The organism is Nocardioides eburneus, from assembly GCF_040838215.1.
GTDB classification, from domain to species: domain Bacteria; phylum Actinomycetota; class Actinomycetes; order Propionibacteriales; family Nocardioidaceae; genus Nocardioides; species Nocardioides eburneus.
Map to the genome: position 1 here is coordinate 1 of NZ_JBFPJR010000028.1, position 53951 is coordinate 53951.

At 71.1% G+C, this 53951-nt stretch carries 54 protein-coding genes and 1 pseudogene; 21 read left to right on the forward strand and 34 right to left on the reverse strand.

Features of this window, described 5'->3' with window-relative positions; genetic code table 11:
- Positions 1-329: 329 nt before the first annotated feature.
- The gene (locus AB3X52_RS14615) at positions 330-863 is read left to right on the forward strand and encodes a DUF1990 domain-containing protein (RefSeq protein WP_367994827.1); all 534 of its coding nucleotides are present in this window, start codon (positions 330-332) and stop codon (positions 861-863) included.
- A 49-nt stretch (positions 864-912) separates the two neighbouring features.
- Here the strand turns inward: AB3X52_RS14615 and AB3X52_RS14620 are convergent, their stop codons facing one another.
- Positions 913-2511, reverse strand: a complete 1599-nt coding sequence (locus AB3X52_RS14620) for an ABC-F family ATP-binding cassette domain-containing protein (protein ID WP_367994828.1) — start codon at positions 2509-2511, stop codon at positions 913-915.
- A gap of 66 nt (positions 2512-2577) precedes the next feature.
- Here AB3X52_RS14620 and ypfJ point away from each other — a divergent pair, with 66 nt between their 5' ends.
- Entirely contained in the window at positions 2578-3546 is a 969-nt protein-coding gene (gene ypfJ, locus AB3X52_RS14625) for a KPN_02809 family neutral zinc metallopeptidase (protein ID WP_367994829.1), read from the forward strand.
- 18 nt (positions 3547-3564) lie between these two features.
- On the opposite strand, the gene AB3X52_RS14630 is transcribed toward ypfJ, so the two are convergent.
- Genes AB3X52_RS14630 through AB3X52_RS14640 form a run of 3 tightly spaced genes read right to left on the reverse strand, consistent with a single transcriptional unit; the run spans position 3565 to position 6961 of the window.
- Positions 3565-4470 (reverse strand): phosphotransferase, encoded by a 906-nt coding sequence (locus AB3X52_RS14630; protein WP_367994830.1) that lies wholly within the window; start codon positions 4468-4470, stop codon positions 3565-3567.
- 11 nt (positions 4471-4481) lie between these two features.
- Positions 4482-6047 carry an ABC transporter permease gene (locus AB3X52_RS14635; protein WP_367994831.1) on the reverse strand — a complete coding sequence of 522 codons (1566 nt, stop codon included), beginning with the start codon at positions 6045-6047 and terminating at the stop codon, positions 4482-4484.
- A complete protein-coding gene (locus AB3X52_RS14640) occupies positions 6044-6961 on the reverse strand; it encodes an ABC transporter ATP-binding protein (protein ID WP_367994832.1) in 918 nt (305 codons plus the stop codon). Before AB3X52_RS14640 ends, AB3X52_RS14635 begins: the two co-directional genes overlap by 4 nt.
- A gap of 289 nt (positions 6962-7250) precedes the next feature.
- Here AB3X52_RS14640 and AB3X52_RS14645 point away from each other — a divergent pair, with 289 nt between their 5' ends.
- Genes AB3X52_RS14645 through AB3X52_RS14660 form a run of 4 tightly spaced genes read left to right on the forward strand, consistent with a single transcriptional unit; the run spans position 7251 to position 10743 of the window.
- Complete coding sequence (locus AB3X52_RS14645; RefSeq protein ID WP_367994833.1) at positions 7251-8060, forward strand: ABC transporter ATP-binding protein; 810 nt, start codon at positions 7251-7253, stop codon at positions 8058-8060.
- The gene (locus AB3X52_RS14650; protein ID WP_367994834.1) at positions 8057-8848 is read left to right on the forward strand and encodes an ABC transporter permease; all 792 of its coding nucleotides are present in this window, start codon (positions 8057-8059) and stop codon (positions 8846-8848) included. The genes AB3X52_RS14645 and AB3X52_RS14650 overlap by 4 nt, the downstream gene beginning before the upstream one ends.
- Entirely contained in the window at positions 8845-9618 is a 774-nt protein-coding gene (locus AB3X52_RS14655; protein ID WP_367994835.1) for an IclR family transcriptional regulator, read from the forward strand. The genes AB3X52_RS14650 and AB3X52_RS14655 overlap by 4 nt, the downstream gene beginning before the upstream one ends.
- A gap of 27 nt (positions 9619-9645) precedes the next feature.
- The gene (locus AB3X52_RS14660; RefSeq protein WP_367994836.1) at positions 9646-10743 is read left to right on the forward strand and encodes an ABC transporter substrate-binding protein; all 1098 of its coding nucleotides are present in this window, start codon (positions 9646-9648) and stop codon (positions 10741-10743) included.
- A gap of 124 nt (positions 10744-10867) precedes the next feature.
- Here AB3X52_RS14660 and AB3X52_RS14665 read toward each other — a convergent pair whose 3' ends face one another.
- The 12 genes from AB3X52_RS14665 to AB3X52_RS14720 form a co-directional block, all read right to left on the reverse strand.
- On the reverse strand, positions 10868-11305 hold the full coding sequence (locus tag AB3X52_RS14665) for an aconitase X swivel domain-containing protein (RefSeq protein WP_367994837.1): 438 nt from the start codon (positions 11303-11305) through the stop codon (positions 10868-10870).
- Positions 11302-12594, reverse strand: coding sequence for an aconitase X (locus tag AB3X52_RS14670; protein WP_367994838.1), 1293 nt, complete (start codon positions 12592-12594; stop codon positions 11302-11304). Before AB3X52_RS14670 ends, AB3X52_RS14665 begins: the two co-directional genes overlap by 4 nt.
- A 174-nt stretch (positions 12595-12768) precedes the next feature.
- Positions 12769-13383: an acVLRF1 family peptidyl-tRNA hydrolase gene (locus AB3X52_RS14675; protein ID WP_367994839.1), complete on the reverse strand. Its 615-nt coding sequence runs from the start codon at positions 13381-13383 to the stop codon at positions 12769-12771.
- A 51-nt stretch (positions 13384-13434) separates the two neighbouring features.
- The gene (locus AB3X52_RS14680; protein ID WP_367994840.1) at positions 13435-13950 is read right to left on the reverse strand and encodes an ASCH domain-containing protein; all 516 of its coding nucleotides are present in this window, start codon (positions 13948-13950) and stop codon (positions 13435-13437) included.
- Positions 13951-13963: 13 nt separating this feature from the next.
- Positions 13964-14347 (reverse strand): metal-sulfur cluster assembly factor, encoded by a 384-nt coding sequence (locus AB3X52_RS14685; RefSeq protein ID WP_367994841.1) that lies wholly within the window; start codon positions 14345-14347, stop codon positions 13964-13966.
- The gene (gene sufU / locus AB3X52_RS14690; protein WP_367994842.1) at positions 14347-14823 is read right to left on the reverse strand and encodes a Fe-S cluster assembly sulfur transfer protein SufU; all 477 of its coding nucleotides are present in this window, start codon (positions 14821-14823) and stop codon (positions 14347-14349) included. Before sufU ends, AB3X52_RS14685 begins: the two co-directional genes overlap by 1 nt.
- 5 nt (positions 14824-14828) lie before the next feature.
- Positions 14829-16103: a cysteine desulfurase gene (locus tag AB3X52_RS14695; RefSeq protein ID WP_367994843.1), complete on the reverse strand. Its 1275-nt coding sequence runs from the start codon at positions 16101-16103 to the stop codon at positions 14829-14831.
- Between the two features lie 27 nt (positions 16104-16130).
- Positions 16131-16889 (reverse strand): Fe-S cluster assembly ATPase SufC, encoded by a 759-nt coding sequence (gene sufC, locus AB3X52_RS14700; RefSeq protein ID WP_367994844.1) that lies wholly within the window; start codon positions 16887-16889, stop codon positions 16131-16133.
- Positions 16886-17221 (reverse strand): non-heme iron oxygenase ferredoxin subunit, encoded by a 336-nt coding sequence (locus tag AB3X52_RS14705; protein WP_367994845.1) that lies wholly within the window; start codon positions 17219-17221, stop codon positions 16886-16888. Before AB3X52_RS14705 ends, sufC begins: the two co-directional genes overlap by 4 nt.
- Before the next feature lie 64 nt (positions 17222-17285).
- On the reverse strand, positions 17286-18467 hold the full coding sequence (sufD, locus tag AB3X52_RS14710; protein ID WP_367994846.1) for a Fe-S cluster assembly protein SufD: 1182 nt from the start codon (positions 18465-18467) through the stop codon (positions 17286-17288).
- 49 nt (positions 18468-18516) lie between these two features.
- Positions 18517-19935, reverse strand: coding sequence for a Fe-S cluster assembly protein SufB (sufB, locus tag AB3X52_RS14715; protein WP_367994847.1), 1419 nt, complete (start codon positions 19933-19935; stop codon positions 18517-18519).
- Entirely contained in the window at positions 19932-20729 is a 798-nt protein-coding gene (locus AB3X52_RS14720) for a helix-turn-helix transcriptional regulator (protein WP_367994848.1), read from the reverse strand. Before AB3X52_RS14720 ends, sufB begins: the two co-directional genes overlap by 4 nt.
- A 161-nt stretch (positions 20730-20890) precedes the next feature.
- Between AB3X52_RS14720 and AB3X52_RS14725 the strand changes: the two genes are divergently transcribed.
- From AB3X52_RS14725 to AB3X52_RS14735, 3 genes are read left to right on the forward strand one after another with little or no spacing between them, the layout of a single operon-like run.
- Entirely contained in the window at positions 20891-21838 is a 948-nt protein-coding gene (locus AB3X52_RS14725; RefSeq protein ID WP_437440558.1) for an ABC transporter ATP-binding protein, read from the forward strand.
- Positions 21831-22664: an ABC transporter permease gene (locus AB3X52_RS14730; protein WP_367994849.1), complete on the forward strand. Its 834-nt coding sequence runs from the start codon at positions 21831-21833 to the stop codon at positions 22662-22664. The genes AB3X52_RS14725 and AB3X52_RS14730 overlap by 8 nt, the downstream gene beginning before the upstream one ends.
- Positions 22661-23548 (forward strand): COX15/CtaA family protein, encoded by an 888-nt coding sequence (locus AB3X52_RS14735; RefSeq protein ID WP_367994850.1) that lies wholly within the window; start codon positions 22661-22663, stop codon positions 23546-23548. Before AB3X52_RS14730 ends, AB3X52_RS14735 begins: the two co-directional genes overlap by 4 nt.
- 63 nt (positions 23549-23611) lie before the next feature.
- Here AB3X52_RS14735 and AB3X52_RS14740 read toward each other — a convergent pair whose 3' ends face one another.
- The 3 genes from AB3X52_RS14740 to AB3X52_RS14750 all read right to left on the reverse strand — a co-directional run bounded on the left by AB3X52_RS14740 (position 23612) and on the right by AB3X52_RS14750 (position 26551).
- Positions 23612-24886 carry an MFS transporter gene (locus AB3X52_RS14740; RefSeq protein ID WP_367994851.1) on the reverse strand — a complete coding sequence of 425 codons (1275 nt, stop codon included), beginning with the start codon at positions 24884-24886 and terminating at the stop codon, positions 23612-23614.
- Entirely contained in the window at positions 24883-25542 is a 660-nt protein-coding gene (locus AB3X52_RS14745; RefSeq protein WP_367994852.1) for a GntR family transcriptional regulator, read from the reverse strand. Before AB3X52_RS14745 ends, AB3X52_RS14740 begins: the two co-directional genes overlap by 4 nt.
- Positions 25543-25609: 67 nt before the next feature.
- On the reverse strand, positions 25610-26551 hold the full coding sequence (locus AB3X52_RS14750) for a heme o synthase (RefSeq protein WP_367994853.1): 942 nt from the start codon (positions 26549-26551) through the stop codon (positions 25610-25612).
- A 150-nt stretch (positions 26552-26701) separates the two neighbouring features.
- On the opposite strand from AB3X52_RS14750, the gene tkt reads away from it, so the two are divergent.
- The 4 genes from tkt to pgl are packed head-to-tail and all read left to right on the forward strand — an operon-like array spanning position 26702 to position 32363.
- Complete coding sequence (tkt, locus tag AB3X52_RS14755; RefSeq protein WP_367994878.1) at positions 26702-28819, forward strand: transketolase; 2118 nt, start codon at positions 26702-26704, stop codon at positions 28817-28819.
- Between the two features lie 45 nt (positions 28820-28864).
- On the forward strand, positions 28865-29968 hold the full coding sequence (gene tal / locus AB3X52_RS14760) for a transaldolase (protein ID WP_367994854.1): 1104 nt from the start codon (positions 28865-28867) through the stop codon (positions 29966-29968).
- A complete protein-coding gene (gene pgi, locus AB3X52_RS14765) occupies positions 29965-31641 on the forward strand; it encodes a glucose-6-phosphate isomerase (protein WP_367994855.1) in 1677 nt (558 codons plus the stop codon). Before tal ends, pgi begins: the two co-directional genes overlap by 4 nt.
- Positions 31638-32363, forward strand: coding sequence for a 6-phosphogluconolactonase (gene pgl / locus AB3X52_RS14770; protein WP_367994856.1), 726 nt, complete (start codon positions 31638-31640; stop codon positions 32361-32363). Before pgi ends, pgl begins: the two co-directional genes overlap by 4 nt.
- Before the next feature lie 71 nt (positions 32364-32434).
- Here pgl and AB3X52_RS14775 read toward each other — a convergent pair whose 3' ends face one another.
- The 9 genes from AB3X52_RS14775 to uvrC form a co-directional block, all read right to left on the reverse strand.
- Positions 32435-32794, reverse strand: coding sequence for an RNA polymerase-binding protein RbpA (locus AB3X52_RS14775; RefSeq protein ID WP_367994857.1), 360 nt, complete (start codon positions 32792-32794; stop codon positions 32435-32437).
- Between the two features lie 70 nt (positions 32795-32864).
- Complete coding sequence (gene secG, locus AB3X52_RS14780; protein ID WP_367994858.1) at positions 32865-33095, reverse strand: preprotein translocase subunit SecG; 231 nt, start codon at positions 33093-33095, stop codon at positions 32865-32867.
- A 30-nt stretch (positions 33096-33125) separates the two neighbouring features.
- Positions 33126-33953, reverse strand: coding sequence for a triose-phosphate isomerase (gene tpiA / locus AB3X52_RS14785; RefSeq protein WP_367994859.1), 828 nt, complete (start codon positions 33951-33953; stop codon positions 33126-33128).
- On the reverse strand, positions 33953-35194 hold the full coding sequence (locus AB3X52_RS14790; RefSeq protein WP_437440559.1) for a phosphoglycerate kinase: 1242 nt from the start codon (positions 35192-35194) through the stop codon (positions 33953-33955). The genes tpiA and AB3X52_RS14790 overlap by 1 nt, the downstream gene beginning before the upstream one ends.
- A 4-nt stretch (positions 35195-35198) precedes the next feature.
- Positions 35199-36197, reverse strand: a complete 999-nt coding sequence (gene gap / locus AB3X52_RS14795; RefSeq protein WP_367994860.1) for a type I glyceraldehyde-3-phosphate dehydrogenase — start codon at positions 36195-36197, stop codon at positions 35199-35201.
- Positions 36198-36358: 161 nt separating this feature from the next.
- A complete protein-coding gene (gene whiA, locus AB3X52_RS14800; protein ID WP_367994861.1) occupies positions 36359-37345 on the reverse strand; it encodes a DNA-binding protein WhiA in 987 nt (328 codons plus the stop codon).
- Positions 37346-37429: 84 nt separating this feature from the next.
- Positions 37430-38395: a gluconeogenesis factor YvcK family protein gene (locus tag AB3X52_RS14805; protein ID WP_367994862.1), complete on the reverse strand. Its 966-nt coding sequence runs from the start codon at positions 38393-38395 to the stop codon at positions 37430-37432.
- Positions 38396-38444: 49 nt separating this feature from the next.
- On the reverse strand, positions 38445-39323 hold the full coding sequence (gene rapZ / locus AB3X52_RS14810) for an RNase adapter RapZ (protein ID WP_367994863.1): 879 nt from the start codon (positions 39321-39323) through the stop codon (positions 38445-38447).
- A gap of 6 nt (positions 39324-39329) precedes the next feature.
- Positions 39330-41318 carry an excinuclease ABC subunit UvrC gene (gene uvrC, locus AB3X52_RS14815; protein WP_367994864.1) on the reverse strand — a complete coding sequence of 663 codons (1989 nt, stop codon included), beginning with the start codon at positions 41316-41318 and terminating at the stop codon, positions 39330-39332.
- A 118-nt stretch (positions 41319-41436) separates the two neighbouring features.
- Between uvrC and AB3X52_RS14820 the strand changes: the two genes are divergently transcribed.
- Positions 41437-42756, forward strand: a complete 1320-nt coding sequence (locus AB3X52_RS14820; protein WP_367994865.1) for a tetratricopeptide repeat protein — start codon at positions 41437-41439, stop codon at positions 42754-42756.
- A gap of 24 nt (positions 42757-42780) precedes the next feature.
- Here AB3X52_RS14820 and AB3X52_RS14825 read toward each other — a convergent pair whose 3' ends face one another.
- Positions 42781-43203 (reverse strand): Rieske (2Fe-2S) protein, encoded by a 423-nt coding sequence (locus AB3X52_RS14825; protein ID WP_437440560.1) that lies wholly within the window; start codon positions 43201-43203, stop codon positions 42781-42783.
- Between the two features lie 273 nt (positions 43204-43476).
- Positions 43477-46602 (reverse strand): excinuclease ABC subunit UvrA, encoded by a 3126-nt coding sequence (uvrA, locus tag AB3X52_RS14830; RefSeq protein ID WP_367994866.1) that lies wholly within the window; start codon positions 46600-46602, stop codon positions 43477-43479.
- Between the two features lie 142 nt (positions 46603-46744).
- Between uvrA and AB3X52_RS14835 the strand changes: the two genes are divergently transcribed.
- Genes AB3X52_RS14835 through AB3X52_RS14845 form a run of 3 tightly spaced genes read left to right on the forward strand, consistent with a single transcriptional unit; the run spans position 46745 to position 48842 of the window.
- Complete coding sequence (locus AB3X52_RS14835; protein WP_367994867.1) at positions 46745-47443, forward strand: maleylpyruvate isomerase family mycothiol-dependent enzyme; 699 nt, start codon at positions 46745-46747, stop codon at positions 47441-47443.
- A gap of 2 nt (positions 47444-47445) precedes the next feature.
- Positions 47446-48123 carry an MBL fold metallo-hydrolase gene (locus AB3X52_RS14840; protein WP_367994868.1) on the forward strand — a complete coding sequence of 226 codons (678 nt, stop codon included), beginning with the start codon at positions 47446-47448 and terminating at the stop codon, positions 48121-48123.
- Entirely contained in the window at positions 48123-48842 is a 720-nt protein-coding gene (locus AB3X52_RS14845; RefSeq protein WP_367994869.1) for an MBL fold metallo-hydrolase, read from the forward strand. Before AB3X52_RS14840 ends, AB3X52_RS14845 begins: the two co-directional genes overlap by 1 nt.
- Before the next feature lie 12 nt (positions 48843-48854).
- Here the strand turns inward: AB3X52_RS14845 and AB3X52_RS14850 are convergent, their stop codons facing one another.
- Positions 48855-49052: a DUF5808 domain-containing protein gene (locus tag AB3X52_RS14850; RefSeq protein ID WP_367994870.1), complete on the reverse strand. Its 198-nt coding sequence runs from the start codon at positions 49050-49052 to the stop codon at positions 48855-48857.
- A gap of 99 nt (positions 49053-49151) precedes the next feature.
- On the opposite strand from AB3X52_RS14850, the gene AB3X52_RS14855 reads away from it, so the two are divergent.
- Complete coding sequence (locus AB3X52_RS14855) at positions 49152-49766, forward strand: hypothetical protein (RefSeq protein WP_367994871.1); 615 nt, start codon at positions 49152-49154, stop codon at positions 49764-49766.
- Between the two features lie 63 nt (positions 49767-49829).
- Positions 49830-50195: a helix-turn-helix domain-containing protein gene (locus tag AB3X52_RS14860; RefSeq protein WP_367994872.1), complete on the forward strand. Its 366-nt coding sequence runs from the start codon at positions 49830-49832 to the stop codon at positions 50193-50195.
- Positions 50196-50202: 7 nt separating this feature from the next.
- On the opposite strand, the gene AB3X52_RS14865 is transcribed toward AB3X52_RS14860, so the two are convergent.
- Both AB3X52_RS14865 and AB3X52_RS14870 read right to left on the reverse strand, forming a co-directional pair.
- A complete protein-coding gene (locus tag AB3X52_RS14865) occupies positions 50203-50811 on the reverse strand; it encodes a ClpP family protease (protein WP_367994873.1) in 609 nt (202 codons plus the stop codon).
- Positions 50808-51434, reverse strand: coding sequence for an ATP-dependent Clp protease proteolytic subunit (locus AB3X52_RS14870; RefSeq protein ID WP_367994874.1), 627 nt, complete (start codon positions 51432-51434; stop codon positions 50808-50810). Before AB3X52_RS14870 ends, AB3X52_RS14865 begins: the two co-directional genes overlap by 4 nt.
- 118 nt (positions 51435-51552) lie before the next feature.
- Between AB3X52_RS14870 and AB3X52_RS14875 the strand changes: the two genes are divergently transcribed.
- Both AB3X52_RS14875 and map read left to right on the forward strand, forming a co-directional pair.
- On the forward strand, positions 51553-52506 hold the full coding sequence (locus AB3X52_RS14875; RefSeq protein ID WP_367994875.1) for a D-2-hydroxyacid dehydrogenase family protein: 954 nt from the start codon (positions 51553-51555) through the stop codon (positions 52504-52506).
- A gap of 55 nt (positions 52507-52561) precedes the next feature.
- A complete protein-coding gene (gene map, locus AB3X52_RS14880) occupies positions 52562-53329 on the forward strand; it encodes a type I methionyl aminopeptidase (RefSeq protein ID WP_367994876.1) in 768 nt (255 codons plus the stop codon).
- A gap of 106 nt (positions 53330-53435) precedes the next feature.
- Here map and AB3X52_RS14885 read toward each other — a convergent pair.
- Positions 53436-53951, reverse strand: a pseudogene (locus tag AB3X52_RS14885) (MFS transporter); the annotation flags it as partial.

Here is a 53951-nt window from a genome sequence, read left to right on the forward strand (position 1 = left end):
GGCGCAGCGTCGCCCGGTCGATGCGCGCGTCCGTGACGCTCCGGTCCGCGCGCATGCTGCGCCACACGCTGCTCATCCCGACCATGCCTGACATGGGTCCCAGGCTAGTGAGGGGCGCCGACGATTCTGAGCGGGTTCCCCGACAGGCGGATGGCCGACAGACGGATGCCCGCGGCGCGGGTCCTGGGCACAGGCCCGCAATGCAGGTGCCCCGCCGGCGTCTCGGGTCACCAGCGGGGCAAGAACTACTCTGCCCGGCGTCGGGCCGACTGTCCGCCGAATCCGGAAAAGTCACCGAAGATGAGCCGCTCTGGGGTCAGGATGGACCCGTGGTGGCTCTCCTCCCCGACGCCGTCGCCGCCCGCCTCGCGGCCGCGCCGCTCACCTATGCCGAGGTCGGCGCCACCGCGGACCTCCTGCCCGAGGGCTATCGGCACGTACGCCGCACGCGGGTCCTCGACGTGCCCTTCGACCTCGCCGTCGAGCGGCTGATGACGTGGCGGGTGCAGGAGGCGGCCGGCCTGACCGTCGCGTCGTCGGCTCGCCGCGTCGCCGAGGGCGCGACCGTCACGATGCGGCTCGGACCGCCCGTCCTCGGCCTCCGGATCCCGTGCCGGGTCGTCGAGGTGGTCGACGAGCCCGATGCCGCGGGCTTCGCCTACGGCACGCTGCCCGGGCACCCGGAGTCCGGCGAGGAGCGCTTCGTCGTCCATCGGGATGCGGCCGGCCGGATCGGCTTCACCGTCACCGCCTTCTCCCGCCCGGCGACGCTCCTGGTGCGCGCCGGCGGACCGCTGGTCCGGCGGGCGCAGGACCTCATGACCGGACGCTACCTGCGGGCGATGGAGCCGGGCGGTCGCTGACCCCACGGGCGCCGTACGCCGCCGTGGGCTGTCGACGCCGAGCGCGCGCTCAGGCGAGCGAGACGAGGTCGGCGTACGACTCGTTCCAGAGGTCCTCGACCCCGTCGGGCAGGATGAGCACCCGGTCCGGCTCGAGCGCCTGGACGGCCCCCTCGTCGTGGGTGACGAGGATGATCGCGCCCTCGTAGCGCCGGATCGCGTCCAGCACCTCCGCGCGGGAGGCCGGGTCGAGGTTGTTCGTCGGCTCGTCGAGCAGCAGCACGTTGGCACTCGAGACGACGAGCGAGGCGAGCGCCAACCGGGTCTTCTCGCCGCCCGACAGGACGCCGGCGGGCTTGTGGACGTCGTCCCCGGTGAAGAGGAACGAGCCGAGCACGGAGCGGGCGTCGGTGTCGGTGAGCTGCGGGGCGGCGTACTGCATGTTCTCGAGCACGGTGCGACCGACGTCGAGCGTCTCGTGCTCCTGCGCGTAGTAGCCGATCTTGAGGCCGTGTCCGGGGATGACCATCCCGGTGTCGGGCTGGTCGACCCCCGCGAGGATGCGGAGCATCGTCGTCTTCCCGGCGCCATTGAGGCCGAGGATGACGACGCGGGAGCCCCTGTCGATCGCGAGGTCGACCGCGGTGAAGACCTCGAGGGCGCCGTACGACTTCGACAGGTCCCTCGCGGTGAGCGGGGTCTTGCCGCAGGGGGCCGGCGACGGGAACGTGATCGCGGCCACCTTGTCGGCCTGGCGCTCCCCCTCGATCCCCTCGAGGAGACGCTCGGCGCGCTTGAGCATGTTCTGCGCGGCGACCGCCTTGGTGGCCTTCGCGCGCATCTTGTTGGCCTGGTCGGTGAGCGTCTTCGCCTTGTTCTGGGCGTTGAGCATCTCCCGCTTGCGGCGCTTCTCGTCGGTTTCGCGCTGGACGAGGTAGTGCTTCCAGCCCATGTTGTAGGTGTCGATCGTCGCGCGGTTCGCGTCGAGGTGGAGCACCCGGTTGACGGTCTGCTCGAGCAGGTCGTTGTCGTGGGAGATCACGATGAAGCCGCCCTTGTAGGACTTCATCCAGTCGCGCAGCCACACGATCGAGTCGGCGTCGAGGTGGTTGGTCGGCTCGTCGAGGATGAGCACCTCGGCCCCGGAGAAGAGGATCCGCGCCAGCTCGACCCGCCGGCGCTGACCGCCGGAGAGGGTCTTGAGCGGCTGGTCCATGAGCCGGTCGGGGATGCCGAGCGACTGCGCCATCGCGAGCGCCTCCGACTCGGCGGCATAGCCGCCGCCGGCGTCGAGCGCGTCCTGGGCGCGCTGGTAGCGCCGCATCGCCCGCTCGCGCTCGGTCGGGTTGTCGGACGCCATCTGCTCCTCGGCAGCCCGCATCCGGCGTACGGCGTCGTCGAGGCCACGCGCGGAAAGGATCCGGTCGCGGACGAGCACCTCGGGGTCGCCGACCCGCGGGTCCTGCGGCAGGTAGCCGAGCTCGCCGCTCCGGGTGACGCTGCCGGAGGCGGGCAGGACGTCGCCGGCCAGCACCTTCGTCAGGGTCGTCTTCCCCGCGCCGTTGCGACCGACAAGGCCCACCTTGTCGCCCGGACCGACGCGGAACGTGACGTTCTCCATAAGAAGGCGCGCGCCGACGCGGACTTCCAAGTCATAGGCCGTGATCATGATCGTCACTAGTCTATGGGCGGGGCAGGCTCGCCCCCGATTTCTCGGACGCACCAAGGGGACAGCATGCGTTTCAACCCGAAGGCCCGGCTCGACACCAGCCGGACCCGCGACGTCGGTGGCAGCGGCGGCGGTGGCGGCCTCAGCGGTGGACTGGGCGGTGGGAGCCTGCCGATCCCCGGCGGGAAGGCCGGCGGCGGCATCGGGACGATCGTGGTCCTGCTCGTGCTCTTCCTGGTCGGCCAGTGCACCGGCATCGGTCCCCAGCTCGGTGGGAGCGGCGGCAGCCTGGACACCTCCGCGTTCACCGGCGGCAGCGCCCAGGGTGCCGGCCTCGACGGCCAGTCGTTCGACTACTCCCAGTGCCAGACCGGCGACGACGCGAACGACAACGAGAACTGCGCCCTCGTCGCGGTGGAGAACTCCCTGACCGACTACTGGTCCCAGCAGCCCCAGATGGCGAGCCGGTTCCAGCCGGAGAAGGCGATCGAGGTCTTCCACGGCTCGGTCCAGACCGACGGGTGCGGCAGCGCGACGACCGACGTCGGGCCGTTCTACTGCCCTGGCGACAGCACGATCTACCTCGACACGGCCTTCTACGACACCGTCTTCAAGCAGCTCGGTGGCCAGGACACGACCTTCGTGCGCGCCTACGTGATCGCCCACGAGTACGGCCACCACATCCAGAACCTGCTCGGCACCATGAGCCGGGTCAAGACCCAGCAGGGCGCCACCAGCGACTCGGTCCGGCTCGAGCTCCAGGCCGACTGCTACGCCGGCATGTGGGCCGCCCACGCCGAGGGCGACGGATTCGTCGAGGACATCACCGACCAGGACGTCTCCGAGGGGATCAGCGCCGCGCACGACGTCGGCGACGACTACATCCAGAACAAGATGGGCGGTGGCTCCAACCCGGAGTCCTGGACGCACGGCTCCTCCGCCGAGCGGGAGGCGTGGTTCAAGGCCGGCATGAACGCCGGTGACGACATGAACGCCTGCGACACCTTCTCCGCCCGCGACCTCACCAACCCGTAGGACACCCTCAGCGCCGGCTCACCGCTCGAGCAGCGCCTCGACCAGCGCGGACTGGCGCTGCAGCGTGCGCAGGTGCGGCGCGACCGCGGGGTGCCGGTATTTCGCGGCCAGTGGGCCCTCGCCCGCAGCGACGCGGGCGAGGGCCCACTCCGCGCGCGTGAACGCCGTGTAGACCGCACTCACCTGCGCGCCGAGCACCACCGCGTCCCGGGTCGCCAGGCCCTCGGGCAGTCCCAGGAGGTAGGCGTCGAGCAGCGGCTCGAACTCCTCGCGCGCGGTGAGCAGGTAGAGACCGAGGTCGGCGCCGACCGGGCCGTAGCCCAGGCACGACCAGTCGATCGCGACGAGCCGGTCGCCGTCGCGGCCCGGCAGGTTGCCGGGCACGGGGTCGCCGTGCTGGGCGACCTGCGGGAGGCCGTCGAGCAGGTCGAGGAAGCGGCCGCGCCGCTGCCACAGCGCATGCGCCAGGTCGGCGGCCGTCGTACGCTCCAGCGTCGCCCAGCCGCCCCGGGACTCCACCCGGGCCATCCGGTCCCGGAGCTGGTCGCGCGCCAGCCACCGCACGTGCGCCAGGTCGGCGCCGGCGAAGCGCCCCATCGACAGCGCGACGAAGAGGCCCGAGCTGGCGGCGTCCTCGACCCAGTCGGTGGTGAGGGTGATCCCCTCGGCATCCTCCTCGACGGCCGTCCGGGCGCCGACCAGCCCGGGAGTGTCGTCGACGAGGGCGTACGTCGCGACGTCGGCCGGCCGTCGCCAGTAGGCGAAGTGACGCGGGTCGCTCAGCGCGCCCGGGTCGTACGACGTCGGCGCGGCGAGGCGCTTGATGACGACCGCCCGGTCGCCGACCGCGGCGCGCCACACGCCCAGGGTGGAGGGCCCGCCACCGCCCGGCAGCGGGTGCCACCCGGGCTCGGGCTCCCACATGACTCCGGACGCTAGCCGATGTCGCGGCGCCCGAGGCCCGCTTGGCCCGCGACACTCAGGGCGGCGGCGACCACGGCCAGCAGCACGATCGGCAGCCACCGGACCGGCTCGGCCGGGGCGAGCGCCAACCGGTCGAACGGCGAGAGCCCGCGCAGCCACCCCGGGAAGCGCAGCAGGTCGGCGAAGAACACCACCACGCCGGCGTACACCACCGGGAGCCAGGCCACCGGGAGCCACCGCGGCGCCCAACCGTGGAGGAACCGGGCCACCGCGGCCACGACGAGCACGGCGGGGATGTACTCGAGGACGCTGGCGCCGATGCGCAGCGCGTGGCCGGCCTCCCGGGTCGTGAGCACGTAGCCGCCGCCCAGGCCGACGCCCGCGGCCCCCAGCACGATGATCGTGCCGGCGACCGTGACGACCGTGTGCCCGAGCAGCCACGAGCGACGTGGGAGCCGCGTGACGAGCAGGATCTCGGCGTGGCCCGCCTCCTCCTCGTGCCACGGCCGGTTCGCCGACGAGACCGCGAAGCCCGCCGCGATCACCGCCAGCATGACCGCCGCGGTGCCGTAGAAGCCGTCGACCAGGCTCACCCCGCCCTGCGCGAGCATGTCCGTGACGGCCTGGGAGTCCCCGATGACGTCGCCGACGTCGTTCCCGATGGCGCCGTAGGCGAGGCCACCGAGGAAGAGGCCGCCCGCCCACCCGATCACGCTTCCGCGCTGCAACCTGACCGCCAGCCCGAGACCACCGCGCAGCCGCCCGTCGGCCGGCCCGGCGCTCACGGGACGCAACCCGTCGCCGTAGTCGCGTCGGCCCAGGAGCCAGCCGCCCAGGACCAGCGTCCCGGCCGCCGCGACCACGATCACCGCCAGCGGCCACCAGCGGAGCCCGGAGAAGGCGTGCAACTGCTCGTACCACCCGATCGGGGAGAGCCAGGACAGGACCGGGGCGCCGACGTCGCCGACGGCGCGCAGCGCGTACGCCGCGCCGACCGCCCCGCCGGCGAGGCCGTAGGCCCCCCGCGCCGTCCCCGCGACCTGGGCGGCCACATAGCTGCCGGCGGTGAACACGGCGCCGCAACCGGCCAGTCCCAGGCCCAACCCGAACGAGTCGGCCGGGTCGAGGCCGGTCGAGGCGACGGCGAGCGCACTGAGGACTCCCGCGACGACCGAGACCACGAGGCTCACCGTGACCCCCGACACCGCGGGCGCGAGCCGACCGACCGGCGCGGCGCGGACCAGCTCGTCCCGGCCGGCCTCCTCCTCCGCCCGGGTGTGGCGGACGACGACGAACATGGCCATCACGCCGACCAGCACGGCCCCGAACGCCTGCACCTGCCAGGCGACCTGGCCGCCCACGGTGTCCAGCGCCCGGGTCGGGCCCGCCATCGCGACGTACGCGGGATTGCCGTCGAGCGCGGCGGCGGCCTGGTCCAGCGCGTGCTGCGAGGTGTAGGTCTGCGGGATGCTCACCGCCGTGACCCAGTAGAGCGCGACGAGGCCGACCGTCCACCAGAGCACGAGCCACCGGTCGCGCCGCAGCGCCGCCCGGACGAGCCGCACCGTGCCGGTCACCGGGTCTCCGCGCCGAGCTCGTCGCCGTAGTGGCGCAGGAACAGCTCCTCGAGGGTGGGCGGTCGGCTCGCGAGCGTGCGGATCCCCGCCTCGCCGAGACACCGCATCACGGGGTCGAGCGCGGCCGTGTCCACGGAGAGGCTGACGCGCGACCCGGTGACCACGAGATCGTGGACGCCGGGGATGTCGGCGAGCTCGGGCACCGGACGGTCGAGCTCGGCCGACACCGAGGTGCGCGTGAGGTGTCGCAGCTCGGACAACGTCCCGCTCTCGACCGTCCGGCCCGCCCGGATGATGCTGACCCGGTCGCAGAGCTCCTCCACCTCGGCGAGGATGTGGCTGGAGAGCAGCACGGTGCCGCCGCGTTCGCGGAAGGCCCGCACGTGACGCTGGAACACCGCCTCCATCAGCGGGTCCAGCCCGGAGGTCGGCTCGTCGAGGACGAGCAGGTCCACCTCGGCGGCGAGCGCCGACACGAGCGCGACCTTCTGCCGGTTGCCCTTGGAATAGGTCCGGGCCCGTTTCGTCGGGTCGAGCTCGAACTCCTCGACGAGGGCGGCCCGCCGCTGCCGGTCGAGCCCGCCCCGGAGCCGACCGAGCAGGTCGATGATCTCGCCGCCCGAGAGGTTGGGCCACAGGCTCACGTCCCCGGGGACGTACGCCAGCCGCCGGTGGACCTCCACGCCGTCCCGCCACGGATCGAGCCCGAGGATCCGCGCTGTGCCCGCGTCGCCGCGCAGCAGACCCAGCAGCACGCGGATGGTGGTCGACTTGCCGGCACCGTTGGGCCCGAGGAAGCCGTGCACCTCCCCCGCCGCGACCTGCAGGTCGAGGCCGTCGAGCGCCCGGAAGCGGCCGAAGGTCTTCACCAGCTGCTGGATATCGATGACGGCCGCCGTAGTCACGGTGCTCACGATAGGGATCGCGTGCGCCGTACGACGTCAGCGACGCGTCGCGCCGTCCCGCGGCCGGCGCGCCGGGGCAGCACCACCGACCGGCCCTCGATCTCCCGCTCAGCGGAAGGACCGAAAGTCGTGCCACGCCGCGGCGGCGTCGCTCGCGGCCGGCCCGATCCCGGTGAGCGGAAGGGCTGGTACTCGGCCGCGAGGGCCGATGCCAGCATCGCGCTGTGACGTCGCTCACGCCGTGACAACCGACCCGCCGGGAGGGCCAGTGACACACACCAGCGCCGAAGACGCACCGATGACCACGACGGTGGGACCGCCTCCAGGCGACGTCAGCATCGCCGTCTCCGGGGTCTCGAAGGTCTTCACGACCAAGAAGGGCAACGTCGAGGCGCTCCGCGACATCGAGCTCGACGTCGCTGCAGGTGAGGTGGTGTCGATCATCGGCCGCTCCGGATGCGGGAAGTCGACGCTGCTGCGCATCATGGCCGGCCTCCTCGGTCCGACCGCGGGCAACGTCACCATCAACGGCCAGCCGCTGTGGCGTGGCGGCTCCGTCGACTCCTCCGTCGTCCAGAAGCTGGGCGTCGTCTTCCAAGACGCCAACCTGCTCCCCTGGTTCGACGTCATCGACAACATCGCCCTGCCGCTGAAGCTGCGCGGCGTGGACAAGACGACCCGCCGTCGGCGCGCCACGGAGCTCCTCGACCTCGTCGGACTCGGCGGGTTCGCCGGCTCCTATCCGCGCGAGCTCTCCGGCGGGATGCGACAGCGCGTCGCCATCGCCCGGGCGCTCAGCCGCGACCCCGAGCTGCTGCTCATGGACGAGCCGTTCGGCGCCCTCGACGCGCTCACCCGGGAGCGGATGAACCTCGAGGTGCAGCGCATCGTCGCCGCCACGGAGGCCACGGTCGTCTTCGTCACCCACGACATCGCCGAGGCGGTCTTCCTCGGCGACCGCGTCGTCCAGATGACGCCCCGCCCGGGCCGCATCGAGGAGACCACCGACGTCCACCTCGCACGCCCCCGCTCCATGGACGTGCAGACCACCCCGGAGTTCGGCACCCTCGTGCGCCATCTGCGCCACTCGTTGGAAGGAGAGCTGTGAGCACTCGACTCCGTCGCGGCCTGCCCTGGCTCGCCACGCTGCTGCTCGTCGTCGTGATGATCGCCGTGTGGGAGGTGGTGGTGCGCGCCATGGACGTCTCCTCCCTGATCCTGCCGCCGCCGTCGATGATCGCCGACCGGCTCGGCGAGATGCTGCGGGAGTCCGAGACCTGGCACCACACGCTCATCACCGCGATGGAGACGGTCTTCGGGTTCGCCATCGCGGTCGTCTCCGGCGTGGCCGTCGGGGTGCTCATCGGCAAGGTGGCGTGGCTCGAGACCACGCTCCGGCCGATCATCGTCGGCATCCAGGTGGTCCCGAAGGTGGCCCTCGTGCCGCTGTTCGTCATCTGGTTCGGCTTCGGGATGACGAGCAAGGTCGTCGTCGCGGCGATCCTCGCCTTCTTCCCGATCATGCTCAACGTGCTCCTCGGGGTGAAGTCGCTCGACCAGGGGCATCGCGACGTCATGCGTTCGCTCAACGCCAGCCGGGTCCAGACGTTCCTCAACCTCGAGGTCCGCAGCGTGATGCCGTACCTCCTGGCCGGCATGGAGACCGGGATCGTCTTCGCGATCATCGGAGCCATCGTCGGGGAGTATCTCGGCGGCAGCGACGGGCTGGGCTTCATGGTCGTCACGACGCTCAACCAGTTCGACGCGCCCGGGCTCTTCGGCGTGATCGTCATCCTCTCGGTGCTCGGTCTGGTGCTGTACGCCCTCGTCTACTCCCTCAAGCGGGTCCTCATCCCGTGGCACGAGTCGGTCTACGCCCAGAGGCTCGACGGGTGAGCGTGCTCGCGTCCGGTACGCCGATGTGCGACCGCCCCGAGACCGCGGAGCCGGTGCCGAAGTCGGCGCTCGGCCGGGCCCACCGTCTCTTCAGCTGCTTCCACTACGACGAGACCCGGCTGACCCTGTCGGAGCTGAGCCGCCGCTCGGGGCTCCCGCTGTCCACGACCCACCGGATGGTCACCGAGATGGTGCGCCTCGGCATGCTCGACCGCGACCGGGACGACCGCCTCTGCATCGGGGTCAACCTCTGGCGACTCGGGCTGCTGGCCGGCACCTACGGCATCCAGCGGGTCGCACTGCCCTACATGCAGGACCTCTACGCGACCACGGGCCTGCCGATCCACCTCGCCATCCCGCAGGGCGAGCAGACCACGGTCGTGGAGAGCCTGCGCCCGCTCGAGCAGCGTCTCGAGCGGCCCCGGATCGGGCAGCACGACCCGATGCACGTCGTCGGCAACGGCATGGCGATCCTCGCCTTCAGCGATCCGCCGCTCCAGCAGCGCTATCTTGCGCGCCTCGCGTGCACGGAGGCCGAGGACGTACGCCGCGAGCTCGCCCGCACCCGCACGATCGGCTACTCGGTGAGCACGCGGCGGACCGGCCCGAGCATCGCGATCGGCGCGCCCGTGCTCGACCGGGGCGGCCGTCCCCTTGCGGCCATCTCGATCATCGTGCCGCCGGGATCAGCCGTGACGCCGTACGGCCATCTCATGCGTGACACCGCACACGCGGTCCAGCGGATGGCCTGGGACCAAGCCCTCGTCTAGCCGCCCAACCCCCGAGGAGGAGACTCGATGTCGACCCAGCCCACCCCCGCCCTCTCCCGTTCCCTGTGGTCCAGGCTCGGGACGCGCGAGCCGACGCTGACGCGCGGCGGCTTCCTGCGCGCGGCCGCCGCCGGCCTCTTCGCGACCGGTGCCGCCGGCAGCCTCGCGGCCTGCGGCGCCGCGGACAGCGCCTCCGGCGGCGGCTTCACCTACGCGAGCATCCTGCCGTTCGACACGCTCACCTTCATCCCCGAGATGATGGGGACGGCCGGCGGCTACCTCTCCGACCAAGGCGTCGACATGAAGGTCGAGATCGCGCGCGGCACCGCCCAGGCGATGCAGACGGTCCTGGCGGGCAAGGCCCCGGTGGTGCGTCCGTCCATGATCGACCTCGCCACCGCGCGGACGACCGCCAAACAGCCCCTGGTCGCGATCGGGACCGTGATGCGCGGCCCGTCGGTGGTGCTCAACTACGCGAAGAACGACGCCCTCGACGACCCCACGAAGCTGGTCGGGAAGACCGTCGGCATCCCGTCGAAGGGCGGGACCAGCGAACAGACCCTGCTCCTGATGCTCACCGACGCGGGCGTCGACCCCGACGATGTGAAGCGCCAGGTCGTCGGACAGTCGCCCTCGACCTGGGAGCTCGTCCGCCGCGGCCAGCTCGCCGGCTTCATCTCGGGCATCGACGTCAGCCTCATCATCCAGAGCCAGTACGACGACGCCGCGGCACTCGACCCGGGGAAGTACTCCTCGATCCAGTCGACGACGCAGATCTATGTCACGACCGAGGATGCGGTCCAGAAGCAGGCCGACAAGCTCACGGGCTTCCTCTCGGCGATCCGGGCGAGCATGCAGGCCGTGATCGACGACCAGAGCCGGGCCAAGAGCATCCAGACGCTGCGCAAGAAGTACCACTTCGCCACGCTCGACGACGACGCCATCGCGAAGCGTGCCTTCGACGTGTACGTCGACCTGTGGACCACCCAGGCCAACGGCCGCAAGCTGCTCGAGACCGACCAGGAGAAGTGGGTCGCCGGCATCGAGAAGCTGCAGAAGCTCGGCTACATCTCCGGGGTCTCGAAGCCCGAGACCTGGATGACGAACGACCTGCTGAAGGCCTGAGTGGGCAGGATCCCACCGACCGGTCCCCGCAGCCGAAGGGCTGCGGGGACCGGTTCGTCATCTCAGCGGCGCCGCACCACGCGGCGCGGAGCCGACCCGAGCCGGAGCCGGTCCGGCGCGCGGGTCAGTCGTCGTGGATCACGAGCGCCCCGTCGGCCACCGTGGCGGGGCAGCCGTCGCGCAGCAGCGCGTAGGCCTCCTCGGGCACGTCCATGACCGCGGGGACCCGGAGGACCGCGAGGGTGAGCGCGAGCTTGGCGTTGAGGCGCCGGGTGACGATCGCGGCCGGTGCCTTGTCCTGCAGTTGGGCGAGATGGAGCTGCCCGGACCAGCCCGAGGAGCCCTTCGCGCCCGGCATGACCAGGACCGTGCCGGCCACGCTCCGGCCGCGCTGTGGGTGGCCGACCTCCACGATGTTCCCGGTCCGTGGGTCGATGCCGCCCCAGCCCGGGATCTCGCTGGTGCACAGCAGGACGGGTCCATGGGCACGCCCCGGCACCAGGGTCCGCACGGGGAAGCTCCGCTGGCTCATGCCGCCGGTCGCTCGCTGGCGCTCGCTCATGCCTCCCACCTCCCGGTCAGCGCCGCGCGGACGCAGGCCTCGGTGTCGCCGAACCGGCCCTCGATCCCCATGATCGGCGGCAGGTAGTGGACCTGCTTCGCCGAGTCGGTGGCGAAGCGCCGGGCTCCCGGAGGGACGAACTGGCCGATCGCGGGACAGGTGTCGGCCATGACCCGCCCACCGGCGCGCTCGATGATCTCGACCCAACCGTTGCGGCGCGCCACCTCGCGGAGCGCGCTCGGGGTGAAGACCCAGAACGTGACGCCCGGGTCGATCCGCCGGCCCTCGAGGAGACGGGCCACCTCGCGCACCTGGCTCAGGGCCGCGTGCGGGCAGCCGATCATCACGAAGTCGATCTCGTCCCCCGTCGCCGTCGAGTTCAGGTGCTCGACGACGCGGTCGACGTCCGCGCGGGTGAACCGCAGCTCGTCGACCGGCTCACGGCCCCCGAGAGCCTGCTCGACGCTCGCGGCCTCCGCCGTGACGCCGGGGATGTGGTAGAGCTCGACGTCGCCCGAGGAGTTCGCCGCTGCGCCGAACTGCTTGATCGCGACCGGGTCCACCGGCCCCGCGATGCCCTCGATGACCGGGATCTCGTCGCGCAGGTGCCATCCGAGGAAGTAGCCGAGGACGCTCCAGTCGAAGACCGACTCCACGGGCACGTCCAGCCGGACGAGATGGGTCGCCAGCCGATTCTCCGGAAGGTGCAGGCCGGCGTACGGGATGCGTCCGGTGAGCATGGCGGCCGCGGCCGACTCCCGGCCCTCGGTGTTGGTGCGCGCCCCCAGGACGGAGTTGATGTAGGGCACGGCCGAGGACTCCATCCACGCGCAGTGCTCGCCTCGCGCCGGCACGTTGCCGACCTGGTACGGCGTGCAGGTGCTCAGGATGCTGACGCCCCGGGAGGCCAGGTAGTCCTCGCTGACCGTGATCTCCTTGTTCGTCTCCTCGCTCAGCCCCTGCAGCTCCCAGAGCTCACGGTCGCGCGGCCCGATCAGCTGGCAGCTGTGGGCGCGGACCGGAGGGACGTCGACCGGGTGGTCGGCGTTGAGCGCGAACTCCGAGAAGAGCGCGACCGGGTCGGAGGTGCCGAGCACCCGGCTGTGACGTGGACCGAAGATGGTCGCGCCGCACACGTTGTCGGTCTCGACGAGCCGCTCGGCGCCCAGGATCTCGCCGTAGCGGACCAGCAGGTCCATGGCGGCGGCCACGGCCTCGCCGTCGCTGCCGTCGGCCATCGCCCGCTCCTCGTCGGTCAATTGGAGGGACCCCGTGCCGAAACCCGTCATGCCGCCCGCCTTCCGTCGTGGTTGCCGTCAGGCAACCACCGCCCCGCCCGAGGGCTGAACACCGCTTCCGGTCGCTGGAAGCGCCGCGCCGACCACACGCGTGCCATCGGAAGGCGGCCGCCGCCGGATCCCGCTCACCGGAAGGTAGAGATCAGCGCGGTCGCACCGGCAGCCTCACGACCCGGCGTTGTGAACCTCGATCCGGACGGCCGCGGCATCGCGGACGGCCTGGTCGAGGGTCTCCCGCCGCGGCTCTGGTACGGCGAGCCACGGCTCGACCACGCTCAGACCCACCAGCCGGGCGTCGGCGAGCACCTCCCCGACGGCCGCGTGGTCGCCGCCGGTGACGAGCGGGCCGTCCAGCCCGGCGAGGACACGAGCGGCGTGGTCGGCCGCGGCCTCGTAGGCCTCACGGGCCTGGTTGGCCCGTCGTCGGGCGAAGCGCTGCTGGCTCCACCCGCCCGCCTTCGTCCGGCCCTGCACGTGGCGGCGGCCGACCTTGTGGGCCGACAGCTCCTCTCCCGCGACGCGGGCGACGGCGAACCCGCCCTTGCGCACAAGGAGAACGCCCCAGTCGGCGGGCGGCGCCGCGGCCGCCGCCAGCGCGCGGGGCACCGGGCCGCCGGCGTACTCCTGGGCGAAGGGAAGGCGCGCGGCGAAGGTCGAGCCGTCCTCGGCGACGCCGTGGAGCGCGCCGCCGGCGACGGAGAGCACCGTGCGCCCGTGCCGGGTCTCGAAGTTCGTGACCCACCGCTCCACCCGCGCCGGCGCCACGGCGACCAGCGGCATCAGAGACCGCCGTCCGTACGCGCCACCACGGGATTCACTCTCGGGCTCCGCTCAGCGCTGGTAGAGCACGGCGAAACGCTCCAGCACGACCGGCATCGTCGGCGAGAACCCCCGACCGTGGGCGGCGTAGGTGGTGAAGAACCGCTCGTGCACCTCGCGCCAGTAGCGCAGTGAGCGGTCACCCTCGCCCTCGAGGAACGCGTGCTCCTCGCCCACCTCGTCGAACGGCACGACGTCGACTCGAGTGGTCGCCAGCAGCGCGCGCGGGTGGCCGCCGCCGTCCAGGACGATCCCCAGACCTCCGACGCTCGGGACGGGCTCGCCGGCCGCCTCGTAGTCCCACAGCGCGCTCGCGGTCGCGGTCTTCGTCCCCTCGAGCACGAGCGCCAGCAGCTCGTCGGCCTGCGTGGCGGTGCCGCCGAAGGACCAGGCGGGCGGCTGCAGGGACTCCAGGGCGGTCGGCCCGAAGTAGCCCGGCAGCTGGCTCAGGCGCGCGCGGCGCCGCGCCTCGGCCCAGAACGCCGAGACCTCCGCCTCGAAGGAGCCGTCGGCGGAGGTCTCGGTCATGGGGACCAGGGTGTCAGACGTTGAAGCCCAGGGCCCGCAGCATCTCGCGGCCGTCGGGCGTGATCTTGTCCGGGCCCCACGGCGGCATCCAGACCCAGTTGATGTGGACGTCGTTGACGATGCCGTCGAGCGCGGTCGAGGTCTGGTCCTGGATCACGTCGGTCAGCGGGCACGCCGCCGACGTCAGGGTCATGTCGATGACGACCTTCGACTCCGGCTCGATGTGGACCCCGTAGACCAGGCCCAGGTCGACGACGTTGATCCCCAGCTCGGGGTCGACGACGTCCTTCATCGCCTCCGTGACGTCCTCGATCGTGAGGGTGGCGCCCTCGGCGACGCTCGTCTGGAGACCGCCGTCGTGGCCGGTCTGTGTGGTCTGCTCGGTCTGCTCGGTCATCAGGCCTCCTGGGACAGGGACTGGCCGGAGAGCGACTGAGCCGTCGCGTCCTTCCAGGCCATCCACGACAGCAGCGCGCACTTCACGCGCGCCGGGAACTTCGCGACACCGGCGAAGGCGATGCCGTCCTCGAGGACCTCCTCGTCGGGCTCCACCGTGCCCTTCCCCTGCATCAGGGTCAGGAACTCGTGGTGGATCGCCATGGCCTCCTCCACGGACCTGCCGATGACGAGGTCGGTCAGCACCGAGGCGGACGCCTGCGAGATGGAGCAGCCGACGGCGTCGTACGAGACGTCCTCGACGGTTGCCGCCTCGCCCTCGCCGGCGAGGTGCACGCGGAGCGTGATCTCGTCGCCGCAGGTCGGGTTGACGTGGTGGACCTCCGCCTCGTGCGGGTCGCGCAGGCCCTGGTGGTGGGGATTCTTGTAGTGGTCCAGGATGATCTCCTGGTACAACGCATCCAGATCAGCACTCATGACACTCACCCCAACTTGAAGTAGGAGCGGGTGTATTCCAGGGCCTCGATGAGGGCGTCGATCTCGGCCGGCGTCGTGTAGAGGTACGACGACATCCGGGTCGAGCTCTGCACCCCGAACCGGGCGTGCGCCGGCTTCGCGCAGTGGTGTCCGGCGCGGACCGCGACGCCGCGGCTGTCGAGCACCTGCGCGACGTCGTGGGGGTGGACACCCTCGAGCTCGAACGACACCGCTCCTCCGCGCTTCGCCGCGTCGAGCGGGCCGAGGACGGTGAGACCCTTGACGGTCTGCAGCCCCTCGAGGGCGTACGCCGTGATGGCCTGCTCGTGGCGGTGGATCGCGTCCATGCCGATGTGGGAGAGGTAGGTCAGCGCAGCGCCCAGACCGACGGCCTCCACGATCGGCGGGGTGCCGGCCTCGAACTTGTGCGGGATGCCGGCGTAGGTCGAGCGCTCCATCCGGACCGTCTCGATCATCTCCCCACCACCGAGGAACGGCGGCAGCTGCTCGAGCAGCGCCCGACGGCCCCACAGGACGCCGATGCCGGTCGGGCCGACCGTCTTGTGGCCGGTGAAGGCCACGAAGTCCGGTCGCTCGTCGTCGGCCATCGCGGCGAGGTCGATCGGGAGCTGCGGCGCGGCCTGCGAGGCGTCGACCACGACGATCGCGCCCACGGCGTGGGCCTTCTTGGCGATCTCGGCGATCGGGTTGAGTGTGCCGAGCATGTTGGAGACCCAGGTGAGCGAGACGACCTTGGTCCGCTCGTTGACCAGCTCGTCGATCGTCGAGGTGTCGAGCTCGCCGCCGTCGGTGAGACCGAACCAGCGCAGCGTCGCACCGGTGCGCTCGGTGAGGAGCTGCCACGGCACGATGTTGGAGTGGTGCTCCATCTCGGTGATGACGACCTCGTCGCCCTCGCCGACCTGGAGCGGGCCACGCCACGCGAGCGTGTTCGCCACGAGATTGAGCGCCTCGGAGGCGTTCTTGGTGAAGATCACCTCGTCGCGGTCGGGCGCGCCGAGGAACCCGGCGACCACGTCGCGGGCGCCCTCGAACGCCTGGGTCGCCTCCGCACCGAGGTGGTGCATCGCGCGGGCGATGTTGGCGTTGTGCCGCTCGAGGTGGTCGACCATCGTGTCGATCACGATCTGCGGCTTCTGCGACGTGTTGGCGCTGTCGAGGTAGACCAGCGACAGGCCGTCCTCGAAGGTGCGCTCGAGGATCGGGAAGTCCTTGCGGACGACCTCGAGCTCGGGCAGCAGCCCGGGGATCTCACTCATGGCGACTCTCTTCCGGCTGTCGGTGGTTCAGACCGCGGCCTTGATGAACCTGTCGTAGCCGTTGGCCTCCAGCTCCTCGGCGAGCTCGGCGCCGCCCGACTCCGCCACCCGGCCGTCGACGAACACGTGGACGTAGTCCGGCTGCACGTAGCGCAGGATCCGGGTGTAGTGGGTGATGAGCAGGACGCCCTTGTGCTCGCGCTCACGGAACCGGTTGATGCCCTCGGAGACGATCTTGAGGGCGTCGATGTCGAGGCCGGAGTCGGTCTCGTCCAGGATCGCGACCTTCGGGTCGAGCAGGTCGAGCTGGGCCATCTCGTGGCGCTTCTTCTCACCGCCGGAGAAGCCTTCGTTGACCGAGCGCTGGGCGAAGGAGGTGTCGAGGTTCATCGCGTCGAGCGCGCCGTTGACGTCCTTGACCCAGGTGCGCAGCTTCGGCGCCTCGCCGTCGAGGGCCGTCTTCGCCGTCCGCAGGAAGTTCGACACCGAGACGCCGGGGACCTCGACGGGGTACTGCATCGCGAGGAAGAGGCCGGCGCGGGCGCGCTCGTCGACGGTCATGGCGAGCAGGTCCTCGCCGTCGAGCGTGACGCTGCCCCCGGTGATGGTGTACTTCGGGTGGCCCGCGATGGAGTAGGCCAGCGTCGACTTGCCCGAGCCGTTCGGGCCCATGATCGCGTGGGTCTCGCCGTCGCCGATGGTCAGCGTGACGCCCTTGAGGATCTCCTTGGGGCCGTCCTCGGTCTCGACCGAGACCTTCAGGTCCTTGATCTCGAGATTGCTCACTGCGGGGTGACTCCGTTCAGGGTGGTGGTGGTGTCGACGTACACGTCGTCGCCGTCGACACGGACGGGGAAGGTCGCGACCGGCTCGGTCGCGGGGAGCGCGTCGGGCTTGCCGGTGCGCAGGTCGAAGCGCGAGCCGTGCAGCGCGCACTCGATGTGGCAGTCCTCGACGTCGCCCTCCGAGAGGGGGTAGAGCGCGTGGGAGCACATGTCCTCCACGGCGAACACCTCCTCGCCCTCGCGCACGAGAACGACGTCCTGGGCGCCGACGGTGGCGGTGAACGCCGCGTCGCCGCTCAGCTCGGACAGCGCGCAGGCACGCTCGAACGTCATCGGGGCCCCCGGACGATTGTTCGTCGGGGAGCAAAGCGGAGGAGCGAAGAATCGGCTGGGGTGATCATGCCGGAAGCGCCTTCAGGACGTTCTTGGCGAGCTCGGCCTCGACCGTCTCGGTGAGCTTGTCCTCGATCTCGGGGACGCCGATCTGGCGGATGAGGTCGAAGAAGAAGCCGTGCACGACGAGCCGACGGGCCTCGGACTCCGAGACGCCGCGCGAGCGCAGGTAGAAGAGCTGCTCGTCGTCGAAGCGGCCGGTCGCGGACGCGTGGCCCGCGCCCTCGATCTCGCCGGTCTCGATCTCCAGGTTGGGGACGGAGTCGGCCTGGCAGCCGTCGGTGAGGACGAGGTTGCGGTTCTCCTCGTAGGTCTCGATGCCCTCGGCGACCTTGCGGATCAAGACGTTGCCGATCCAGACCGCGTGCGCGCCCTCGCCCTGCAGCGCGCCCTTGTAGACGACGTGCGACTTCGTCTTCGGGGCGGTGTGGTCCACGAAGAGGCGGTGCTCGATGTGCTGGCCCTCGTCGGCGAAGTAGAGGCCGAGCATCTCGACCGAGCCGCCGGGGCCGGCGTACTCCGCCGTGGCGTCGTGACGGACGACGTCGCCGCCGAACGAGATCGCGACGTGCTTGAGCGTCGCGTCGCGCCCGACCTTGGCGTGCTGGGTGGAGTGGTGGACGGCATCGTCGGCCCAGTCCTGGAGCGAGACGAGGGTCAGCTCGGCGCCGTCCTCGACGACGATCTCGATGTTGTCCGCGACGACGGCGGAGCCGTCGAAGGCGAGCACGACGGTGGCCTTGGAGAACTTCTCCGCGACGATGACCGCGTGGCCGGCGCCGGCGGTCTCGCTGCCGGTGCCGTGGTGGCGGACCACGGTGGCGCCGGGCGCCACCGTCTCGGCCGGGACGCGGACCAGCGTGGCGCCCGTCGCGGCGGCCCAGGCCCGCGCGGAGATGCGGTCGGTCGGGACCAGGCCGGACGACCCGCGCAGCGGCGAGTCCGCGGCGATCGTCTCGACGACGACGCCCTCGGCCGGCTCGACCTCGAGCTTCACCGCACCCTCGGCGAACGGAGCGTCCTGGTGGATCCCGCGCAGTCGCTTGAGCGGCGTGAAGCGCCAGATCTCCTCACGACCGGTCGGCACCGCGTGGTCCGCGAGGTCGAAGGAGCCCTCGGGGTGGAGATGGGACTCCACCTTGTCGAGCTCGAGCGCGTCGCGGACCTGGTCAACAGTGGCCGTCATGCGGGGTCCCCTTCAAAGTGCGAGTGCGGCGAGCAGTGTGACGGGGTGCTCATCCGACAGCACCCTCCATCTGCAGTTCGATCAGTCGGTTGAGCTCCAGGGCGTACTCCATCGGGAGCTCCTTGGCGATCGGCTCGACGAAGCCGCGCACGATCATCGCCATCGCCTCGTCCTCGGCCATGCCCCGGGACATGAGGTAGAACAGCTGGTCGTCGGACACCTTCGAGACCGAGGCCTCGTGGCCCATCGACACGTCGTCCTCGCGGATGTCGACGTAGGGGTAGGTGTCGGAGCGCGAGATCTGGTCGACCAGCAGCGCGTCGCAGAGCACGTTGGACTTCGAGCCCGTGGCGCCCTCGTTGACCTGGATGAGGCCGCGGTACGACGTCCGGCCACCGCCACGGGCGACCGACTTGCTCAGGATGGAGCTGGAGGTGTGCGGCGCGGCGTGGACCATCTTGGCCCCGGCGTCCTGGTGCTGGCCCTCGCCGGCGAAGGCGATGGAGAGCGTCTCGCCCTTGGCGTGCTCACCCATGAGGTAGACGGCGGGGTACTTCATCGTCACCTTGGAGCCGATGTTGCCGTCGACCCACTCCATCGTCGCGCCCGCCTCGCAGACGGCACGCTTGGTGACGAGGTTGTAGACGTTGTTGGACCAGTTCTGGATGGTGGTGTAGCGGACGCGCGCGTTCTTCTTGACGATGATCTCGACGACCGCGGAGTGCAGCGAGTCGGAGGAGTAGATCGGCGCCGTGCAGCCCTCGACGTAGTGGACGTAGGAGTCCTCGTCGGCGATGATCAGGGTCCGCTCGAACTGGCCCATGTTCTCGGTGTTGATCCGGAAGTAGGCCTGCAGCGGGATGTCGACGTGGACGCCCTTCGGCACGTAGATGAACGAGCCGCCCGACCACACCGAGGTGTTGAGCGCGGCGAACTTGTTGTCGCCGACCGGGATGACGGTGCCGAAGTACTCCTTGAAGAGCTCCTCGTGCTCCTTCAGCGCGGTGTCGGTGTCGACGAAGACCACACCCTGGGACTCGAGGTCCTCACGGATCTGGTGGTAGACGACCTCCGACTCGTACTGAGCAGCGACGCCCGCGACGAGGCGCTGCTTCTCCGCCTCCGGGATGCCGAGCTTGTCGTAGGTGTTCTTGATGTCGGCCGGAAGGTCGTCCCAGGTCGCGGCCTGCTTCTCCGTGGAGCGGACGAAGTACTTGATGTTGTCGAAGTCGATCCCCGACAGGTCCGAGCCCCAGGTCGGCATCGGCTTGCGCCGGAAGAGCTTGAGGCCCTTCAGGCGCAGGTCGAGCATCCACTGCGGCTCGCTCTTCTTGCTCGAGATGTCGCGGACGACGTCCTCGTTGAGACCGCGCTGCGCGGTCTCGCCGGCGACGTCCGGGTCGGCCCAGCCGAACTCGTACTTCCCGATGCCCTTGAGCTCCGGGTTGAGCTCCTCGATGGAGGTCATGTCGTGACCTGCTCCTTCTTCCTGGTCGAGCTGGTGGACTTCTTGGCGGCCTTGAGCGGCGTGGTGGTCGTGGTGCGTACGGCGGGAGCCGGCCGGCCCGGGTCCGGGCCGTGCGCGAGGGGGATGTGGGTGGTGCAGACCCCGTCGCCGTGCGCGATCGTGGCGAGCCGTTGGACGTGGGTGCCGAGCACCTCGCCGATCGCCTCGGTCTCCGCCTCGCACAGCTGCGGGAACTCGTGGGCCACATGGGCGACCGGGCAGTGCTGCTGGCACAGCTGCTCCCCCACGCCGCTTCCTCCGAGCTCCGGGACGTCCTTGACCGAGGCGGCGTAGCCCGAGGCGGTGAAGACCTCGGCGAGCGCCTCGGCGGGCGACAGCGACGCGTCGCGCGCGGCGACGGCCTCGAAGCCCTGCTTGATGAACGCCGCGCGCCGGGCGGCGAATTCCCGCACGCTCTCCTCGCCGGCCGTGTCGGACAGGTAGCGCAGCGCGGCGACCGCCAGGTCGTCGTACTGCTGGTCGAAGCCCTCACGTCCCTGGTCGGTGAGCGCGAAGACCCGGGCGGGGCGGCCACGCCCGCGCACCTTCGCGCGGGACTCGCGCGCCTCGACGGCGCCCTCCTCGACGAGGACCTCGAGGTGGCGGCGGACCGCCGCCGGTGTCAGGTCGAGCCGCTCGGCGAGCGCCGCGGCGGTCGAGGGGCCGTCGACGAGGATGGACCGTGCGACGCGGTGACGCGTCGACCGGTCGCTGTGTCCCTCCTTCGCAGAGAGAGGCGCCTCGTCGAATTTCACAACACCATTGTGACGATATTGCCGGGAGGGCTTCAAGGAAGGTCACCCTTACCTGCCCGGTGAGCCTGCTCACGGCCGGTCCGCACCCTTTCCCGAGAGCGTCCCTGAGAGGTTCCTGACCCGATTCCGCCCGGAGGCGACGACCTTCCTAGACTGGCGCGGTGTCCCGAGGTGTTGCCGAGCCTGCCGTGGAGGTCCGTGACCTTCGCATGACCTACGGCACCAAGACCGCCGTCGATGGTCTCACCCTCGACGTCGCCCGCCACAGCATCACCGCCGTCCTCGGGCCGAACGGCGCCGGCAAGACGACGACGCTGGAGACCTGCGAGGGCTACCGCAAGCCCCAGGCCGGCACGGTCCGCGTGCTCGGGCTCGACCCGGTCGCCCAGCGCGACGAGCTGCTCCCCCGCGTCGGCGTGATGCTTCAGGGCCAGGGCGCGTGGAGCGGGGTGCGCGCGATGGAGATGCTGCGCCACATCGCCCGACTCCACGCCGACCCGATCCCGGTCGACCTGCTCGCCGAGAGACTCGGCCTCGCCGAATGCGGCCGCACGCCCTACCGCCGGCTGTCGGGTGGCCAACAACAGCGCCTCGGACTCGCGATGGCGCTCGTGGGCCGCCCCGAGATCGTGTTCGTGGACGAGCCGACCGCCGGGATGGACCCGGCCGCTCGTCGTACGACCTGGGCGCTGCTCCGCGAGCTCCGCGACGACGGCGTCACCGTCGTGCTCACCACGCACTACCTCGAGGAGGCCGAGCAGCTGGCCGACCGGGTCCACATCATCGACCACGGCCGGCTGATCGCCTCCGGCTCTCCCCTCGAGCTCACCCGCGGCGGGTCGTCGGCCACCATCCGGCTCGTCGTGACGCGCCCGTTCCCGCCGGGCGCTCCCGACTCGCTGCGCGCGACGCTGGGCGCCGACACCGAGGTGGTGCAGCTCGACGAGCGGTCGCTGCGACTGACCGGGCCCGCCGACGCCACCACGCTCGCCAAGGTCTCGCGCTGGTGCGAGGAGAACGGCGTCCTGCCCGAGTCGCTCACGCTCGGCCAGCGCAACCTCGAGGACGTCTTCCTCGAGCTCACCGGACGGGAGCTCAGCCATGACTGACCTGCCAGGAGTGCCGGGCGTCTCCGGCGTGTCGGGTCGCCCGGACGCCACGGTCCCGGCCCACGCCGGCACCTTCACGCCGTCGCCCGGCGGCGCCCCGCTGCTCCGGCAGGTGCTCGCCCAGGCCTCCATGGAGGCACGGCTGATGCTGCGCAACGGCGAGCAGCTCCTGCTCGCCGTGGTCATCCCCGTCATCGTCCTCATCGGCGGCGTCAAGGGCGGTCAACACCTCGACCTCAACGAGTCCGACCCGCTCGTGGACATCTTCACACCCGGCGTGCTCGCCCTCGCGATCATGTCGACCTCGTTCACCTCGCTCGCCATCGCGACCGGCTTCGAGCGGCGGTACGGCGTGATCAAGCGCCTCGGGGCCTCGCCGCTGCCGCGCGTGGGGCTGCTCGCCGGCAAGGTCCTCGCGCTGCTGTGCGTCGAGGTGCTGCAGATGTTCGTCATCGGCGGCGTCGGCCAACTTCTCGGCTGGTCGCCGAAGCCCGAGGTCGTCGGCTTCGTGCTCGCGATCGTCCTCGGCACCGCCGCCTTCGCCGCGCTCGGGCTCTTCGTGGCCGGCACGCTGCGGGCCGAGGCGACGCTCGCCGCCGCCAACCTCATCTACCTGCTGCTGATGGCCGGCGGCGCCGTCGTACTCCCGCTCTCGGCCTACGGCGCGTTCGGCCACGTCGCCCGCTGGCTGCCCTCGGGGGCGCTCGGCGAGGCCGTCCGCGGCGCCCTGCTCGACGGCGTGGTCCGCTGGCGCGACCTCGGCGTCCTCCTCCTCTGGGCCGCGCTCGGCACCGGACTGACCGCAAGGACCTTCAAGTGGGAATGACCGCTCCCGCCGCCGTACGCCGCATCGACCTCGCCGGCTGGGTCAAGCCACTCGGCTGGGCCGCGCTCGTCGCCAACTGCGTGCTGGTCGTCACCGGCGGCGCCGTCCGCCTCACCTCGTCGGGCCTCGGCTGCCCGACCTGGCCACGCTGCACCGACCGCGGCCTGACGCCGCACGGCGAGCTCAACGTCCACTCCGCCATCGAGTTCAGCAACCGGCTGCTCACCTATCCCCTGGTGATCATCGCGATCCTGACCTTCGTGGCGGCGTGGCAGAGCGGCCGCCGTGACCTCCGCAACGTCGCGCTCCTCGCCGCGCTCGGCATCCCGGCGCAGGCCGTCGTCGGCGGGATCTCCGTCCTCACCGACCTCAACCCGTGGGTCGTCTCGCTCCACCTGGTCTGCTCGATGGCCATCATCGGCCTCACGGTGCTGTTCCTCTGGCGCGTCTATGCGCCGGCGGCCCCGGTCGTCCGCGGTCCGGTCGTCCTGCTCGCCTGGGCCAACTTCGCGGTCGCCTGGCTCGTGCTCTACGCCGGCACCGTCGTCACGGGCGCCGGCCCCCACGCCGGCGACGCCGACTCCCCGCGCAACGGCCTCGATCCACTGCAGATGTCGCAGGTCCACGCCGACCTCGTCTGCCTCTTCATCGGTCTCACCGTGGGCCTGCTCATCGCGTCGTACGCCCTCAAGGCGCCGGCCGCCACCCGCCAGGCCGCCTGGGTGCTCCTCGCCGTCGAGCTCGCCCAGGCGGCGATCGGGTGGGTGCAGTACTTCACCGACCTGCCGATCGTCCTCGTCATGTTCCACATGCTCGGCGCCGCCCTCATCTCCGCGGCCGTCACCTGGGTCCTGCTGCGCATCCGCCACGCCGCCGCCGAGTAGTCACCCATTCCCGCCGAGAAGTCACCCATTCCCACTGACCTCTCGGTCGGAACGAGTGACCTCTCAGCGCGCGGGCAGGTGGCGCGACCAGCCCGAGGCGCAGATGAGCGTGCAGCACAGCGAGACCAGGGCGACGGTGCCGAGCATCGTCACGTAGCCGAACCAGTGATGGAGCCCGGCGAGCACGGCCGGGAGCAGGAACCCGAGGTAGGCGAGCGAGTAGTAGACACCGGTGAGGCCGGCCCGTTCGTCGGGCTCGGCGATGCGCTGGACCTCGAGCAGGCCCGACACGACGGCGATCCCGTACGCCGCACCGAGGAGCACCGCGACCGGCGCGGCCAGCGAGGGTGAGCCGGTGAGGGCGGTGAGGGCCGCGAGAGCGATGCCGACGGTCATGACGACCATGGACACCACGACCGCGCGGGCGGTGGACACGTCGTCGAGGCGGCGGGCGATCGGCTGGACGGCGACGCCGCACCCGAGCGTCGCGACGGTCAGTCCGACGGTGTAGAGCAGGGCCCACTCCCCCACCGCGGTGTCGACGAGCTGCGGGACGATGGCGTAGGCGATGGCCGCCGAGCCGAAGATCCACGGCGCCATCGGCAGCACGACATGGACGAAGCGGCGGTGGCCGGCTGCCGGGACCCGCAGACGGTGCAGGACGCGGACGCTGCCGTGCCCGCGCCGGGTCTCGACGCCTCGCCGCATGAGGAGAACCAGGATGGGGAGGCAGAGCAGCACCTGGACGACATAGGGCCAGACCAGCGGCGGGGTCGCCCACTGGGCCAGGATCCCCGCGGAGGCGGGACCCAGCCCGAAGCCTGCGGAGAGCGCGATCGAGGACCGGCGCGCGCCGGCGCCGGACGCGGCGGAGAGGTCGTACGGCGCCGCGGAGAGCTCGCTCACCCAGGTTGTCCCGACCGCCATCGCGATGCCGACGGCGGCCCCGCTGAACGCGCGCCCCGCGAAGAGCACACCGAAACCCGCCACGTCACCGACGGCGAGCACCACGCTGCCGACGAGGGAGCACACCAGGCCGGCGAGCATGAGCGGTCGTCGGCCGAACCGGTCCGACAGCGCCGACGCCACCAGCAGCCCGGGAACCAGACCCAGCACGTAGGCGCCGAGGAAGACGTCGACGTCGACCTGGGAGTAGCCCGCCGTGTCGCGGTAGACGAGCAGCAGTGGCGTGAACTCGTTGCCGCCCCAGCCGATGACGAACATCGCCGCCGCCACGAGCAGCCAGGCGCCGGACGCGGAGGACGACCGGCCAGTGGCCGGGCCGCCCGGGCCCGAGGCGACACGCGTACGACGCGGCGCGACCGTCTCCGCGGTCACCGGGCCGCTCCCCGGGCGAGGAAGGTGTCGTGGGTCCGGTCGAGATGCTCCACGAGCGCCGTGTCGAACCCGTCCGGGTCACCGGCCACGGCGAGGTCGGCGAGCCGGCGGTGCTCCTCGACCAGGACGGCGAGATGGTCGGGTCGACCACCGACGGCGCCGATCGTCATCCGCCGCTGGCGGTCGCCCAGGGTGGCGTAGAACCGGTCCGCGAGCGCGTTGCCCGAGGCCGAGACGATCGCCCGGTGGAACGCCTCGTCCACCACGGCGAACGCCGCGACGTCGCGCGCCGGCACCAACCGCTCCTGCTCGGCCACGGCCTCGGCGAGCCGCTCGGCGAGAGAGGCCCGGGCGGCGGCGTACGCCTCACCGGCGAGACGCCGGACGGCCGCGGTCTCGAGCGCGCGCCGCACCTCGAGGAGGTCGGCGCCCTCCTGAGGCGGCACGGGCACGACGACGGCGCCCCGACGCGGGATGAGCCGGAGCAGGTCCTCGGCCTCGAGGCGCAGGAACGCCTCGTGCACGGGGGTGCGGCTGACGTCCAGCTCGTGCGCGATCTCGACCTCGCTCAGCAGGTCGCCGGCGGGGAGCGCACCGGTGAGGATGCGGTCCTTCACCGACTCGTACGCACGGCGTGAGGCAGGCTCGACAGTCATGGACATCAGCATACATCCTTGCATGCAAGGACGGCCGAACGGCAACGTGCCCAGCCGAGCCGGACCGTCAGCGGGTGATGAGCGGGTCGATCGCGACCGCGACGAAGAGCAGCGAGAGGTAGAGGTTGCTGCTGTGGAACAGATGCATCGGCTGGATGCGGGAGAGCTCCTCCGTGCCGCGGGTGCGGGCGTGCAGGCGGTGCGCCTGGACAAGGAAGACCGCACCGAGGACGACGGCACAGGCCGGATAGAACCAACCCGTGGAGGCGACCGGCCACAGCGCGATCGAGGTGGCGACCATCACCCACGAGTAGAGGACGATCTGACGGGCGACCTCGCGGGCCGGCTTGACGACCGGCAGCATCGGGACGTCGACGTTCGCATAGTCCTCGCGGTAGCGCAGCGCGAGCGCCCAGGTGTGGGGCGGGGTCCAGAAGAACACGACCAGGAACAGGATCACCGGCGCCCAGGACAGCTGCCCCGTGACGGCGGTCCAGCCGATGAGGGCCGGGAAGCAGCCGGCGATGCCACCCCAGACGATGTTCTGCGTGGTCCGACGCTTGAGCACCATCGTGTAGACGAGGACATAGAACGCGTTGGCCGCGACCGAGAGCCCGGCCGAGAGCCAGTTGACCCAGAACCCGAGGACCAGCGTCGAGAGGACACCGAGGACCGCGCCGAAGACGAGCGCGGCCCCGGGCGAGACGATGTGGCGCGGCAGCGCACGACGGCGAGTGCGCCGCATCTGCTCGTCGATGTCGCGGTCATAGACGCAGTTGAAGACCGACGCCGAGCCGGCGGAGAAGGTGCCGCCCACGACGGTCGCGACCACGAGTCCCAGCGACGGGACGCCCCGAGCGGCGAAGAACATCACCGGCACAGTGGTCAGCAGGAGCAGCTCGATCACGCGCGGCTTCGTCAGGCCGACGTACGCCGCGACGACGTCCTTGACGGTCGCCCGGGTCCCAGGCGCCTTGAGGTCCGGGACCGGCTGGCCGACGTACGTCACGTGATGCGTTCCTCAGTTGAAGATCGAATGATTCCTGAGCACAGGTTGTTTACCGAACTGCGGGTGTGAGTCTAACCCCCGCCCTGAGTAGTCTCGGACCCAGGCAGTTTCCCGCACGTCCTCGATCCCATAAGGAACCTCGTGAGCGCACTGAGCCGACCGATTCTGGCTGACCTGGAGTGGACCGACGTCGACGACAAGGCGGTGGACACGATCCGTGTCCTGGCCATGGACGCGGTGCAGAAGGTCGGGAACGGCCACCCCGGCACCGCCATGAGTCTTGCGCCGGCGGCCTACCTCCTCTTCCAGAAGGTGATGCGGCACAATCCCGCCGACCCGGACTGGATGGCCCGCGACCGGTTCGTCCTGAGCGCCGGCCACAGCTCGATCACCCTCTACCTCGAGCTCTTCCTGGGCGGCTTCGGGCTCGAGCTCGACGACATCAAGGCGCTGCGCACCTGGGGCAGCAAGACCCCCGGCCACCCCGAGTTCGGCCACACCGCCGGCGTCGAGGTCACCACCGGCCCGCTGGGCCAGGGCGTCGCGAACGCCGTCGGCATGGCCATGGCCGCCCGTCGCGAGCGCGGCCTGCTCGACCCGACGGCCGGCGACGGCGAGTCGATCTTCGACCACCACATCTACGCCATCGCCTCCGACGGCGACCTGGAGGAGGGCGTCAGCGGCGAGGCGTCCTCGATCGCCGGCACCCAGCAGCTCGGCAACCTCACGCTCATCTACGACCTCAACAAGATCTCGATCGAGGGCAACACCGACATCGCCTTCAACGAGGACGTCGCGAAGCGCTACGAGGCCTACGGCTGGCACGTCCAGACCGTCGACTGGACCGGTCAGGACCGCGGCCAGACGGAGTATCGCGAAGACGTCCCGGGTCTCTACGAGGCGCTGCAGGCCGCCGACGCCGTCACCGACAAGCCGTCGCTGATCGTGCTCAAGACGATCATCGCCTGGCCGGCGCCCAACGCGCAGGGCACCGAGAAGGCCCACGGCTCCGCGCTCGGCGACGCCGAGGTGGCCGCGACCAAGGAGGTGCTCGGCTTCGACCCGGAGCAGCGCTTCGAGATCCCCGACGGCATCCTCGAGCACACCCGCTCGCTCATCGAGCGCGGCAAGGCCTGGGAGGCGGCGTGGCAGGAGGAGTACGACGCCTGGGCGGCCGCCAACCCCGAGGGCGCGAAGATCCTGGACCGGATGAAGGCGCGAGGCCTCCCCGAGGGCCTCGCCGAGGCGCTCCCGACCTGGGAGGCGGACGCGAAGGGCGTCGCCACCCGTGCGGCCTCGGGCAAGGTCATCAACGCCATCGCGCCGCTCATGCCCGAGCTGTGGGGCGGCTCGGCCGACCTCGCCGGCTCCAACAACACGACCATCGAGAGCGCCAAGTCCGCGATCCCGAAGGCGCACTCGACCGACGAGTGGGAGGGCGACCCCTACGAGGGCCGCGTGCTCCACTTCGGCATCCGTGAGCACGCCATGGGCGCGATCATCAACGGCATCGCTGTCCACGGCGGGACCCGCGCCTTCGGCGGCACGTTCCTGCAGTTCTCCGACTACATGCGCGGCGCGGTCCGCGTCGGTGCCCTGATGGGCGCGCCGTCGATCTGGGTGTGGACCCACGACTCGATCGGCCTCGGCGAGGACGGCCCGACCCACCAGCCGATCGAGCACCTCTGGGCGCTGCGCGGCATCCCCGGCCTCGACATCGTCCGGCCGGCCGACGCGAACGAGACGGCGGCGGCCTGGCTGCAGGTCCTCAAGAACACCGACCGCCCCGCCGGCCTCATCCTCTCCCGACAGAACCTGCCGATCTTCCCGCGTGGCGAGGAGGGCTTCGCGACGACGGAGAACGTCGGCCGCGGTGGCTATATCCTCATCGACGCCGAGGGCGGCCAGCCCGACGTCATCCTCATCGGCACCGGCTCCGAGGTGCAGTACGCCGTCAAGGCGCGCGAGCTCCTCGCGGCCGACGGCATCCGCGCCCGGGTCGTCTCGATGCCGTCGATCGAGTGGTTCGAGGCGCAGGAGCAGTCCTACCGGGACTCCGTGCTGCTCCCGACCGTCAAGGCCAGGGTCAGCGTCGAGGCCGGCATCAAGCAGGGCTGGCGCGAGTACGTCGGCGACGCCGGCCGGATGGTCTCGATCGAGCACTACGGTGCCTCGGCCGACGCCCCCCGGCTCTTCCAGGAGTTCGGATTCACCCCGGAGGCCGTGGCGCAGGCCGCCAAGGACAGCATCGCGACCGTCAACGCGTGACGCAGCAGCCGGCGTCGTACAACACCCGATCAGGAGGGGTACCCCATGAGTGATCGTCTCAAGGCACTGGCACAGGCCGGTGTGTCCATCTGGCTCGACGACCTGTCGCGCGAGCGCATCGAGACCGGCAACCTCGCCGACCTCGTCAAGGAGAGGTCGGTCGTCGGCGTCACCACCAACCCGACGATCTTCGCCGCGGCGATCGCCGACGGCGAGCGGTACGACGACCAGGTCCGCAAGCTCGTCGCCGACGGCGCCGACGTCGACAAGGTGATCTTCGAGCTCACCACCGAGGACGTGCGCAACGCCTGCGAGATCCTCGCTCCGGTCGCCGAGTCGACCAAGGACGACGGTCGGGTCTCGATCGAGGTGGAGCCGACCCTGGCCAACGACACCGACGCCACCATCGCGAGCGCCAAGGCGCTGTGGGCGGCGGTCGACCGGCCCAACGCGCTCATCAAGATCCCGGCGACCCTGGAGGGCCTGCCGGCCATCACGGCCGCGATCGCCGAAGGCATCAGCGTCAACGTGACCCTGATCTTCTCGGTCGAGCGCTACCGCGCCGTCATGGACGCCTACCTCGCGGGCCTCGAGCAGGCCAAGGACAAGGGCATCGACCTCTCCACCATCCGCTCGGTGGCGTCGTTCTTCGTCTCCCGCGTCGACACCGAGATCGACAAGCGCCTCGACAAGATCGGCAGCCCCGAGGCCGCGGCCCTGGCCGGCAAGGCTGCGGTCGCCAACGCCGTCCTGGCCTACGCCGCCTTCGAGGAGGTCCTCGCGAGCGACCGGTGGCAGGCGCTCGAGGCCGCCGGCGCCAACCGGCAGCGTCCGCTGTGGGCCTCGACCGGCGTGAAGAACCCGGCCTACCCCGACACGCTCTACGTCACGGACCTGGTCGTCGCCGACACCGTCAACACGATGCCGGAGAAGACCCTCGAGGCCTTCGCCGACCACGGCGAGGTCGAGGGCGACAAGGTGACCGGCAAGGCCGCGGAGGCCCAGGCCGTGTTCGACCGACTGAGCGCGGTCGGCATCGACGTCGCGGACGTGTTCAAGGTTCTCGAGGTCGAGGGCGTGGACAAGTTCAAGGCGTCCTGGATCGAGCTGCTCGACACCGTGAAGGGGCAGATGGAGCAGGCGAAGTGACCCGTGGCCCGGTCGACGCCACCGCGACCGCGGCGTGGCAGCGGCTGACCGACCTCGCCACCGGCTTCACGCCGGACCTGCGGGGCTGGTTCGCCGCCGACCCAGGTCGCGCCGAGCGCCTCACGTTCACGGCCGCCGACCTCCACGTCGACCTCTCCAAGGGGCTGGTCGACGACGAGGTGCTCCAGACCCTGCTCGCCCTCGCCGAGGAGGTCGGTCTCGCGGAGCGCCGCGAGGCGATGTTCAACGGCGAGCACGTCAACGTCACCGAGGATCGCGCGGTGCTCCACACCGCGCTCCGCGACCCGGCCGACGCCGTCCTCGACGTCGACGGTCAGGACGCCGTGGCCGACGTCCATGACGTGCTGCAGCGGGTCTACGACTTCGCCGACCGGGTGCGGACGGGCGTGTGGACCGGGGTCACCGGCGAGCGCATCCGGACGGTGGTCAACATCGGCATCGGCGGCTCCGACCTCGGCCCGGTGATGGCCTACGAGGCGCTCGCGCCCTACCGCCACCACGAGATCGAGTGCCGCTTCATCAGCAACATCGACCCGACCGACGCGGCCACGAAGCTCGCCGGGCTCGACCCGGCCACGACCCTCTTCATCGTCTCCAGCAAGACCTTCGGGACGCTCGAGACGCTGACCAACGCGCGCCTGTGCAAGGCCTGGCTGCTCGACAACCTGGGCGCCGTGGACCAGAAGGAGGCGGTCGCGAAGCACTTCGTCGCCGTCTCGACCGCGCTCGACAAGGTCGAGGCCTTCGGCATCGACCCGGCCAACGCGTTCGGCTTCTGGGACTGGGTGGGCGGCCGCTACTCGGTCGACTCCGCGATCGGGACCTCGCTGGCCGTCGCCATCGGCCCGGAGCGCTTCGCGGAGTTCCTCGCCGGCTTCCACGCCCTGGACGAGCACTTCCGTACGACGGACGCGGCTCACAACGTGCCGGTCCTCATGGGGCTGCTGAATGTCTGGTACACCAACTTCCTCGGTGCCCAGACCCACGCCGTACTCCCCTACGCGCAACTGCTGCACCGCTTCCCGGCCTACCTCCAGCAGCTCACGATGGAGTCCAACGGCAAGGGCGTGCGCTGGGATGGCAGTCCGGTGACCACCGACACCGGCGAGGTGTTCTGGGGAGAGCCGGGCACCAACGGCCAGCACGCGTTCTACCAGCTCATCCACCAGGGCACACGGCTGATCCCGGCCGACTTCATCGCGTTCGCCAACCCCGCCTACCCGCTCACGGATCGCCAGGAGAATGGGCAGAGCACGGACGTCCACGAGCTGTTCCTGGCGAACTTCTTCGCCCAGACGCGCGCGCTGGCGTTCGGCAAGACCGCCGACGAGGTCCGCGCGGAGGGCACACCCGAGGCGATCGTGCCGGCCCGGGTCTTCACCGGCAACCGGCCGACGGCGTCGATCATGGCGCCGGAGCTGAGCCCGTCCGTGCTCGGACAGCTGATCGCACTCTATGAGCACATCACGTTCACCGAGGGCGTGGTGTGGGGCATCGACAGCTTCGACCAGTGGGGCGTCGAGCTCGGCAAGCAGCTCGCGCAGCAGCTCAGCCCGGCCGTGGCCGGCGACACCGCGGTCGCCGCCGAGCAGGACGCATCCACCCGCGCGCTGATCGACTACTACCGAACCCACCGGAGGACGGCCACGTGAGCGACGCACGCATCGAGGTCCACGAGGACGCGGCTGACCTGGCCACGGCCGTCGCGGGCGAGCTGCTGAACCGGATCGCCGACGCGCAGGCCGCCGGCCACGTTCCCCACATCGGTCTGACCGGTGGCACCATCGCCGATGCGATCCACCGCGAGGTCGCCCGGCTCGCGCCGGAGTCGGGCGTGGACTGGGGCGCGGTCGACTTCTGGTTCGGTGACGAGCGCTTCGTCGCGCCCGACTCCCCCGACCGCAACGCCGGACAGGCGAAGGCCGCCTTCCTCGACGTCGTCGGGGTCCCCGACCACCGGGTGCACCAGATGGCGTCCACCGCCGACGCTGCGAGCGTGGACGAGGGCGCCGCCGCCTACGAGGCCGAGGTGAAGGCCCATGGGTCGGGCCAGTTCGACATCCTCATGCTGGGCGTCGGTCCCGACGGCCACATCGCCTCGCTCTTCCCCGGCTTCCCGCAGCTCGACGCGCAGGACCGGATCGCGGTCGCGGTCACCGGCTCCCCCAAGCCGCCGCCCGAGCGCATCAGCCTGACCTTCGAGGCCCTGCGCCGCTCGACGTCGGTGTGGTTCCTCGTCAGTGGCGACGGCAAGGCGGAGGCCGTGGCCAAGGCCCTCGGCGGTGCCGACCTCCACGACACGCCCGCGGCCGGCGTCGAGGGCACCGACGAGACCGTCTGGTTCCTCGACCGCGGCTCCGCCTCCCAGCTCTGACCGGTCACGCGAGTCGGCCGCACATGGCTGGCCGAGTCGGCGTCCATGGACGCCGACTCGGCCAGTGACGCTCAGAAGATGATCTCGCCCGACTTGCGCCGCGAGCGGAGAAGGCTGATGGCCTCCTCGAGGATGTCCTCGGCCTCCGCCTCGGAGCGGCGCTCCTTCACGTAGGCGAGGTGCGTCTTATAAGGCTCGATCTTCGGCGCCGGCGGGGCGTTCTCCGCGTCGAGCCCCGCGGGCAGACCGCACTTCGGGCAGTCCCAGGAGTCCGGCGGCGTCGCCTCGACGGCGAACGTGATCACCGAGCGGTGCTCGTGGGCGCAGAAGTACGTGATGGCCTTCCGCGGGGCGGCCTCGCCGCGCTCCGCCTCGCCCATCGGTCCCGCGCCGACCCGGCTACCTCGGATCGCGTTCCCTCCACCAGCCATGTACGGATGTGTCCTCTCGAATCAGGTATGTGGCCCACGGACGGGCCGATCGATGCGGCGGAATGCCGGCTCAGTAGGCCAGCAGGAGTCCGAGGGCGATGACGCACGCGAACCAGATCACCCCGATGCCGATCGTGAGTCGGTCGAGGTTGCGTTCCGCGACCGACGAACCACCCAGCGAGCTCGACACACCACCACCGAACATGTCGGACAGGCCGCCGCCGCGACCCTTGTGCAGGAGGACCAGCAGGATCATCAGAATGCTGGCGATCATCAAGATGATGGTGAAGAGAAGTTCCACGATCGAGCATCCTACGTCAGCGCGAGGCGATCAGAGCACAGGCAGGTCGTAGTAGCGGCAGATCGCCGCGAACTCCTCGACCTGCAGGCTCGCACCGCCCACGAGGGCACCGTCGATATCAGGCTCCTGCATGAGCGCGGCCACGTTGTTGGACTTGACTGACCCGCCGTAGAGGATGCGGACGGAGTCGGCCACCTCGCCGCCGTACGACACCTCGAGCTGGGCCCGGATGCCGGCGCACACCTCCTCCGCGTCCTGCGGGGTGGCGGTCTCGCCGGTGCCGATCGCCCAGATCGGCTCGTAGGCGATGACGAGGCCGGCGACCTGCTCCGCGGTGAGCCCGTCCAGGGACCGGTCGACCTGGTTCGTGCAGAAGGCGACGTGGTTGCCCTCGCGCCGCTCGGCGAGGCCCTCGCCGACGCAGACGATCGGCACCATGCCGTGCTTGAGGGCGATCCTGGCCTTGAGCGCCACCCACTCGTCGGTCTCGCCGTAGTGCTCGCGCCGCTCGGAGTGACCGACGATCACATAGCTGCAGCCGAGCTTGGCGAGCATGCCCGCGGAGACCTCGCCGGTGTAGGCGCCCTCCTCGTGCGTCGAGACGTTCTGAGCACCGAACCTGATGTCGAGCCGGTCTCCGTCGACGAGCGTCTGGACGGAGCGGATGTCGGTGTAGGGCGGGAAGACCGCCACCTCGACCTTGCCGTAGTCGTGGCGCTTGTCCGACAGCGTCCACGCCAGCTTCTGGACGAGCACCACCGCTTCCTGGTGGTTGAGGTTCATCTTCCAGTTGCCGGCCATGAGCGGCGTACGACCGACGCGCTTGCCGGTCTTCGCGCCGGTCTGCTTCGCGGCCATCAGCCGGCCACCTTGTCGGACTCGAGCACGGTGATTCCGGGCAGCACCTTGCCCTCGAGGTATTCCAGGCTCGCCCCGCCGCCGGTCGAGATGTGACCGAAGGCGTCGTCGGCGAAGCCGAGGGTGCGTACGGCGGCGGCGGAGTCCCCGCCGCCGACGACCGACAGGCCGCCCGCAGCGGTCACCTCGGTGAGCGCCTGCGCGACCGCACGGGTGCCGTCCGCGAACGCCGGAACCTCGAAGACGCCCATCGGACCGTTCCAGAAGACGGTCCGGGCGCCCTGGAGCGCCGCCGCGAACGTCTCCCCCGACGCCGGGCCGATGTCGAGCCCGAGCGCGTCCGCCGGGATCGCGTCGGCGGCCACCACCCGCGGCGCGGGTTCGCGCTCGCCGGAGGGGAAGGCGGTGTCGACCACGATGTCGGTCGGCAGGACGATCTCGACGCCCGCCTCCGCGGCGCGCGTGAGGTAGCCCTGGCAGGTCGCGATCTGGTCCTCCTCGAGGAGGCTCTTCCCGACCTGGTGGCCCTGCGCGGCCAGGAACGTGAAGACCATGCCGCCGCCGATCAGCAGCGTGTCGGCCTTGCCGAGGAGGTTGTCGATGACGCCGAGCTTGTCGGACACCTTCGACCCGCCGAGCACGACGGCATACGGCCGCTCGGGGTTCTCGGTCAGGCGCGTCATCACGTCGAGTTCGGCCGCCACAAGGGTGCCCATCGCGTGCGGGAGCAGCTCGGCGACGTCGTACACGCTGGCCTGCTTGCGGTGTACGACGCCGAACCCGTCGCTCACGAAGGCGTCGGCGAGCCCGGCGAGCTGGGCGGCGAACGCCTTGCGCTCGACGTCGTCCTTGCTGGTCTCCCCCGCGTTGAAGCGGACGTTCTCCAGCAGGGCGACGCCACCGTCGACGAGGCCGGCGACGGTCTGGCGCGCGGACTCGCCGACCGTGTCGGTCGCGAACGCCACGTCTCGGCCGAGCAGCTCGCCGAGACGTGCCGCGACGGGCGCCAGGGAGTACCTCGCCTCCGGCTCGCCCTTCGGTCGGCCGAGGTGGGCCACCACGACGACCCTGGCGCCGGCGTCGGCGAGGGCCTTGATGGTCGGGACGCTGGCCCGGATCCGGCCGTCGTCGGTGATGGTGCTGCCGTCGAGGGGGACGTTGAGGTCGGAGCGGACCAGCACGCGCCGGCCCGCCACGCCCTCGCCGATCAACTGGTCGAGAGTCTTCGCGATCTGGGTCACGGGGTCAGAGGCTAGCCCCTACGTAGGCGACGAGGTCACCGAGGCGGTTGGAGTAGCCCCATTCGTTGTCGTACCACGACGCCACCTTCACCTGGTTGCCGATGACCTTCGTCAGCGGCGCGTCGAAGATGCTGGAGGCCGGGTTGGTCACGATGTCGGAGGAGACGATCGGGTCGGTCGAGTAGACGATGTACTTCCCGTCGGCGGCCTTCTCCATGATCGCGTTGATCTCCTCGACGCTGGTCTCGCGCGCCGCCTCGAAGGAGAGGTCGACGATCGACCCGGTCGGCACGGGGACGCGCAGCGCGTAGCCGTCGAGCTTGCCCTTGAGCTCCGGGATCACCAGGCCGAGGGCCTTCGCGGCGCCCGTGGAGGTCGGGATGACGTTGAGCGCGGCCGCGCGGGCCCGGCGCAGGTCGCGGTGGATGTTGTCCTGGAGGTTCTGGTCGGCGGTGTAGGCGTGCACCGTGGTCATGAAGCCCCGCTCGATGCCGATCCCGTCGTTGAGCGCCTTCGCCAGCGGCGCCAGGCAGTTGGTCGTGCACGAGGCGTTGGAGATGACGGTGTGGGCCTCGGGATCGTAGGTGCCCTCGTTGACGCCCATGACGATGGTGGCGTCCTCGTTCTTCGCGGGCGCCGAGATGATGACCTTCTTCGCGCCCCCGGAGTCGACGTGCGCGCGCGCCTTCGTCGCGTCGGTGAAGAAGCCGGTCGACTCGATGACGACGTCGACGCCCAGGTCGCCCCACCCCAGGTTCGCCGGGTCGCGCTCCTCGAAGGCCTTGATCTCCTTGCCGCCGACCACGATCGAGTCGGTGGTCGCCGACACCTCCTCGTCGAGCGCGCCGAGGATCGTGTCGAACTTCACCAGATGGGCCAGCGTCGCGTTGTCGGACAGGTCGTTGACGCCCACGACCTCGATGTCCAGGTCGGACGCGTGGACGGCCCGGAAGAAGTTGCGGCCGATCCGGCCGAACCCGTTGATTCCTACTCGAACAGTCACGTGCGACTCCTGATCTCGTCTAGGTGCAGTGTCGGGGAATGTGCCGGGGATCACCCGCCGACACCGACACTACCCAGACCCCGGCCACGGAGGGAGAGCCAGGTTGGATCGTTCCAAGAGATGGACGGCCGGTCCCGCCCGATCGCGCACGCCGCGATGCCTCAGGCGTCCTCGGCGAGCATGTCGGGTGTGAGGGAGGCCTCGGTGTCGGGGATGCCGAGCTCCTCGGCCCGCTTGTCCGCCATCGCCAGGAGACGACGGATCCGACCGGCGATGGCGTCCTTGGTGAGCACCGGGTCGTGCAGCTGGCCGAGCTCCTCGAGCGACGCCTGCTTGTGCTCGAGACGGAGGCTCCCGGCCTGGCGCAGGTGATCAGGGATCTCCTCGCCGAGGATCTCCAGGGCCCGCTCCACACGGGCGCCCGCCGCCACCGCGGCGCGGGCCGAGCGCCGGAGGTTCGCGTCGTCGAAGTTGGCGAGCCGGTTGGCGGTCGCCCGCACCTCGCGTCGCATGCGCCGCTCCTCCCACGCCATGAGCGACTCGTGGGCGCCCAGTCTGGTGAGGAGCTGGCCGATGGCGTCGCCGTCCCTGATCACGACCCGGTCGACGCCACGGACCTCACGCGCCTTCGCCTGGATGCCGAGGCGCCGGGCGACACCGACGAGCGCGAGCGCCGCCTCGGAGCCGGGGCAGGTGACCTCGAGGGAGGACGAGCGGCCCGGCTCGGTCAGCGAGCCGTGGGCCAGGAACGCGCCGCGCCACGCGGCCACCGCGTCACAGGCGCCGCCCGAGACGACCGCGGGCGGCAGCCCGCGCACGGGACGACCGCGCTGGTCCAGCAGGCCGGTCTGGCGAGCGAGCGCTTCACCGTCCTTCACGACGCGCACGATGTAGCGGCTCCCCTTGCGGATGCCGTTGCCCTGCACGATCGCGACCTCGGCGTTGTGGCCGTAGATCTCGGCGATGTCCTTGCGGAGCCGACGGGCCGCGGCGCCGGTGTCGAGCTCCGCCTCGACCACGATCCGACCACCGACGATGTGGATGCCGCCGGCGAACCTCAGCGTCGAGGCAACTTCGGCCTTGCGGCAGCAGGTCTTCGTGATCTGCGTGGAGGCGAGCTCCGCCTTCACCTGTCCCGTCATCGCCATGTGACGGAGTCTTTCACGCGCGTCAACGACCGGCGCCGAGACCGTCTCCGGGCTGTGACGGATATGACGCCGACGGGGCGCGACCTACCCCTCGCCCATGATCCGCGCGTACGCCGCCGCCAGCCGCTCCGGGTCGTGGCGCGGCGTACCGTCGCCGACCGCGACGTCGTCGACCACCAGACGGGCGCCGTAGGCCTCGACCGTGTCGGCGAGCTCGTCGAGCCCCTCCATGGACCGGTCGGCCAGGACCGCGTGGACCTTGAGGTCGGGAGCATGCGCCGCGAGGACGGCCAGGTGGTCGGAGGGGCCGAAGCCGGGCGTCTCCCCCGCTTGCTCGGCGAGGTTGAGGACCACGACGATCCTCGCGTCGGTCGTCACGAGCGCCCGGCGCAGCGCCGGCACGAGCAGATGCGGGATCACCGAGGTGAACCAGGAGCCGGGCCCGATGAAGATCCACTCCGCCTCCGTGATCGCGGTCAGCGCGTCGGGCGCCGCCGGCGGGTTCTCGGGAACGAGGCTGATCGAGTCGATCACGCCGTCGGTGGTCGCGACCTCCACCTGACCGCGGACGGTGGTGAGCCGGTCCGGCTCGGCCGGGTCGAGACCGCGGACCTCGGCGGTGATGTCCATCGGCACGAGCGCCATCGGCAGCACCCGACCCTTGGCACCGAGGAGACGGCACACCCAGTCGAGCGCCTCGACATGGTCGCCGAGGAGCTCCCAGAGCCCGACGATGAGGAAGTTGCCGAGGTTGTGACCGCGCATCTCCCCGTCGCCGGCGAAACGGTGCTGCATGACCTTCGCCCACGTGTCTCCCCAACGGTCGCTGCCGCACAGCGCCGCCAGCGCCATCCTCAGGTCACCGGGCGGCAACACACCGAACTCACGGCGCAGCCGGCCCGACGAGCCACCGTTGTCGGCGACCGTGACGATCGCGGTGAGCCGGTCGACGGTGAGGTCGTCGACGAGCAGACGGAGCGCGCTGAGCGACGCGTGCAGGCCGTGCCCGCCGCCGAAGGCGACCACCGCCTGGGCGCTGTCGTCGCTCACGCGGCCCTACCTTCTTGTGGGTTCCCGACGTACGCAGGCTCGCGCTCGCTCATTCGCGCCCCAGGTCGCGGTGGATCGGCCGCGCGTCGAGCCCGCCGGCGCGGAGGCGGCGGGCGATCTCCTCGGCCATGGCGACACTGCGGTGCTTGCCGCCCGTGCAGCCGATGGCCACCCGCATGAACCGCTTGCCTTCGCGCAGGTAGCCCGCCGCCACCCCCTGCAGGACGGGAACGTAGCCGTCGAGGAACTCCTGGGCGCCGGGCCGGGAGTAGACGTAGGCCGACACCTCGGGCGTGTCACGTCCATTGCCGGGGCGCAGCTCGGGGATCCAGTGGGGGTTCGGCAGGAAGCGCATATCGGCGACGAAGTCGGCGTCCACCGGGATGCCGTACTTGAACCCGAAGCTCACCACCGACACCTTCAACCTGGTCGTATCGGGCGTCCCGAAGGCGTCGGCGATGCGGTCCGTGAGCTGGTGGACGTTGAGCGCACTCGTGTCGATGACCAGGTCGGCGCTCGCCCGCAGGTCCGCCATGACCTTGCGCTCGCGCTCGAGGCCGTCCAGGAGGCGGCCGCTGCCCTGGAGCGGGTGCGGTCGTCGTACGGCCTCCTGGCGGCGTACGAGCACGTCGTCGCTCGCGTCGAGGAAGACGAGGGTCGCCTGCCGTCCGGTGCGCCCCTGGGCGAGCGTCTCCTGCAATTGGTCGAAGAACGACCCCGACCGCACGTCGACGACCACCGCGACGGGCTGCTGCGATCCGCGCGACTCGTCGACGAGGCGTACGACGTCGGGCAGCAGGCTCGCGGGGAGGTTGTCGACCACGTAGAAGCCGAGGTCCTCCAGCTCCTTGGCCGCGGTGCTCCGGCCGGCACCGGTCATGCCGGTGACGACGACCAGCTCGCCGGTGTGGCGGTGCTCGGTGCTCATGGTCTGCTAGGACTCCTCGATCTCCCCGGTCGCGGTGTTGACCGAGACCCTGCCATCCTTCGACGTCTCCGCGACAGCCTTCTTGATCGCCGCGGCCGTCGTCGGGCCGATGCCCGGGACCATCGCGATCTCCTCCGCGGTGGCCGCGCGCAGCTTCTTCAGCGACCCGAAGTGTGTGAGGAGGGTCCGGCGCCGGACCTCGCCGAGCCCCGGCACGTCGTCGAGGAGGCTCTCGACCATCGTCCTGCTCCGCCGCGAGCGGTGGTGGGTGATCGCGAACCGGTGGGCCTCGTCGCGGATCCGCTGGAGGAGGTAGAGCCCCTCGGAGCTGCGCGGCAGGATCACCGGGTCCTCCTCCTCGGGCACCCAGACCTCCTCGAGCCGCTTGGCCAAGCCGACGACGGGGACGTCGTCGATGCCGAGCTCGTCGAGCGCCCGCTTCGCGGCCGCCACCTGAGGGGCGCCGCCGTCGACGACGACGAGCCCCGGGGCGTAGGCGAACTTCCGCGGGCGGCCGGTCTCGGGGTCGACCAGCATCGGCCCCGACGCGGCCGTCCCCGTCGACGGGTCCGCCTCGGTCGAGACGATGCTCGTCGCCTGCTCGTCCAGCAGCCGTTTGAACCGGCGGGTGATGACCTCGTGCATCGCGCGGACGTCGTCGGAGCCGTCCTGCCCCTTGATGACGAAGCGGCGGTATTCGCTCTTGCGGGCCAGTCCGTCCTCGAAGACGACCATGCTCGCGACGATCTCGGTCCCCTGCAGGTGGGAGACGTCGTAGCACTCGATCCGCAGAGGCACCTCGTCGAGCTCGAGCGCCTCCTGGATCTCCTCCAGCGCCCGGTTGCGCGTGGTCAGGTCGCTCGCGCGCTTGGTCTTGTGGAGGGCGAGCGCCTGCGCGGCGTTCTTGGCCACGGTCTCTTGCAGGGTCCGCTTGTCGCCGCGTTGCGGCACCCGGATGCGGACCTTCGCCCCGCGGACGTCGGACAGCAGCTGCTCGAGCGTCTCGGTGTCCGGGGGCAGCGCCGGCACGAGGATCTCGCGCGGGATGCCGTCGGCCTCCTCGCCGGCGTAGAGCTGGAGCAGCAACTGCTCGACGAGCTCCGGGGTCTCCCCCTCCTCGACCCGGTCGGCGACCCAGCCGCGCTGGCCGCGGATGCGCCCACCGCGCACGTAGAAGATCTGGACGCCCACCTCGAGCGGGTCCTCGGCGAGCCCGACGACGTCGGCGTCGGCCCCGTCGCCGAACACGACCGCCTGCTTCTCGAGGGCACGCTCCATGGCCGCGAGGTCGTCACGCAGCCGCGCGGCCTTCTCGAAGTCGAGGGCGTCGCTGGCGGCGTACATCTCCTTCTCGATGCGCCGCATGAAGCCGGCGGTGTGCCCGGCCATGAAGTCGCAGAAGTCGTCGACGATCGCGCGATGCTCCTCCGCGCTGACGTTCCCGACGCACGGCGCGGCGCACTTGTCGATGTAGCCGAGCAGGCAGGGCCGCCCGATCTGAGCCGATCGCTTGAACACCCCGGCGCTGCAGCTCCGCATCGGGAACACCCGGAGCAGCACGTCGACGGTCTCCCGGATCGCCCAGGCGTGCGCGTAGGGACCGAAGTATCGCGTGCCCTTCCGCTTGGCGCCCCGGCCGACCATCACCCGCGGGAACTCCTCGCCCACCGTGACGGCAAGCCAGGGATAGGACTTGTCGTCGCGATACTTCACGTTGAACCGCGGGTCGAACTCCTTGATCCAGGAGTATTCCAGCGCGAGCGCCTCGACCTCGGAGTTGACCACCGTCCACTCCACGCTGGCCGCCGTCGTCACCATCGTGGCGGTCCGCGGATGGAGGTTGACAATCGGCTGGAAGTAGTTGGCCAGCCGGGCGCGCAGGCTGTTGGCCTTCCCGACGTAGATCACCCGGCCCTTGGGGTCACGGAAGCGGTAGACCCCCGGCTGGGTGGGGATCTCCCCCGCCTTCGGGCGATAGCTCTGAGGGTCCGGCACGTCTCCAACCCTACGGCCCGGCGGGGACAGTTCCGGCACCGATCGACCCGCTCGCGACGCGCCAGGGAGGCCCCCGCCAGGAGCGCCACTATATTGTCGAGTGCTCTACTCTAGTTTCATGACTTTGTGTGACGTCTACGGGTACCCGCTCAGCACCAGCGACGCCGCCGCTCGGGCGTACGAGCGCGGGCTCCTCGACGTGCTCCGCTTGCGTGCGGGTGCACTCGACCACCTCGCCGAGTCGATCGCCCACGACCCCACCTTCGGGCTCGGACACGCCGCGCTGGCGCTGCTCGGGCACGAGATGTGCGCGCCGGTCGACGTCGACGCACGGCTGCGGAGCGCCCTGCTCCACGCGGCCCGGGCGACCGACCGCGAGCGCAGCCACATCCACGCCGTCGCCGCGCACGTCCGCGGCGACTCGGCGCCGTTGATCGACCACCTCGCGGCCTACCCGCGTGACGCGCTGCTCCTCTCCACGGCGGTGCCGACGATCGCGTTCGCCGGCGCGACCGAGGTGCCCGAGGAGGCGTGGGCGATCGTCGAGCGTGCCGCGCCGGCGTACGGCGACGACTGGTGGTTCCAGGGCCTGCTGGCCTTCGTCCGGCAGGAACAGCGCCGCTTCGACGAGGCGATGGAGCTGTCCTGCCGGTCGCTGGCCGTCGAGCCCGGCGCCGGGCACTCCGCGCACGCGCGGGCGCATGCGCACTACGAGACCGGCGACCACGAGGCCGGCCTCGCCTGGATGGACCGGTGGGTCCTCGGCGACGGCGCCACGATCGACAGCCTGAGCCACTTCTCCTGGCACGCCGCGCTGCACGAGCTGTCCCTGGGAGACCTCGACGCCGTGCGCCGCCGCTACGAGACCCAGCTGCAGCCCGGCCATGCCCTCGGCTGCCGGGCCCTCGTCGACAGCGGCTCGCTTCTCTTCCGCTGGACGCTGACGCCGGGCGCCTGCGATGTCCCCGACATCGCGGAGGTCGCACGGGTCACCGGACGTGCCACGCTCGAGCGGCCCGCAACCCCGTTCCTGGCCCTGCACACGGCCGTCGCGCTGCTCGCCCTCGGCGACGCCACCGCGCTCGACGGGCTCGCGGCCTGGGCGCGCCGTCACGACCACCCGACGCAGCGGGAGGTCGTCGCACCGCTGGCGACCGCGCTGGCCCAGATGGCGCGCGGCCGGTACGGCGAGGCCGCCGACGGTCTGGCTGCGCTGGCGAGAGGCGTACGCCGCCTGGGCGGCTCGGACGCGCAGCGCGAGATCGTGGAGGAGGCTCGCATCGCGGCGCTCCTGCGCGCCGGCCGCTGGGACGACGCCCGGCTCCTCCTCGACCGGCGGATCGACCGGCGCCGATCGCCGCGCGACGAGCGGTGGCGGCAGCAGGCACTCGCCGGCGCGGCCCGCTCGGCCTCGTCCGCAGCCGTCCCGACGGCCTGACGGCCGGACGCCCCAGGGACGAACTCAGCCGGCCGCGACCTCGGGGACGATCTCTCCCTTCGACACGTGGAAGGCGACGTCGGTGAGGGGCTCCGTGGCGGGGCCCTGCACGACCGACCCGTCGGCGATCGCGAAACGACTGCCGTGACAGGGGCAGTCGATCGTGCCGTTGAGGACCTTCTGCAGCTGACAGCCCTGGTGGGTGCAGGTCGCGACGAACACCTGGTAGGTCCCTTCGGAGGGCTGCGTCGCGACCATGTTGCGGTCCGCGACCACGACGCCGCCGCCGACCGGGACGTCGGCGGTCTTCACCAGCGGGCCGGAGCCGGTCGGCCCGGCCGGGGTGTCGCTCCCGCCGCACGCGGCGAGCAGAGGCACCCCCACTCCTACGGTGGCCGCACCACCGAGGACATGACGGCGAGTGAAACCTGTGGGGGTCTGGCCCACCTGGCGCTCCTTCAAGGGTCGAGCCACGCGGTTCGTGGTGGAACGCGAGACTACGTGGCGATCCCGTGCGCGAGCCTCGGTGGGCCCATGAGCTTGCTGAGAATCCCCCTCAGGCCCGGTCGGCCTGGGCCGCCCTGACGACGACGCGCACGGCGGGCAGCGCCTCCGCGGTCGGACCACGGACGACCGACCCGTCCACCACGGAGCACTCACTGCCATGCACGCCTCCACCGACACGACAGCCGGCTCTGAAGGGTTCAGCCCGTCTCCCGGCTAGGTCGCCGACGTCTTGGCGGCGCTCGCCTTGGCCGCTGTTGCCTTGGCCGTCGCCTTCTTCGCGGTGGCCTTCTTCGCGGTGGCCTTCTTGGCGGTGGCCTTCTTGGCGGTGGCCGTCTTCGCGGCCGTGCGCTTCGACGCCGCAGCGGTCGTCGTCCTCCGGCCGGGAGCGGCCGCCGCCGACGCACGCCGGGGCTCGCCGGGCTGCTCGGCTTCCTTGCCCTCGAGGAGTGGCGCGAGGAAGCGGCCGGTGTGGCTCGCCGCGTGGGCCGCGACCGTCTCCGGCGTACCTTCGACGACGACGGTCCCACCGCGGTTGCCGCCCTCGGGGCCCATGTCGATCAGCCAGTCGGCCGTCTTGATGACGTCGAGGTTGTGCTCGATCACCAGGACCGTGTTGCCCTTGTCGACCAGGCTGGAGAGCACCCCGAGAAGCTTGCGGATGTCCTCGAAGTGGAGGCCGGTCGTCGGCTCGTCGAGGACATAGAGCGTGCGGCCCGTGGAGCGCTTCTGCAGCTCCGAGGCCAGCTTGACACGCTGGGCCTCGCCGCCGGAGAGAGTGGTCGCGGGCTGGCCGAGCCGGACGTAGCCCAGGCCGACCTCGACCAGCGTCGTGAGGTGACGCGAGATCGCCGGCACCGCGGCGAAGAAGTCGACCGCCTCCTCGATCGGCATGTCGAGGACCTCGGCGATCGTCTTGCCCTTGTAGTGGACCTCGAGCGTCTCACGGTTGTAGCGAGCACCGTGGCAGACCTCGCACGGGACGTAGACATCCGGCAGGAAGTTCATCTCGATCTTGATGGTGCCGTCGCCGGCGCATGCCTCGCAGCGTCCGCCCTTGACGTTGAACGAGAACCTGCCCTGCTGGTAGCCACGCATCTTCGCCTCCGGGGTCGAGGCGAACAGCTTGCGGACGTGGTCGAAGACGCCGGTGTAGGTCGCCGGGTTGGACCGCGGGGTGCGTCCGATCGGCGATTGGTCGACATGGATGACCTTGTCGACATGCTCCAGCCCGCTGATCGAGGTGTGGCGGCCGGGCACCGCGCGGGCGCCGTACAGCTCCTTGGCGAGCGAGGTGTAGAGGATGTCGTTGACGAGCGTCGACTTCCCGGAGCCGGAGACGCCGGTCACCGCGAGGAAGAGTCCCAGCGGGAAGGTGACGTCGACGTTCTTGAGGTTGTGCGCGCGGGCTCCGTGTACCACCAGCTCGCGCCCGACGGTGCGCGGACGACGGACGGCCGGCACAGGGATCTCGCGCTTGCCGGCGAGGTATTGCCCGGTCATCGAGTGGTCGTTGGCGTAGAGCGCCTCGACCGTCCCGCTGTGGACGACCTGGCCACCGTGCTCACCGGCGCCGGGACCGATGTCGACGACCCAGTCCGCGACCCGGATCGTGTCCTCGTCGTGCTCGACGACGATCAGGGTGTTGCCGAGGCTCCTGAGCCGGCTCAGCGTCTCGATCAGGCGGTGGTTGTCCCGCTGGTGGAGGCCGATCGACGGCTCGTCGAGGACGTAGAGGACTCCGACCAGGCCGGCGCCGATCTGGGTGGCCAGCCGAATGCGCTGGGCCTCGCCGCCCGACAGCGAGCCCGACGGGCGGTCGAGCGAGAGGTAGTCGAGACCGACGTCGAGGAGGAAGCGCATGCGCTCCTGGATCTCCTTGAGGACCCGTTCGCCGATCTGGCGCTCCCGCGCACTCAGCTCCACCGAGTCGAGCCACGCGGACGCCTCGTTGATCGGCAGCGCGCAGACCTCGGCGATGTTCTTCCCGCCGGACGCCTTGTCTCCGAGCGTCACGGCCATCGAGACCGGCTTGAGGCGACTGCCTGCGCAGGTGGGGCACGGCACCTCTCGCATGAAGCCCTCGAACCGCTCGCGGCTCGTGTCGCTCTCGGCCTCGCGATGACGCCGCTCGACGTAGCGCCGCACGCCCTCGAACTCGGCGTCGTAGGCCCGCACCCGGCCGTAGCGGTTGCGCGTCACGACGTGGACCTTCGTGCCGTGGCCGTCGAGGATCGCGGCGCGGGCCTTGCTCGGGATCTCCTCCCAGGGCGTCTCCAAGTCGAAGCCCAACTCGTCGCCGAGCCCACCCAGCAGCCGCAGGAAGTAGTCGGCGACGTGAGCCTGGCTCCACGGCTGGATCGCACCGTCCGCGAGGGTCCGGCGCTGGTCGGGCACGACCAGCTCGGGATCGACCTCCATCCGCGTGCCGAGACCCGTGCAGGCCGGGCATGCGCCGAAGGGGCTGTTGAACGAGAAGGAGCGCGGCTCGAGCTCGTCGGTGTCAAGCACGTGGTCGTTGGGACACGCCATCTTCTCGCTGAACTTCAGCTGCTCGCCCGCCCCACCATCGGGGCCCGTGACGAAGTCGACCACCACGAGCCCGCCGGCGAGCTCCAGCGCGGTCTCCACCGAGTCGGTCAGCCGCCGCTTCGAGGACTCCTTGACCTGGAGCCGGTCGACGACGACCTCGATCGTGTGCTTCTTCTGCTTCTCCAGCTTGGGCGGGCTCTCCAGCGAGTGGGTCTCGCCGTCGACCCGGACCCGGGAGTAGCCCTGCGCCTGCAGTTGGCTGAAGAGGTCGACGTACTCCCCCTTGCGGCCGCGGATCACCGGGGCGAGGACCTGGAAGCGTCGACCCTCCTCGAAGGAGAGGATCCGGTCGACGATCTGCTGCGGTGTCTGACGCTCGATCGGCGCACCGCAGACGGGGCAGTGCGGCCGGCCGGCGCGCGCGTAGAGCAGGCGGAGGTAGTCGTAGACCTCGGTGATGGTGCCGACCGTCGAGCGCGGGTTGCGCGAGGTGGACTTCTGGTCGATCGAGACCGCCGGGGAGAGGCCCTCGATGAAGTCGACGTCCGGCTTGTCCATCTGGCCGAGGAACTGGCGCGCGTAGGCCGAGAGCGACTCGACATAGCGCCGCTGGCCCTCCGCGAAGATGGTGTCGAACGCCAGGCTGGACTTCCCGCTCCCGGACAGGCCGGTGAAGACGATCAGGGCGTCGCGAGGCAGGTCGAGGGAGACGTCCTTGAGGTTGTGCTCCCGCGCACCTCGGATGATCAGCTGCTGCTCCGCCACGAAGCCGTCCCTTCCCGCCCCGAGCCACTCGAGACCGTCGAACATGTGTTCGCCATCCTACGCGCCCGACACGCCGGATCACGCATGCTGTGCACGATCTCACGGACCACCGACAGTTCCGGCCTCGGCCGCCCTCTCCCGCGCGACCGGACAGAGCCACCGCACCGCGGGCGCCATGATGGGAGCCATGACCGACCAGCGCGCTCTGCTCTCCCTCCTCGATGGTGCCACCGACCGGCTGCTGCGGACGGTGCACGCCCTCCCCGACGAGGCGTTCGCCGAGCCCTCCGCCCTGCCCGCCTGGCGCCGGGCCCACGTCGTCGCCCACCTGGCGCTCAACGGCGAGGCCCTCGCCGCGGCGCTCGCCGGCGTGGCCGTCGGGCAGGAGGTGGCGATGTATCCCTCCCAGGAGGCCCGCGACGCCGGCATCGCCGAGCTCGCGGCAACGTCCCCCGCTCTGCTCCGCTCCCGGTTGCGTACGGCGGTCCGCGGCTTCTCCGGAGCGCTCTCGCTCGTCCCGCCCGACGCCATGGAGACGGTCATCCATCGGCTACCGGGGTCGGAGCGGACCTTCCGCCCGGCCGACGCCGTCGGCATGCGTCTGCGGGAGACCGAGATCCACCACGCGGACCTCGCGGCGTCGTACGCCCACACGGACTGGGACCGCACCTTCGCGGAGCACCTGGTGGCGACGGTGGCGGCCCGCGAGACGGCCCCGTTCGTCGTACGCGCCACCGACACGGGCGAGGAGTGGACGACGGCCGGCGGCACGGGGCCGGTCGTCTCCGGTACCGTCGCAGACCTGGGCTGGTGGCTCACCGGTCGCGGCGGCGAGGACCGTCTCGAGGTGAGCGGCGGGCCGATGCCGACGATCGGGAAGTGGTGAGGATGACGTACACCGGAGCAGTGAAGCCGGGCGGACCGGCCGACGTGCGCGAGCTCGAGCACCTGACGATCACCAAGGTGGCCGTCGACGAGCAGATGTCGAACAACTGCTATCTGCTGCGCTGCAAGGCGACGGGCGAGCAGCTCCTCATCGACGCCGCCGCCGAGGCCGACGTCCTCCTCCCGCTCATCGGCCCCTCGCTGGCGACCGTCGTCACCACCCACCAGCACTGGGACCACCACCGCGCCCTCGCCGACGTCGTCGCCGCCACCGGCGCCACGAGCGTGGCCGGCGAGCCCGACGCCGCGGCGATCAGCGAGGCCACCGGCGTCCCCGTCGCGCGGGCCGTCGTCCAGGGCGATCTGGTCACCGTCGGGGAGTGCACGCTCTCCGTGATCGCGCTGCGCGGCCACACGCCCGGCTCGATCGCCCTGTTGTACGACGACTCCGACTCCGCCGGCGGCCGCCCACACCTGTGGACCGGTGACTCGCTCTTCCCCGGCGGCGTCGGGAACACGCAGCAGGACGCCGGCCGCTTCGAGGAGCTCATCAACGACGTCGAGGCGCGGATCTTCCAGCGCCTCCCCGACGACACCTGGTTCTACCCCGGCCACGGCGACGACTCGACGCTGGGCGAGCAGCGGCCCCACCTCGCCGAGTGGCGCGAACGCGGCTGGTGATGCGCCTCACCGAGGTCGCTCCCCAGGTCTACGCGGCCACCGGCCGCGCCGTGAACTGGACGATCCTCAAGGACGGCGACGACCTCACGCTGATCGACGCCGGCTATCCGGGCGACCTCGCCGACGTGCGGACCTCCCTGGCGGAGGTCGGCGGGCGCCTGCGCGCCGTGCTGGTCACCCACGCGCACGTGGACCACATCGGTGGCCTGCCCGGGCTGCTGGCGACGTACGACGTCCCCGTCTATACCTCGGCCCGGGAGGCCGCGCACGCGCGCCGGGAGTTCCTGGAGCAGGCCGGGCCCACGGACGTCGCGCGGATCGCCTGGCGGCCGCGGAGCTGGCCCTGGATCCGCCATCTCCTCACGGCGGGAGCCCTCGACGACGTGTCCGTCCCCCGCGCCGAGGCCTTCCCCGAGCCGCTCGAGGTGCCCGGCCGGCCCGTTCCCGTCGCGACGCCCGGCCACACCAGCGGTCACACCGCCTACCTGCTCCCGGGGGCGAAGGCACTGGTCACCGGTGACGCCCTCGTGACCGGCCATCCGCTGAGCGGGGACGTCGGCCCGCAGCGCATCGCATCGTTCTTCCACCACGACGTCGCGGTGGCCGAGCAGGCGCTGGACATCCTCGCCGAGGTCGACGCGACCGTCATCCTGCCCGGCCACGGCCCGGTCCACCACGGCAGCGCGGCCGCCGCCGTCGCCGCGGCCCGGGCGCGCTGACCAGGGCCGGGACTACTTCCTGCCTGAGTCCTTCCTGAGGCGGAACAGGCGGTAGAGATTGAGGTCGTAGCCCCAGCCGAACGCCTTCGGCGTGAGCACCCGTCGCTCGTCCGGGTTCCACCAGCGTGACTTCACCCGCGCCACCGTCGGGCGTCGCCAGTCGTACGGCATCCCGAGGAACGTGCCTGTGCCCTTCTCCTTCGCCGTCATGCTTCGAACCTAGCGCTCCCGCCGCGCCGTGCGAACCGGTTTCCGAACGGCGGGAAGTGGGCTTGGCGACCGCGACACTCCGTCGCGAGGGTCGAGGTCATGAACCGATTCGAGCAGGCCGTCTACGACTGCATGAAGCCGACCGAGGCGCTCCTGGAGCGGACCACCGACCCGCTGCACCGCGCGATCCTCCTCAACTACTGGCGCCACGTGCACCTGGAGGGGTCGGGACAGTTCGAGCGGATCGTCGCCCCCGACATGATGGTCGAGAATCCGGTCTACCGCGTGGCGTGGGGCGCCCAGCCGGCCGTCGTCGAGGGCAAGGACGCCGTGGTCGCGTTCTACCGCTCGGTCGGCGAGTCCGTGCTGTGGAACTCCGACGACCTCATCGCCGTCGGGGACTGGGGTGTCGCCGACGAACTCACCTTCCACCAGGTCGCCAAGGGGGCTGACCTCCGCGTGGTGGGGTACGACGTCCCCGACCCGGATCGCTACTACCACGTCTCCAGCCGGCAGGCCTTCGTCTGGCCCTACGACGAGCGCGCCCTGCTCAAGGGCGAGCACCTCTACGAGGACAAGACCAGCCTCACGATCGAGGAGGTCGACGAGGACGAGCTCATCACCCCGGCGCGCGTGGCCGAGATCCACCGCGAGCTGCTCGCCCGCCTCGAGGCGGAGCGAGGCGAGAACTTCTGGGTCCTCGGCGTCGCCTGATCGGCTGTTCGCCGGTGGCGAACGCCGCTCCCGCTGGCAACGCAGCCGGCCTAGCGTGCCGGTATGGGTGACGTGATCCCGCTCCCGCAGCGTCGCGAGCCGATCGGGCAGCCGGCCGAACGCTCTGTCGATCGACCCGTCCAGCGACCGGCGGCTCCCACCGAGGCCGCGCCGCTGTGGCGCGAGGAGGTGGGCCGAGTGCTCCGTCAGGAGCGCAGCAGCCAGGAGCGGACGCTCGCCGACGTCGCCGGCGAGGCGGGCGTCTCGGTGCAGTACCTCTCCGAGGTCGAGCGCGGCCGCAAGGAGCCGAGCTCGGAGGTCCTCGGGGCGGTCGCCGGCGCGCTCGGCCTGCGGCTCGTCGACCTGACCGGGCGGGTGACCCGCCGTCTGATGACGCGGATCACCGGTCCCGTCTGCCTCGCCGCCTGACCATCGGTCAGACCGCCGCGCCGAGGAGCTTCCTGCTCTCCAGGACCGCGTCGGCGACGCCGTACGACACCGCGTCGTCGGCGCCGAGGACGAGGTCCCGGTCGGTGTCGCGCCGGAGCTGCTCGACGGTGCGGCCGGTGTGCCGGGAGAGCACGGACTCCATCTCGGCGCGGAGCCGGACGATCTCCTTGGCCTGCACCGCCAGATCCGGGAGCGTGCCCTGCGCCCCACCGGAGGGCTGGTGCAGCACCACCCGAGCGTGCGGCAGCACCGTACGCCGCCCGGCGGATCCCGCCGCCAGCAGGACCGCCGCGCTGCTCCCGGCCTGGCCGACGCACGTCGTGGCAACGGGAGCGCGGACGAACTGCATCGTGTCGTAGATCCCGAACATCGCGGTCACCGAGCCGCCCGGACTGTTGAGGTAGAGGTTGATCTCCGCGTCCGGGCTCTCCGACTCGAGATGGAGCAGCTGGGCGATGACGACGTTCGCGACCCCGTCGTCGATCTCGGTGCCGAGATAGACGATCCGGTCGCTCAGCAGCCGGCTGTAGATGTCGACCGCGCGCTCCCCGTGCAGCGTCTTCTCGATGACTGACGGGATGGTGTAGCTGCTCACCGCCCCGACCCCATCCCGAACGACACGCCCCGGTGCGCCGGCGCCACCGACCTCACGTCGCTGAGCACCGCGTCGACCAGCCCGTAGACCCGCGCCTCGTCCGCGGTGAACCACTTGTCCCGCCGGGCGTCGTGCTCCACCTTCTCGACCGGCTGGCCGCTGTGCTCGGCGGTGAGCCGCATCATCAACCTCGTGGAGCGCTCCAGGCGCTCGGCCTGGATCTCGATGTCGATCGCACTGCCGCCGATGCCGGCCGAGCCTTGGTGGAGGAGGACCTCCGCGTGCGGGAGCGCATAGCGCTTCCCCGGCGTGCCCGCGGTGAGCAGGAACTGGCCCATGCTCGCCGCCAGCCCCATCGCCAGCGTGGAGACGTCGTTGGGGATGAGGCGCATGCAGTCGTAGATCGCCAGGCCGGCGGTCACCGAGCCGCCCGGCGAGTTGATGTAGAGGCTGATGTCGCGCTGCGCGTCCTCGGCCGAGAGCAGCAGGAGCTGGGCACAGATCCGGTTGGCGATCGGGTCGTCGACCTCCTGTCCGAGCACGATGATGCGCTGATGCAGGAGGCGAGCGGTGAGCTGGTCGTCGAGCGGCCCGGCGAGGCGCTCGGGTGTCTGAGTGGTCATGTCCTCGAGGCTGGCCGCCACCGGGCCGCGATCCCAGTGTTTCCGCCGCAGGCGGATCTGCCGTCGGCAGAGCACCCATCGGCCGCACGACATGGGGCGACATGGCTAGGTTGGGGGCGTGCGCTGCGTGATCCTCGATGACTACCAGGACGTCGCGACGTCGTACGCCGACTGGTCGGTGCTCGACGACGTCGAGCCCGTCCCGCTGAGGGACCACCTCGAGGGCGCGGCCCTGGACGCGGCACTGGCCGGCGCCGAGATCGTGGTGGCGATGCGCGAACGTACGCCGTTCCCCGCCTCGCTGCTGGAGCGGCTGCCGGACCTGCGGCTGCTGGTGACCACGGGCCTCCGCAACGCCTCCATCGACCTCGGCGCCGCCGCGTCGCAGGGGGTCACCGTCTGCGGCACGGAGAGCAGCTCTGCTCCCCCCGTCGAGCTGACCTGGGCGCTGATCCACGGGCTCACCCGCCACCTCCTGGTCGAGGCCACCGGGCTCCGCCGCGGCGAGCGCTGGCAGCAGACGGTGGGGGTCGAGCTCCAGGGCGCGCGGCTCGGTCTCGTCGGCCTCGGCAAGATCGGGACCCGTGTCGCGGCGGTCGGTCAGGCCTTCGGCATGGACGTCGTCGCCTGGAGCCCGCACCTGACGACGGAACGGGCCGCCGCGGCCGGCGTACGCGCTGTGGCGAAGGACGAGTTGATGGCGACCAGCGACGTCGTGAGCCTCCACCTGGTCCTGTCCCCGTCGACCCGCGGCGTCATCGGTGCCGACGACCTCGCGCTGATGAAGCACACGGCCTTCCTCGTCAACACCTCCCGGGCGGGGCTCGTCGAGACGGACGCGCTCGTGGACGCGTTGCGCGAGGAGCGGATCGCCGGCGCCGGCCTGGACGTGTACGACGTCGAGCCGCTGCCGCGCGACGACGTGCTGCGCCGGCTCCCGAACGTCCTCGCGACGCCCCACCTGGGCTATGTCTCGCAGGACAACTACCGCCGCTTCTTCGGCCAGGCGGTCGAGGACATCGCCGCCTGGCAGGCAGGCCGACCGCTCCGCGTCCTCACCGCGCCGCACTGAGGCGGACGGTCTGCTGATGCGGCCCGCCCCGCGGCCCGGGGCTAGCCTTTCCCCTGTGATCGAGCTCCGTACCCCGACCCAGATCGAGCAGATGAAGCCCGCCGGCCGGTTCGTCGCCGACGTGCTGCTGGCGCTGAAGGAGAAGGCCGCCGTCGGCGTCAACCTCCTCGAGCTCGACGAGCTCGCGCACCAGATGATCAAGGACCGCGGCGCGGAGTCGTGCTACATCGACTACCACCCCTCGTTCGGCGCGATGCCCTTCGGCAAGGTCCTGTGCACCAGCGTCAACGACGCGGTCCTGCACGGTCTGCCCTTCGACTACGCGCTGCAGGACGGCGACCTGCTCAGCGTCGACTTCGCCGCGAGCGTCGACGGCTGGGTCTCCGACAGCGCGCTCTCCGTCGTCGTCGGCACGCCGCGCGAGGAGGACCTCCGGCTCATCGAGGTGACCACGAGGGCCCTCGAGGCCGGCATCGGCGCCGCCCTGGCCGGCAACAAGATCGGCGACATCTCCCACGCGATCGCCTCCGTGGCGCGGGAGGCCGGGCTGAAGATCAACACGCAGTTCGGCGGCCACGGCGTGGGGCGGACGATGCACGGCGACCCGCACGTCCCCAACGACGGGCGCCCGGGACGCGGATTCAAGCTCCAGCCCGGCCTGGTGATCGCGATCGAGCCGTGGTTCCTCCACACCACCGACGAGATCTACACCGACCAGGACGGCTGGACGCTGCGGAGCGCCGACGGCTCCCGCGGCGCCCACATGGAGCACACCGTCGCCATCACCGCCGACGGCCCGCTCATCCTCACCGCCCGCGACTGACGCGCGGCGCCCGAGGACTCCCCAGGCGCCGCGTCACTCCCAGACACCGAGAGGTCAGTACGTCGCCGACGTACTGACCTCTCGTGGCGCTGAGGCGGCGCCTGGGTCACTCCTCCTCGGGGATCGCGAGGTTCGCTGCGGCCTCGCCGATGACCGGCTCCTCCTGGTGGACGTACTTCCCACCGGCGAGCAGCGACGCAATGGCAGCGAGCAGACACATCCCGGCGGCAGCGCCGAAGACGACCACCAGACCCTGGTGGAACGGGTCGGACATCAGGCTGGGGAAGAACCGCTTGCCGGTGAGCGTGTCGAGGTCGGGGCTGCCGAGCCTGATCCCGAGCTTCTGCAGGTTGTCCAGGATCGTCTGGATCGGGTTGAAGCCGAGGAAGGACGCGAAGAGCGAGGCCACCGGTGGCATCTGGCCGGCCGCCGAGGCCGCCTCGGCCGAGACACCGTGGGCCTGCAGGCCGTTCGTCATCGTCGTCGGCAGCTTGGCCGCCAGGCCGGCGATCATCAGGGAGAAGAAGACCCCGATCGAGAGCGACGAGCCGGAGTTGAAGAACGTGCCACGCATCCCGGAGGCGGCACCGCGCTGGTTGGCCGGCACGGAGTTCATGATGGC

Coding starts and splice junctions, on each gene's coding strand:
- AB3X52_RS14620 (WP_367994828.1), bottom strand. CDS start 2,511: ATGATCACGGCCTATGACTTGGAAGTCCGCGTCGGCGCGCGCCTTCTT.
- ypfJ (WP_367994829.1), top strand. CDS start 2,578: ATGCGTTTCAACCCGAAGGCCCGGCTCGACACCAGCCGGACCCGCGAC.
- AB3X52_RS14630 (WP_367994830.1), bottom strand. CDS start 4,470: ATGTGGGAGCCCGAGCCCGGGTGGCACCCGCTGCCGGGCGGTGGCGGG.
- AB3X52_RS14645 (WP_367994833.1), top strand. CDS start 7,251: ATGACCACGACGGTGGGACCGCCTCCAGGCGACGTCAGCATCGCCGTC.
- AB3X52_RS14660 (WP_367994836.1), top strand. CDS start 9,646: ATGTCGACCCAGCCCACCCCCGCCCTCTCCCGTTCCCTGTGGTCCAGG.
- AB3X52_RS14665 (WP_367994837.1), bottom strand. CDS start 11,305: ATGAGCGAGCGCCAGCGAGCGACCGGCGGCATGAGCCAGCGGAGCTTC.
- AB3X52_RS14670 (WP_367994838.1), bottom strand. CDS start 12,594: ATGACGGGTTTCGGCACGGGGTCCCTCCAATTGACCGACGAGGAGCGG.
- AB3X52_RS14675 (WP_367994839.1), bottom strand. CDS start 13,383: ATGCCGCTGGTCGCCGTGGCGCCGGCGCGGGTGGAGCGGTGGGTCACG.
- AB3X52_RS14680 (WP_367994840.1), bottom strand. CDS start 13,950: ATGACCGAGACCTCCGCCGACGGCTCCTTCGAGGCGGAGGTCTCGGCG.
- AB3X52_RS14685 (WP_367994841.1), bottom strand. CDS start 14,347: ATGACCGAGCAGACCGAGCAGACCACACAGACCGGCCACGACGGCGGT.
- sufU (WP_367994842.1), bottom strand. CDS start 14,823: ATGAGTGCTGATCTGGATGCGTTGTACCAGGAGATCATCCTGGACCAC.
- AB3X52_RS14695 (WP_367994843.1), bottom strand. CDS start 16,103: ATGAGTGAGATCCCCGGGCTGCTGCCCGAGCTCGAGGTCGTCCGCAAG.
- AB3X52_RS14705 (WP_367994845.1), bottom strand. CDS start 17,221: ATGACGTTCGAGCGTGCCTGCGCGCTGTCCGAGCTGAGCGGCGACGCG.
- sufD (WP_367994846.1), bottom strand. CDS start 18,467: ATGACGGCCACTGTTGACCAGGTCCGCGACGCGCTCGAGCTCGACAAG.
- sufB (WP_367994847.1), bottom strand. CDS start 19,935: ATGACCTCCATCGAGGAGCTCAACCCGGAGCTCAAGGGCATCGGGAAG.
- AB3X52_RS14730 (WP_367994849.1), top strand. CDS start 21,831: ATGACTGACCTGCCAGGAGTGCCGGGCGTCTCCGGCGTGTCGGGTCGC.
- AB3X52_RS14735 (WP_367994850.1), top strand. CDS start 22,661: ATGACCGCTCCCGCCGCCGTACGCCGCATCGACCTCGCCGGCTGGGTC.
- AB3X52_RS14745 (WP_367994852.1), bottom strand. CDS start 25,542: ATGACTGTCGAGCCTGCCTCACGCCGTGCGTACGAGTCGGTGAAGGAC.
- tal (WP_367994854.1), top strand. CDS start 28,865: ATGAGTGATCGTCTCAAGGCACTGGCACAGGCCGGTGTGTCCATCTGG.
- AB3X52_RS14775 (WP_367994857.1), bottom strand. CDS start 32,794: ATGGCTGGTGGAGGGAACGCGATCCGAGGTAGCCGGGTCGGCGCGGGA.
- tpiA (WP_367994859.1), bottom strand. CDS start 33,953: ATGGCCGCGAAGCAGACCGGCGCGAAGACCGGCAAGCGCGTCGGTCGT.
- whiA (WP_367994861.1), bottom strand. CDS start 37,345: ATGGCGATGACGGGACAGGTGAAGGCGGAGCTCGCCTCCACGCAGATC.
- rapZ (WP_367994863.1), bottom strand. CDS start 39,323: ATGAGCACCGAGCACCGCCACACCGGCGAGCTGGTCGTCGTCACCGGC.
- AB3X52_RS14820 (WP_367994865.1), top strand. CDS start 41,437: ATGACTTTGTGTGACGTCTACGGGTACCCGCTCAGCACCAGCGACGCC.
- uvrA (WP_367994866.1), bottom strand. CDS start 46,602: ATGTTCGACGGTCTCGAGTGGCTCGGGGCGGGAAGGGACGGCTTCGTG.
- AB3X52_RS14835 (WP_367994867.1), top strand. CDS start 46,745: ATGACCGACCAGCGCGCTCTGCTCTCCCTCCTCGATGGTGCCACCGAC.
- AB3X52_RS14840 (WP_367994868.1), top strand. CDS start 47,446: ATGACGTACACCGGAGCAGTGAAGCCGGGCGGACCGGCCGACGTGCGC.
- AB3X52_RS14845 (WP_367994869.1), top strand. CDS start 48,123: ATGCGCCTCACCGAGGTCGCTCCCCAGGTCTACGCGGCCACCGGCCGC.
- AB3X52_RS14850 (WP_367994870.1), bottom strand. CDS start 49,052: ATGACGGCGAAGGAGAAGGGCACAGGCACGTTCCTCGGGATGCCGTAC.
- AB3X52_RS14855 (WP_367994871.1), top strand. CDS start 49,152: ATGAACCGATTCGAGCAGGCCGTCTACGACTGCATGAAGCCGACCGAG.
- AB3X52_RS14860 (WP_367994872.1), top strand. CDS start 49,830: ATGGGTGACGTGATCCCGCTCCCGCAGCGTCGCGAGCCGATCGGGCAG.
- AB3X52_RS14870 (WP_367994874.1), bottom strand. CDS start 51,434: ATGACCACTCAGACACCCGAGCGCCTCGCCGGGCCGCTCGACGACCAG.